This is a genomic window from Streptomyces sp. NPDC052052, assembly GCF_040680455.1.
Taxonomy (GTDB): Bacteria; Actinomycetota; Actinomycetes; order Streptomycetales; family Streptomycetaceae; genus Streptomyces.
The window spans coordinates 113692-170679 of sequence record NZ_JBFAWU010000013.1 but is presented as its reverse complement, the minus strand read 5'-3'; the positions used below and the strand labels follow the sequence as shown (position 1 = coordinate 170679).

Sequence of the window (56988 nt, the reverse complement as noted above, 5' to 3'; positions counted from 1 at the left end):
GTCGTCGGACGGCGGGGACTGCTTCGGGCTGCCGCCCTTGGCCGCCGCCTCGCCCTCGTTGAACCAGAGCTTGGCCAGGTAGGTGGTGAAGCCGAGCGCCAGGATGTTGATGGCGATACCGGAGATGATGTGGTCGACGCCGAAGGTGACGGTCGCGACGGCGTGCAGCAGCCCGCCGAGCATGCCGCCGATGACGCCGGCCAGCACGCCGAGCCAGGGGCTGGTCTGCCAGCCGGCCCAGGCGCCGAAGAACGTGCCCAGGATCATCATGCCTTCGAGGCCGATGTTGACCACGCCGGACCGCTCGGCCCAGAGGCCGCCGAGACCGGCGAGCCCGATCGGCACCGCCATGGCGAGCGCCGCACTGATCTGTCCGGCGGACGTGACGTCCTGGGCGCCGGTGATGGCGCGCACGGCGGACAGGGCGAGCAGTGCGCCCGCGACGATCAGGAGGATGACGGGGAAGGAGAGGCGGGTGCGGCCGCCCTTGCCGCCGGAGACCTTGGGTGCCGCGGCGGGCGGGGTGGAAGTCGCCGTGACGGTCACGCCGACACCTCCTGCTTTTCGGAGTTACGGGCGGCCTGTGCGGCGAGTTCCGCGCCGACCTTGCTCTGCTGGCGCTTGAGGCCGTAGCGGCGGACGACTTCGTAGGCGATGACGACGCACAGGACGATGACGCCCTGGATCACGCCGACGATCTCCTTGTCGTACCCCTCGAACTCGAGCTTGCCGGTGCCGCGCTCCAGGAAGCCCCAGAGCAGGGCGCCGAGCGCGATGCCGATGGGGTGGTTGCGGCCGAGGAGGGCGATGGCGATGCCGGTGAAACCAATACCGACCGGGAAGTCGCCGCTGTACTCGTAGCTGTCGTTGAGGAGGGTCGGCATGCCGACCAGGCCGGCCACGGCTCCGGAGATCAGCATCGAGGTGACGACCATCTTCTTGACGTCGACGCCGCTGGCCTCGGCCGCGGAGCCGGACTGTCCGACGGTGCGCAGGTCGAAGCCGAACCGGGTGCGCGAGAGCGTGAACCAGTAGGCGACGCCCGCGATGACCGCGATCACGATGAAGCCCCAGACGGGCGACGGGGTGGTCGGGAACTCGAAGAAGTGCGAGGACTCCGGGATCGGCTTGGTGGAGATCTTCGTGCCGGCCGTGTCGAGGTGGCCGAGGCGGCCCTGCTGGAGCAGGTAGCCGATGATCGCCGTCGCGATGGCGTTCAGCATGATCGTCGCGACGACCTCGCTGACGCCCCGGGTGACCTTGAGGACACCGGCGATACCGGCCCACATCGCGCCGACGATCATCGCGGTGAGGATGATCAGCGGGATCTGCAGGGCGCCGGGCAGGGTCAGCGCGCCGCCGACCGCGGCTGCGAAGAAGGCGGCGAGGCGGTACTGGCCGTCGACGCCGATGTTGAAGAGGTTCATCCGGAAGCCGACGGCCACCGCGAGACCCGCGAGGTAGTACGTCGTCGCCTTGTTCAGGATGTAGACCTGGCTGTCCGACTTCATCCCGTAGTCGAACATGATGCCGAAGGCGCTGAACGGCTGCTTGCCGGTGGCGGCCAGCACGAGTGCGGTCACCAGGAAGGCGACCACGATCGCGAGTACGGGGGCCGCTATCCCCAGGAGCAACCGCTCCTTGTCGATCTTCTTCATCGGTCCTCTCCCCCGTCCCGGGGGTCGGTTTCGGTGCTGTCGCTTCCGGTAGCCGAGCCGGCGGGCGCCGTCGCGCCTTCCGGTGCCGCGGTCCCGTCCGGCACTGCGGTCCCGTCCGGCTCTGCGGCCGCGTCCGGCTCCGCCTCGTCCGGTGCTTCGAGGTGGCCGGTGGCCGCGCCGGTCATCGCCGAGCCGAGCTCCTCGGGGGTGATGGTCGCGGGGTCGGCGTCCGCGACCAGTCGGCCGCGGTACATGACGCGCAGGGTGTCGGAGAGGCCGATCAGCTCGTCCAGGTCGGCGGAGATCAGCAGCACGGCCAGGCCTTCGCGGCGTGCCTCGCGGATCTGGTCCCAGATCTGCGCCTGGGCGCCGACGTCCACGCCCCGAGTGGGGTGCGCGGCTATCAGGAGCTTGGGATCGTGGCTCATCTCGCGGCCGACGATCAGCTTCTGCTGGTTGCCGCCGGAGAGGGAGGCCGCGGTGACGTCGATACCGGGCGTGCGGACGTCGTACTCGCGCACGATCCGCTCGGTGTCGGCGCGGGCACTCCTGGGGTCGAGGAACGGACCCTTGCTGTTGGGGCGTTCGGTGACATGGCCGAGGATGCGGTTCTCCCAGAGCGGGGCCTCCAGCAGCAGTCCGTGCCGATGGCGGTCCTCGGGGATGACGGCCATGCCGTCCTCGCGGCGCTTGCGGGTGGGTATGCGGGAGATGTCGACGCCGTCCAGGGTGAGCACACCGGCGTCGAGGCCACGCATGCCCATGATCGCGTCGACCAGTTCGGACTGGCCGTTGCCCTCGACGCCCGCGATACCGAGGACCTCGCCCTTGTGGATGGTGAAGTCGATGCCGTCGAGCACCGCGCGCACCACGCCGTCCGGGTCCGTGGCGGTGAGCCGCAAGCCGTCGACGGTGAGCATCGGGACGTCGGTGACGGTCGACTCGCGGGTCTCCGGCGACGGGAGTTCGCTGCCGACCATCAGCTCGGCGAGCTGCTTGGTCGTGGTGCTCTTCGGGTCGGCGGTGCCCACCGTCGTACCGCGCCGGATGACGGTGATCTCGTCGGCGACCGACAGCACCTCGCCCAGCTTGTGCGAGATGAAGATGACGGTCAGTCCCTCGGCCTTGAGCTCGCGCAGGTTGTCGAAGAGCGCGTCGACCTCCTGCGGGACGAGGACCGCCGTGGGCTCGTCGAGGATCAGGGTGCGTGCGCCGCGGTAGAGAACCTTGAGGATCTCCACGCGCTGCCGGTCGGCGACCCCGAGGTCCTCGACCATGGCGTCCGGGCGGACCCCGAGGCCGTAGGCGTCCGATATCTCGTTGATCTTGGCGCGGGCCCGGTCGCCGATCCCGTACAGCTTCTCGGAGCCGAGGACGACGTTCTCCAGGACCGTGAGGTAGTCGGCGAGCATGAAGTGCTGGTGCACCATGCCGATGCCGCGGCCGATGGCGTCGCCGGGGTTGTGGAACGAGACCTGCTCGCCGTCCACCGCGATGGTGCCCTCGTCCGGCTTCTGCATGCCGTACAGGATCTTCATCAGAGTGGACTTGCCCGCGCCGTTCTCGCCGACGAGAGCGTGGACGGTGCCGCGGCGCACCGTGATGTCGATGTCGTGGTTGGCCACGACTCCGGGGAACCGCTTGGTGATGCCGCGGAGCTCCACGGCATGAGGACTGCTGGACGCGTTGATGGCGCACTCTCCTTGGCAGGAGCGGAGGGCGGAGACGGAGGGACGGGGCGGGGACGAAGTGGGGGACGAGCCGGTGGGGGCGAGAAAAGGTACCGCGCCCGGCGGTCGCTACGCGCGTAGTGTCCCTGAATCGTCAACCACCGGATCGGGCGGTGGCGGACCGTGTGCGGACGGCTACGCACAACACAGGGGGCGCCGTACGCACATCGGGGCCCGTGTGAAGCCGAAGCGGCTCACCCGGGCCCCGACCGACCAAACGATCAGAGCGTGGTCTTGACCGTGATGGTGCCGTCGACGATCTTCTTCTTCGCCTCGTCGAGCTGGGTCTGGATGTCCGAGAGGTGGTCACCCGTGGTGGTCAGGCTGACGCCGCCCTTGGCCAGGGAGTAGGTCTGCGTACCGGCCAGCGGCTTGCCGTCCTTGACCGACTGGACCAGGTCGTAGACGCCGGTGTCGACGTTCTTGACGACCGAGGTCATGATCGTGTCCTTGTACTTCGCCAGCGACGCGTCGAGGGCCTGGTCGGAGTCGACGCCGATGGACCAGGCGCCCTTCTTGCCCGCGACGGCCTCGATCGAACCGGCACCCGAGCCACCCGCGGCGGCGAAGATGACGTCCGCGCCCTTGTCGAGCATGCCCTTGGCGGCGGCCGAGCCCTTGTCCGGGCTGCCGAAGCCCGAGAGGTCGGAGCCGGTGGACAGGTACTGGATCTGCACGTTGGCCTTCGGCTTGGTGTCGAGGACACCCTGCTTGAAGCCGGCGGCGAACTTCTTGATCAGCGGAAGGTCCACACCGCCGATGAAGCCGACCTGGCCGTCCTTCGACTTCAGCGCGGCGGCGACACCGGCGAGGTAGGAGCCCTGCTCCTCGGTGAAGACGATGCTGGCGACGTTCTTCGCCTCGGCGACGGAGTCGACCAGACCGAAGCTGACCTTCGGGTACTTGGCCGCGATCTTGTCGACCGCGTCCTTGTACGCGAACCCGACGGCCACGACCGGGTTGTAGCCGCCCTCGGCGAGCGATTCGAGGCGCTGCTCACGGTCGGCCGGGGTCTCACCGTTCTTGGCGGTGAGCTCCTTCGTCTCGGCACCGAACTCGGCCTTGGCCTTGTCGAGGCCGCGCGCGGCGGAGTCGTTGAACGAGTTGTCGCCACGGCCGCCCACGTCGTAGGCCATGCCGATCTTCATCTTGCCCTCGTCGGAGCTGCCGCTCTCGGTGGACGACTCACCACAGGCGGTGGCGGTGAGCGCGAGAGCCGCAGTAACAGCACACGCAGCGGTGATCTTGGATACCCGGCGCAAGAGAAGGCCCCTTCGAAACTGACCGAAGCGCCTCTTCCGGCGCTGGTTTCGCCGCGATCGTAACGCGCGTAGATGTCAGATAAAGACCTGTACGGAAGCTGTTATCGGATCGTCGCGAACGGAGGGCGTACTGTCCGATTACGGCCGGTTGCCGTCGAGCAACGCGCAGGCAGTGAAGAGCTCCACGGCCACGGTGATGGCCTCCTCGTCGGCGTCGAAATCACCCCGATGCAGATCGAGCCGGGCCGTGTCACCGGGCGTACGGACCCCGAGCCGGGCCATGGCTCCGGGGACATCCTCCAGGTACCAGGAGAAGTCCTCGCCGCCGAGACTCTGCTCGGTGTCCTCGATTGCATACGATCCGCGGCGGGCGGACATCGCCCCGGCGAGCAGATCGATCACCGCGGCGTCGTTCACGACGGGCGGGACCCCGCGGACGTAGTTGATGACCGTCTTGGCCCGGTACATTCCGGCCACCTCGTCGATCGCCGCGTGCACCAGGTCCGGAGCCTCGCGCCAGGCCGCCAGGTCCAGGCAGCGCACGGTGCCGGACAGCTCGGCGTGCTGCGGGATCACATTGCAGGCGTGCCCGGCCTGCAACCGGCCCCAGGTGACGGCGAGCCCGGACCGGGCGTCGACCCGGCGGGCCAGCAGCGCGGGCACCTCGGTGGCCACCTTGGCCGCGGCGGTGACCAGGTCGGTGGTCAGGTGCGGCCGGGCGGTGTGGCCGCCGGCCCCGTCGAGCGTGACCTCCAGCCGGTCGCAGGCCGACGTGATCGCCCCGACCCGCAGCCCGATCCGCCCCACGTCGACCTTCGGGTCGCAGTGCACCCCGATGATCCGCCCGACGCCCTCCAGCGCTCCGGACTCGATGGTGTCCGGAGCGCCGCCGGGCAGCACCTCCTCGGCGGGCTGGAAGATCAGCCGCACGGGGTTGGGCAGCAGCCCCTGCCGGTCCAGCTCGGCGAGCACGAGCCCGGCGCCGAGGACCGAGGCGGTGTGGATGTCGTGTCCGCAGGCGTGCGCCCGGTCGGGGACGGTGGAGCGGTACGGGACGCCGGCCTTGGTGTCCGGGATGGGCAGGGCGTCGATGTCCGCGCGCAGGGCGAGCATGGGCCGGGTGTCGCCGTCCCGGGTGCCCACGTCGCAGATGAGTCCGGTGCCGGTGGAGAGCACCTGGGGCCGGAGACCGGCCTTCTCCAGCCGGGTCTTGATGGCCTCGGTGGTCCGGAACTCCTGGTTGCCGAGCTCGGGGTGCATGTGCAGATCGCGCCGGAAGGCGATCAGCTCGACCCGCAGGGCCTCGGGCAACGTGCCGGGGAGCGGGGTGGTGTGGGGGGTCGGCTCGGCTTCGGACTCGGCGGACATCAACTGGTTCACCTGGTGAAGGGTAAGGCCCTTCCCCCTTCAACTGACCATGAAACAAGAAAAGTTCAGCCACACAGACGAACATATGACTGCGTTGAAGCGTGTGGCGTGAGGGCAGGGCGGGTAAACTCACCCATTTTCCCCACGGGCCTTGGGGTGGGGCCTCTTCTCGCCTACCGCCCGGTGACGGAGGGCTCCGTCCGCCATGTGTCCGGCGGGCCTGTGTCCGGCAGGCCCGCGGCGGAAGGCTCCTGGTGCTCGGAACCCTGCACCACGGCTTCCCGCCCTGGCACCCTCGCCCGCACCGCTGCCAGGGCCACCCCGATGCACAGGGCCCCGACCGCCAGCAGGTCCAGGCCCGCACCCCCGGCCCACGGCTCAGGGTCCGTCGGTGGTGACTCCGGTTGGCCTCCGCTTGCCGACAAGCGCGGCGCCTACTGACGAGGGAGGTTCGCCGGGTCGATATCGAGGGGGAACGGGACGTCCAGGTGGGTGGTCGTGCCCGAGAGCGCCGTCGTCCGCTCCACGTAGCAGCCGGCCTGCAGTTCATGGACGACAAGCATGGGGGCGGGGTCGAACTCGAGCCGCCAGAAGTGCGGGATGGCAGCCTCGGCGTAGAGCATCGGCTTGAACGTGCAACCCACCACGCGGTTGCGGGGAGAGACGAGTTCGACCACGAGCTGTACGTTCTCGGCGTCGACGCTGATGTCGTCCTCGGCCGTCGCACCGGAATCCGTCACCACGAGATCGGGGACTACCAGGCCGGAGGGCAGGACGACGTTGATGGCTTCCAGTACCTCGACCGGCGTTTCGGCAGCCTGGGCTGCCGCGTGCAGGGTCATGGCGAGCCGGAAGGAGGCCCTCTGGTGACGGATACCGGGGACGGGGGACAGTACGAGGGACTCCCCCAGCAGTTCGTAGCGGGTGGTGCGGTCCTCGGGCAGGGCCAGGACGTCGGCCACGGTCCAGGGCCCGACGTGGCCGCCGGGCGATGCGCCGGAGGTGACGGGCTGCATTCCGGTGACCTCAGACGTGGCGGTGGCGCTCGGCGTACGTGAAGGCGAGGAACTCCTCCAGCTCCTCGTCCGACTCGAACGTGTCGGCAGCGAGGTCGTTCAGGGAACGGATCGGCTGGGTGTTCTTGGCTGCCAGCAGCGCCTCGACCGACAGGCGCGGCCTCGGGTGCGGACGTGCTCATCAAGGCCTCCACCAGGGGCAAGGGGTCGGCTCCATGGCCAGCATACGGGCGCTCTCACGTGAGGCATTGGCCTTCGTCGGCGCGAATGAACCACCGAACAAACGTGCCGCGGGTTGGATCGACGGCTTCACCGATCGGTGGGCAGGGCGCGGACAGCGCCTGGTCACCCGCCCCACGCGACCGCCCTGCCTGCCCGCGACCGGGAAGACCTTGGAGGCCACGCACCGGACGGCCACCCAGCAATCGTCGTTGCCCGCAATCCGAAGAATCCCCCCGACACCCGTGTTCAGGATTTACGCAGTGGATACCGGCTAAGAATTACCGGAAGACTCCGACTTCGACGGCTTTATGGTTTTCCACAGAGTGCGAGTCCCGTCGATCGTGTTCGAGACGTCAAGGAAGACCCACGCGGCTTTACCGGCATACTTCAGCCAACGAAGGGCGATCGCCGCAAATTCTTCCACCACTTCTCCGGTTTCCATGTGGTACGGGATGGTACGCATCCGCTTCGACAGGAGTGGCGGGGGTTCTGTCGTTCCGCCAGCGAGGCTCTTCGCTACCACTCAAACCCGGTGATGGCTTGGGCAGGAGCAGTCCGTCCGCAGACTCTTCCGGTAGACCGTAGAACTGTTTCGGACCTTCATACCCACGCGCAGATACAAGCCGAGTGCCCCGGTGTCGGAGTGCGTGCCGAGGGTGCACGTCCGCCGGCCCTGGCGATAGAAAGCGCGGAACGCGTGACGCAGGAGCAACTGGGCGATGCCTTGGTTGCGGTGGTCGCGGCGCACCGCAACCTGCTCGATGTAACCCTCCCCGGTCTCCGGCAGGTCCAACGAAAGTGCAGCGCCCACCAGTTGGCCGTCGGTGAATGCCAGGGCAGATGCCGCGGGGGCGAACGTGGAGCGTTCGACGGTGTGCTGGGCCCACTCCTGGTAGGGCATGCGCCGCTGTTGCCATTCGTCGAAGGCGTCCTCGATGAGCTGGTGCGCCTCGTGCTCGTCGCCCGGACGGAAGGGCCGGACCGTCACACCTGAAGGCGGTTCGGGCATCGTCGGCTCCTTAGGCATGGCGAACTCCAGCAGCCATTCGCTCACCATCGGCCCATATCCGCGGGAACGCAGCAGGGCGACTGCGCCCAGGTCCTCGTCCGGCACGGTCTGGACGATCTGTTCGCTCCCTGCCCGGCGGGCCCGGTTTTCGGCCCAGTCCAGGAGCATGGCGCCGAGTCCCCGGCCCCGATGCCGGGGGTGGACGTCCACCTCCGAGCGCCGGTTCACCCAAGCACGAGCGGCCAGTTGCCCGGCCTCGTCGTGGATCAGCAGTGTGTCGAGCTCTGGAAGCAGCCCGGGTCGGGCCAGTACGGCAGCGACGGCGCCAGGGTCCGTCCGCGCTCGGCCGTAGAGCTCGCGCTCGCAAGCCGAGACGAGGCAATGGATGGTGCCGAGGTCGTCGGCTGTCGCGGGGCGTGCCCGGTAGGGGGAAGGCAGTGCCGGCACGAGGTCTGGCATGGGTAGGTGCTCCCGGGACATCGAATCTGTCGCTGCCTGGCGACGACGCAGGCACCGTCGCGACAGTCTTCCTCAAGGGTCGGTACAGCGAAGCACCGAATACCGACCGGTGCCGTCCCTCGCGCGCTACGCGAGGGGCGCTCATTCTCTCTCGCCTCCTCGCACCGACCCTCGGGCCGCCAGGCGGAGCCCCCACTGTGACAGTGCGAGCCATTCCCGGGACGGGACAACGACATTGTCACGGCAGTGCAATCAGCTGATACGTCATGACGTTTTCATCCACTCGCTGGATAGCTTGAGCCCGTCGTTGCCGGGAGATGAGAAGGAACTTTCATGAGACTCACGCGTGTTGGCCGGATGGGTGCCACTGGCGGGCTGATCGCAGCCGCGCTCGCGACATCGATCGTCATCACCCCCTCGTCGGCCTCCGCAGCCGACAGCTGGCAGTGCTACGGCAAGGAGGTCAGGCGCTGCGCCACCGTCTCCTGGGACAATACGAACAAGACCTTTCGGGCAAAGGCCAAGATCACCGATGTCGCGGGCGGCGGCAACTACCAGGTCAAGGTCACCAACGTGAAGCTCGAACGCTACCCGGCGGGCAAGCGGGTGACGATGCGCACGGCGAAGGACTACGACGGTTGGCACAGCACCATCGACTCGGCCGCGACCAGCACCGTCAACGCCTGCAAGTACCCGCATGACAGCTACCGCGTGGTGGCGACGTTCAGCTGGAAGAAGGGCACGGCCTCGGAGAGCAAGACCTGGCGCCCCGACATGTCATGGGTCGGCTGCTGATCCACTCAAAGTGTCCGCCCCGTACGGAGGGGTGAGGGAAGGACGCGCGTCCGTCCCTCACCCCTCCGTCACCGCCGCAGCCCGCCACGGCGCCAACCGCCGGGCGCCCCGGGCCGTTTCCGTCACTCCCGACAGGAAGCCCTGGGCGCGCGGGGAGGCCGTGGAGCGGAGCCATTCCGGGGCGATGTCGCAGACCGCGACGGTCACCTCGGTGCCGGCCAGGACGAGGGGCAGGGTGTGGACGACCGTGGAGGGGAAGCTCAGGATCGTGCGGCCGATGGGGCCGCGGCGGGCGATGAGTTCCAGGGGGAGGTCGGGGCGGACGATCTCCAGGCCGGTGGCGGCTTCCAGGGCGTGGAGTTTGTCGGTGGATTCGCGGCGGTGGGCGAAGTAGCGGGTGGCGTGGTGGGTGCGGGCCAGGGACCCGACGGCCTCCAGGTACGCGTACTGGTCGACCACACCGGTCTCCACCAGCGAGGTGCCGACCAGGTCCGCGCCCCTGGTGAGCAGCGGTGGGCCGAAGCGGGCGCGGGTCCAGGCGTAGGTGTGGGGGGTGACGGTGACGCCGGGCGGGGCCTCGACCGGCAGGGCGGTGAAGACCTCCACCGTGCGGGTGGCGGACGGGGTGAAGCGGCTGCGGGCGCGGGCCGTCACCGGGGCCAGGACCCGTTCGCGCGGGCCCGATCCGCCCTTGCGGTGCCAGCGCACCAGGCTTTCGCCGCAGGCGAGTTGGGCGGCGAACTCCATGGTGGCGGTGCCGTCGTCGACCACGGTGAGGTGGCGGGCTCGGGTCAGGGTGAGGAGGAGCTGGACGTAGCGGGAGAAGGGGTCGCCGATGACGATCCGTTCCGCGCTGCGCAGCAGTCCGGTCAGTGAGCGCAGGGTCTTCAGGGGTGCGCCGGCGCCGCCGCGCGCTTCCTGCCAGCGGACGTGGACGCCCTCGTCGCGGGCCAGCTGCGCCATCCGGCGCAGCTGGCCGCGCGACATCGGGTCGACCGGGGGGAGGACGACGACCGTGATGTCGGTGAGGACGTGGTCGTCGCTTCCCTCTGCGTGGGCCCACTCCAGGACGTTCAGGAGCTGGACCGGGCTCTCGACGAAGGCGAGGTCCACCGGTCGGCCCGTCAGACCGCGACCGGTTCGGCGGCCGGGACGGCCTCGACGGCCAGAACCGGCTCGGCGGCGGCGAGCCGTTCGGTTCCGGCGACCGTCTCGGCGCTCTCGGCGACGACGCCCGCGACGCGGCGGAGCTTCTTCATCGGGCCGAGCTCGGACTCGTACACCTTCTTGATGCCGTCGCCGAGCGAGGCCTCGATGGTGCGGATGTCGCGGACGAGGCGGGCCAGGCCCTGCGGTTCGACGGAGGCGGCCTGATCGGAGCCCCACAGGGCGCGGTCGAGCGTGATGTGACGTTCGACGAATGCGGCGCCGAGAGCGACGGCGGCCAGCGTGGTCTGGAGGCCGGTCTCGTGGCCGCTGTAGCCGATCGGGACGTTGGGGTACTCCTGCTGGAGTGTGTGTATGACCCGGAGGTTCAGCTCCTCGGCCCTGGCCGGGTACGTCGAAGTGGCGTGGCAGAGCAGGATGTTGTCCGATCCGAGGACCTCGACCGCGTGGCGGATCTGGCGCGGGGTCGACATGCCGGTGGAGAGGATGACCGTGCGGCCGGTCGCCCTCAGGGCGCGCAGGAGTTCGTCGTCGGTGAGGGAGGCCGAGGCCACCTTGTGCGCGGGGACGTCGAACTTCTCCAGGAAGGCGACGGCCTCGGTGTCCCACGGGGAGGCGAACCAGTCGATGCCGCGCTTGGCGCAGTGCGCGGAGATGGCCCGGTACTCGTCCTCGCCGAACTCGACGCGGTGGCGGTAGTCGATGTACGTCATGCGGCCCCAGGGGGTGTCGCGTTCGATGTCCCACTGGTCGCGGGGGGTGCAGATCTCCGGGGTGCGCTTCTGGAACTTGACGGCGTCGCAGCCGGCTTCGGCCGCCACGTCGATCAGCGCGAGGGCGTTGTCGAGGTCGCCGTTGTGGTTGATGCCGATCTCGCCGGTGATGTAGACGGGCCGGCCGGGACCTGCGGTGCGGGTGCCGAGGGTGCGCAGACGGGAGGTGCTCATGGGAGGTGTTTCCTTAGTTCGGGGGACTGCGAGGAGCTTGACGGGAATCGTGGGGTGTTCGTGGGAGGTGACGGGGTTCGGGGGAACCCGGTGGTCATGCGGAGGGTGGAGCGGGAGGAGTGGGGGTGAGGGTGGGGCTGAGGGTGGGACCGAGCAGCCAGGCGGCGATCTCGCGGATGGCGCCGAAACCGCCGGGGGTGGTCGTGACGGCGCGCGCCGCGGAACGTACCGAGTCGTGGGCGCTCGCGACGGCGACGGGCCAGCCGGCGAGTGCGAAGCACGGCAGGTCGTTGACGTCGTTGCCGACGTAGAGGACACGTTCGGGAGCGATGGATTGTTCGTCGCACCACTGCTTCAGTGCCAGGTCCTTGCGGTCGATGCCGTGCAGGACCGGGATACGGAGTTTGCGGGCGCGGGCCGCGACGACCGGGTTCTGTTCCGTGGAGAGGATCAGCAGCGGCAGTCCGGCCTTGCGCAGGGCCGCGATGCCCAGGCCGTCCCCGCGGTGCACGGCGACGGTCTCGCGGCCGTCGGCGTCGATCATGACCCGGTCGTCGGTCTGGGTGCCGTCGAAGTCGAGGACGACGGCGTCGATGTCGTCCCGGGTGGGCAGCGGTGCGGGGTCCAGGAGGGGTGCGAGGGCGCGGGCGCGGGCCAGGTCGTGCGGGTCGTCGATCTCCAGGACGCGTGCGGGGTCGGTGCGCACCAGGGCGGTGTGGCCGAAGAAGCGGTGGCGGTGGGTGCGGAAACCTGCCGCGTCCATGGCGTACGCGGTGCCGGTCTCCAGCAGGTCCTCGGGACGGTCCTGGCGCATCTGCCGGACGGACTTGTCGTGGTTGACCCCGTGGTTGTCCTCCTCCGGCGCGCCGCCGTCGCGCCAGAGGAAACCATGGAAGGGCGCGACGGTGACCGCGGTGTCGGCGCCGTCGTGGGCGACCGCCGCGGCGACCCCGTCGATGTCCTCGCGGACGACGAAGGGGCTGGTGCACTGGACCAGCAGCACCACGTCGGCCCTCCGGCCGCGCAGCGCCTCGTACGCGTCCAGGGCGTGCAGCACCGCGTCCTCGCTGCTGGCCCGGTCGCCGGCGATGGCCCGGGGGCGCTGGACGATGTGCACCCGGTCCGGGGCGCCCAGTGCGTCGCCGGCGGCGCGGGCGGCGTCCGCGATGGCGGCGTCGTCGGTCGTCACGACCACGTCCGTGACCGCACGGGCGGCCAGGCAGGCGCGTACCGCGCGGGCGACCAGCGGTACGCCGCCGACCTGGGCGAGGTTCTTGGCCGGTACGCCCTTGGATCCTCCGCGGGCGGGTATCACGGCGAGCACGGTGGGCGGCGTCATCGCTGCTCCTGGGGTCGGGGGTGGAGGGAGGTGGGGGGTGCGGTGGTCACAGTTCGCCCATCCGCCGGATGACGGGGGCGACCCGCTGGACGCCCTGCCGGTACGCGCCGCGGGCCGCTTCCCGTACCGCGTCGCGGACCGCGCCGCGCAGCCCGCCGGTCCCGCGCGGCCGGCCGGCGCCGGGCACCGGGTGGCCGTCGGGGGCCAGGTGGTGGCGGGCGAGGACGGCGGGAAGGTAGCCGGGGGCGGTGGCGGGTGTGTAGTACGGGGCGAGGTCGGGCAGGCGGGGAGCGGCGAGCAGGGCGTCGACGCGGGCCCGGGCCCGGTCGAAGGCGGCGGCGTACGTGCCGTCGGCGGCGACACCCTGGCCGGCCAACCACGCGCCGTCGGGCTCCGGAAGGTGACCGCCGTCCAGGTGGTCCCAGGAGGTGAGCAGTCCTGAGCCGAGGAAGTGGTGGTTGCCCAGGGCCTCGCGGACCCCGAGGTCGGTGAGGATCGCGGTCGGGATGCGCCGGTGCAGGGCCTCCAGCGCGGCGGTCGAGGAGACGGTGACCAGCAGGCCGGTGCGGTCCAGGACCTCCCCCATGTGCCCGTACACCAGGCGCAGGTTGGGCGGCAGACCGCCAGGAAGTCCGTCCGCGAGCCGCTGGTAGGGAAATTCCTCGATGTGGGTGGTGTGCTCGCCTGGCTTGGAGCGCAGCTTGAGCAGCACCTCGCGGTCCGGGCGCAGCCGGGCGTGCTCGACGAGCCTGCGCAGCAGATAGGTGCGGTCGGCGCGGGAGGCCGGTACGGAGGGCTGGGCGGCGAAGACAACCGTCTCACGCCCTTCCTGCGGGCGGTGCGGCTCGCCGCCGAGAAACGGCAGGGCGGCCTCCGTGACGGCCGAGGCGTCGGCGCCCACTCCCTCGTAGACCGCGCGGAAACGCTCCGCGTCGTGGCGGGAGTTGGCGAGGACGACGTCCGCGCCGTGCCGCAGTAGGAGTCCGTCGGCGAGCTTCTCGTAGACGACGCCGACATAGCCGGTGACGACGACGGGCCTGACCGGCAGCCGCAGTGCGGCAAGACCGTGCAGCATCGCCTGGACGGCTCCGCCGACGAGGGCGAGCACGACGAGGTCGTACCCCTCGTCCCGCACCTCGTGCAGGAAGTCGACGGCGGTCACCTCGCGCACCCGGCCGGTGTCGATACCGACGTCGCCGACCTCGGCGAGCTGGCGCGGTGTCGGGGTGGCCCGGCCGCGCAGCAGCAGTCCGGTGATCTCGGCGCGCCGGGCCGGCCCGTCGTCTGAAGTGCCGGAGGTGAGACGGCGCGCGGTGAGCGCGCCCCATTTCCACCGGGTGTCGGAATCTGCGAGTACGGCCACCCGGAGGGCGGTCGTTCCATCGGTACGTGGGGGCACGCCTCAGAACTTAGGAAAGCAGGTCGATTCCCGGCCCAACGTCATGGCAACAGCTGGTTAACAACCCGCCGACGTCCGGCGAATCCGTTTTCCGAAGAGGGATCCCTGCCATGCCATTCGGTCCGGTTCATCATTCCGACATTCGTCGTTCACCCGACGGACTTCCGGGGGTCGAGGCATATGACGGGCCCGCACCTAACGTGAGGCGGGTGGTCAAGCTCTCGGTCATCGTGCCGTTCTACAACGTGCAGACATACGCCCCCGACACCCTGAGGAGTCTGCGGTCCAACGCCCGTGGGGACTTCGAATTCATTCTCGTCGACGACTGTTCGACCGACGGGACCGCGGACCTGCTGCGCCGCGCCGAGGACGAGATTCCGGGGGTGGTCGTCCGCAGACACGAACGGAACGGCGGCCTGGCCACCGCCCGGAACACCGGCCTGGACGCGGCACGCGGCGAGTACCTCGCGTTCCTCGACGGCGACGACTGGCTGGCGCCCGGCTACTGCGCCGAACTGCTGGCCCGGACCGAGGCGCTGGGCTGCGACTTCGTCCGTACCGACCATGTCCGGGCCGAGGGCAGGAACCGTACGGTGCACCGCGTCCCGCACGGCCGGCGCGACGAGGTCCTGGACCCGAGAGACCTGATCCTGCCCGCCGAGCGGTCCACCTCGGTCGACTACCCGTACGCCTGGGCCGGGCTGTACCACCGGCGGCTGCTGGACCGCGGGCTGCTGCACTTCACGGACGGACTGCGCACCGCGGAGGACCGCCCGTGGATCTGGCGGCTGCATCGCGAGGCCGAATCCTGTGCGGTGCTGGGAATTCTCGGAATTTTCTACCGGCGCGGAGTCAGCTCTTCGCTGACCCAGATCGGCGATGTGCGGCAGCTCGATTTCATTCGCGCATTCGACCAGGTCATTCAGGAAACGACCTCGGACCCCGATGCATCGGAACTCCTGCCAAAAGCAATCCGTACCTACTGCGCCATCATTGCGCATCACATGGCCTCGATCGAAAGGTTCGAACCCGCGGTGGCCCGCACACTGAAATCGATGAGCGCGGCCGCACTGAGGCGCATGCCGCACCAGATGCTCGACGAGGTCCTCGACTCGATGGACGTACAGCGCGCCACGCTGCTGCGCCGACTGCGGCGCCGCCCGGTCCTCGCGAGCGGCGAGGAGGTGGCGGCCGCGTGAACGGCGCCCGGTCCCGCACCACACAGATCTTCTTCGTCTCCACCCTCTACGGCACCGCCACGCTCGCCGCCGCGCTCGACGCGGGCTGCTTCCCGGACGCGGACCGCCGCATCCTGCTGGTCTCCAACAACGCGGCCGTTCCGGAGACCACGCCCGCCGTCGACGCGATGCCGGGGTTCGGTGCGCTGCGCGCCCGTTTCGACGACGTGGTGTCCTGGAACGCGACGATCGCCCCCTTCCACCCCGGCGGCTGGGCGCCCCGCCCCGACGACGTGCCCCTGTGGGAACGGCATCTGCGTCTGGCCTGGGGGCTCGGTGACGATGCCATCGAGCTCGCGGTCGAGTCGATCCAGGTAAACCCGGCGATGGCGGTCACCCAGATCTTTACCGGCGCACCGGTCGATGTGTACGCGGACGGGCTGATGAGCTATGGCCCCACCCGCAACAAGATCGACCCGCTGATCGGTACGCGGGTGCGCCGGCTGCTCCATCTCGACCTGGTGCCGGGGCTGAAGCCTTTGCTGCTCACGGAGTTCGGGGTGGTGCCGCGGATCGTGCCGACCGAGGTGTTCCTCAAGGTGCTCGCCGAACTGGGGCACGCACCCGAGGTCCAGGACTGTGTGCCGTCCTTGGAGGCGCCCGCCCTGCTGCTGGGCCAGTACCTGTCCGCGCTGGGCCTTATCGGTGCGGACGAGGAGGAGGACCTGCATCTGCGGATGATGCGTGGCGCGGCCGGACTCGGTCACACCCGCATCGTCTTCAAGCCGCACCCCACCGCCCCGGCGCAGTGGTCACGGGCGATGAGCGCGGAGGCCGAGCGGCTCGGCGTCGAACTGACGGTGCTGGACGCGGGGGTGGTCACCGCCCCGGTCCTGGCCGAGGTGCTCTACCGGTCGATGCGGCCCGCGCTGGTCGTCGGCTGCTTCTCGACGGCGTTGCTCACCGCTTCGGCGTTCTACGGGCTGCCGGTGGCCCGGGTCGGTACGGAGCTGCTGCTGGACCGGCTCATCCCGTACGAGAACAGCAACCGCATCCCGGTCACCCTCGTCGACGCACTGGTGCCGGAGGTGACGGACCGGGCGGCCGTGGAGAAGGCGGCACCCCCTGATCCGGCGGCGGTGGAGGACCTGACCGGGCTGGCCGCGGCCGTCGGATACGCGATGCAGCCCAAGATCCACCCGGGGCTGCGCCCGGCCGCCGAGCGGTACCTCTCGACGCACCTGGACGCCAGGACCTGGCGGTACTTCAAGCGCAGGCGCATCACCTCGCTCGCCCTGCCGGGGGCGGTCCCGGCACAGCTCGCCTTCCTGCCGCGCAATGCGGTGGTACGCAGGGTGGCCCGGTCGGTGCGGCGGCGCGTGGTGCGGCTGTAGGGGTGGCGGGCGAGGGCGCAGGAGCGGCGGGCGGTGCGGGCGGCGCAACTCCGCGTTCGCGTCGAACTCACCGCGCAGCTCGAAACGGACAGTTCGTGCTTCGCATGTGCTTCAACGAACCCGCTGGGGAACTACTTCCACGCGACGGCCACGATGGCTGCGGCCGCTGTGAACACCCCCACGGTGTAGAAAGCCCACGGTTGCTTGTTGCGCATGCCCACCAGCGCTGTCGCCGCCACGAGGACGTCCAAGGCCAGTTTCACCCCCATCTTCGCGTGAACCACCGGAAGATCCAGGGATATTCGGGTCCAAATGAGGCCCGCACCGGTGACCAGCTGGACGACCGCGCTGCTCGTCATGTAACTGCCAGTCACCGGGTCCTTCCCTCGCAGCTGGAAGAAGAAGCCACCCAGGAGCGCGGCGAACCCGAAGAGATGGAAGACAAGGAACACATACCTGAGGATCTCCATGCCGGCGATCGTTCCATGGGGACAGAACAAATTGACGACCTTTAATGAAACACGACCACGTCCGCATCACCCTCGCGATCGCCACCGTCAAGGCCGAAGTTCACGACCTCGACGGCCTTCCGAACACATCCGAACCGCCCCCGGGCACTCCTCTACTCCCGGCGTCTGGCGGTCGTTACAGATCGGGAGTGCACGCGCCTCCGCAGCTTCGCCAAGGTCTGTGCCTGCTGGTGGTGTCGGGTCAAAGCAGCAAGCTGGATCAGATCCCTGTGGTTGGCTGCGCGTACGGACACGGCGCGCGTCTGCCAGCGGAGGCCGGAGGGGCGAATCAGGATCAGCACGAGGCCCTGGCGGGCCTGAACGACACCGACCAGCTGAGTGGCGTTGTCGAACACGGGCGTACCGGGCTCACACATAGTTCCCTGGTTCATGCCCTCCGCCTTTCGCTGGTGACTTCATCCAGTCAACGGCGACGGGGACCGGGGAACTTGCACACGAATTGCACACTGGAGGTTCAGGGATGAAAGAACCTGCTGCGGTTACTCGTATCGCTTGCGACGATGGCTCTGGCGACCGTCTTCCTGGGTAGGGCTGATCTCATGGGCACGACCACCGAGCTGGCACCGGGCGCGAATCTTGCTGCGCTCCGGAAGGAACGTGGATTCACTCAGAGGCAGTTAGCCAGGCGTGCCAACATCAGCGTCTCCCTGCTGTCCAAGATCGAAGTAGGGGACCGAACCTTGACTCCGGCCGTGGCTGCCGACTTGGGCAAGCCCATGGGCCTGAGCATGGCTGAGGTCCTGGGGAAAGCCTCTGTGCCACAGGACGAGGAAGAACGTCTACCGGCACTGCGGTCGGCCATCCGGGACTATGACCTACCTGGACGCCAAGCCGTCCAGGAAGACGCCCTCAGCGCCTCTCTGGGGGCCGCTGGACAGTACCGGGACAACGTAGAGGTGACTCGGCTCCTGGCGACGCTCCCAGGGCTTCTGAGGGACGCCACGACGCATGCGCACAGAGCCAACACAGTAGATGCGTGGATGGCTCTTTCCGAGGTCTACAGCAGCGTCTATTGGTTGGCCGCCCGGCACAGGTGGATGGACATGGCAAAGCTGGCCGTGACTCGGCAGCGGTGGGCCGTTGAGCAGAAGAGGAATCCTCTGGGTGTGGCGATCGCTGCCAGGGATCGGGCGGGGACGTACCTGAACGGCGGAAACTTTGAAGGCGGCCTCGTGGTCGTCGACCGGGCTATCAGCCACGCACAGGCCAGCCTGTCAGGGCCGGAGCGGGCTTTTGCTGTGGGAGTCCTCAACCTGCGGGGGATGACCTTGGCTGGACGCTTCAAGGACAAGAAGGAAGGAAAGAAGGAAGCGGAACGGCACATCAAATCGGCGTGGGAAGCCTCCGAGTGGTTCCCGAGGGATGGGAACCGGCACAGCATGATCTTTGGCCCTCAGAACACGACCACCCACGTTCTGGCCACCCGCCTGGACCTGGGGCGCCCCCGTGAGGCTCTGCGCGTAGCTGACGACATCAGCAGTGTCCTGGAAGGGTTGCCGCCTACTCGGATTGCCCCAACGCCCATCAACATGGCTCGGGCTCAACTCGATGTCGGGGACCGTGATGGGGCCCTGGAGAACCTGTCGCTTGCGTGGGATGTGGCTCCGCAGCTGGCCCGCATTCACCCCATGGGCCGGGAGGTTTTCCGCGTACTGGCATCGCTTCACCGCCGGAGCAACCCGGCGCTGTTGAAGCTTTCCAAGGTGTCCGGCATCCCCATGTGAAGGCATCGAATCAGCTGAACCAACCTGCACCTCCCGCTCACCGCCTCACCGCACCCCGTACCGCGCCTCGATGCCCGCGACGAGCAGCTGGAGACCGTCCTCGAAGCGTTCGTCGTAGTGGGCGAAGATCTCGGCGCCGGCCGCGGCCGCAAGCGGATACCGAGCCATCCGCCGGGCGCGCTCGTCGATGTCGTAGCCGTCGCGCCGCTCGTCGGGCATCGGCTGGACGCCCTGCTCCTCGGTGACGAAGCCCAGGGTGTACGCGTGGGCGGTGGTGCCCACCCGGACCGCCTGCCACAGTTCGAAGCCGGCCTCGACCATCGTCCGCAGATGGGATTCGAGGCTGTCGGCATGGTCGGTGCCGGTGAACCTGGCGCCGCTGTAGACCTTCGCCCCGTCCCGGTAGCGCAGCAGCGCGGTGCGCAAAGCGCGGTGGTACGCGACGAGTTGGTCCTGCCAGCGCTCCGGGGTCGGGCCGGGCAGGTCCTCGTCGAGCATCCGGCGGTACATCACCGTGGCCATCTCGTCGAGGAGTGCCTGCTTGTCCTTGAAGTGCCAGTAGAGAGCCGGCGCCTTGACGTCCAGCTCCCTGGCGATGGCGCGCAGGGTGAGCCCGTCGAGGCCCACCTCGTTCAGCAGCCGCAGCGCGGTGTCGGCCACGCGCTCCCGGTCGATCTTCGTTGTACCCACCTTGACAATTTAACAGCGTTAAGCACAGACTCCGAACCATGGAACTTAACAGCGTTAAGGAACTCGATGTCCTGATCGTCGGCGCAGGCCCCTGCGGCCTGGCCCTCGGCTGCGATCTGGCCCGCCGAGGCGTGCGCGCCCTGGTCGTCGAGCAGGCACCCGCCCTCTTTCCCGGCTCGCGCGGCAAGTCCGTCCAGCCGCGCACCAGGGAGGTCCTCGACGATCTCGGGGTGGGCGACGCGGTACGCGAGCTGGGCGGTCCGGCCCCGGTCGGGCTGGTCTGGCAGGACGGGGCGCGGCAACAGGAGCACGACATGTTCCGGCGGGCGGCCCCGACTCCGGCCGAGCCGTACGGGGAGCCGTGGATGATGCCGCAGTGGCGCACCCAGGAGATCCTGCTCGCCCGGCTCCGTGAACTGGGCGGCGATGTCGCGTTCTCGACCCCGCTGACCGGACTCGTCCAGGACGCGGACGGTGTGACGGCCCACCTGGGCACCGAAACGGTCCGGGCCTCCTTCCTGGTGGCGGCGGACGGCGGCCGCAGCACGGTCCGGCGCGCCCTGGGCATCGCGATGACGGGCGAGTCCGTGGACCCGGCACCGATGCTGGTCGCCGATGTGCGGCTGGCCGAGGACACCCTGGACCGGCTCAACTGGCACCTGATGAACGGCGAGGACGGCTTCCTCAGCCTCTGCCCGCTGCCCGGCACGGCGGACTTCCAGCTGGTCGCCCAGTTCAAGGAGGGGGCACCCGACACATCCCCGGACGGAGTGCGCGCACTGGTCGCCGCCCGCTCCCATCTGACGGAGCAGGACGTCACCGAGGTCCTCTGGTCCTCCGACTTCCGGCCGCGCGCCGCACTGGCCGACCGGTTCCGCGACGGCCGGGTCTTCCTGGCGGGCGACGCCGCGCATGTGCACTCCCCCGCGGGCGGCCAGGGCCTGAACACCAGCGTCCAGGACGCGTACAACCTGGGCTGGAAACTCGGCCAGGTGCTGCGGCACGGCGCGCCCGTCGCCCTGCTCGACAGCTACGAGGCGGAACGCCGCCCCGTCGCGGCCGACATGCTCGGCCTGTCGACCCGCATCCACCAGGGCCGGCAGGAGCGCGGCGCCGCGGTCCAGCAGCTGGGCCTCGGCTACCGCGAGGGCCCGCTGTCGGCGGGCCGGGCCGGCGCCCTGCACTCCGGTGACCGCGCCCCGGACGGGCCGACGGCAGGGGGCCGGCGCCTCTTCGACGTGTTCCGCGGACCGCACTTCACCCTGCTGGCGGTCGGCACGGACACCGCACTGCCGGTGTTCGACGACGCCCTGGTCCGTGTACACCGCACGGATGCCCACGCGCCGTACGGAAAGGGCCTGTTCCTCGTCCGGCCCGACGGCTACATCGGCTGGGCGGGCGAGGACACCACGGGCCTGGCCACGTACCTGGCCCCGCTCGGCGTCACCACGCTCACACCGTGCTGAACGAGAGCTTCGCCGCGAACCCCAGGAACAGCAGACCGGCGGCCGACGTGGCCCCCGCCGACAGCCGCTTGCGGCGGCGGAACGCCTCGGACAGACGGGTACCGCCGAAGATCAGCGCCGACAGGTAGAGGAAGCTGGCGATCTGCAGCAGGGTGCCCAGCACCAGGAAGGACAGCGCCGGATAGGCGTAGTCGGGGTCGACGAACTGCACGAAGAAGGAGATCAGGAACAGGATCGCCTTCGGGTTGAAGAGACTGACCACCAGCGCCCGCCGGTACGGGCGTTCCGCCGCACCCCTCGTGCCGCCGTGGTCCGCGGTGTCGTCGGTCAGCTCGGCGATCTGCCGGTGCCGCTCGCGCCACATCGACACCGCGGCCCGCAGCATGCCGATCGCCAGCCAGCTGAGATAGCCCGCGCCCGCGTACTTGACGACGGCGAAGAGCACCGGCGTGGTCTGCAGCAGGGAGGCGGCGCCGAGCGCGGACAGCGTCATCAGCACCGTGTCGCCGGTCCACACACCGGCCGCCGCCGCGTACCCCGTCCGCACACCGCGGCGGGCCGCGACGGAGAGCACGTACAGCGAGTTGGGCCCCGGCAGGAGAACGATCAGCACGAGGCCGACGAGGTAGGTCGGAAGATCGATGACACCCAGCATGAGATGGAGTGTCGCACGTGAGTGCGACACTCCGTCCAGGTGTCTCGGCAGGCGTCCGGGCCTCAGCCTTCGCCGTCGAGGAGTCGGTCCACGGAGAGCTCCAGACTGACGCCCAGGTCCGAGGCGAAAGGCAGCCGCATGCCACGCTTGTACGTCGAGCAGGTGCGGTACTCATCGCCCTCGGGCGTCGAGTACACCAGCACCTGGCCATGCTTGCGGTCGACCACGACGTACTCCGGGATACGGGCCTCGGCGTAGGTCTCCACCTTGGTGGCCAGATCGTTGCCCCAGTTCGAGGAGGTGACCTCCAGGACCAGGCGGAACACGTGTGGCGCATAGCAGTTCTTCTCGACCACCGCGTCCCGGTAGTCGGCGTCGACGATCGCCAGATCGGGAATGGCGTAGTCGTCACGTCCGGTCGGCAGCCACAGCCCGATTCCCGCGACCGCCCTGAATCCGGCCTCCCAGCCACCGGCCTGCCGGAACGCGTAGCCCACATCGAACAGAGTTTCCTGATGGGGGCCATCCGGCGGCGGCGTCACGATAATGCTCCCCTTGAGGATCTCCACTCGGTGCCCGGGCAGTTGACCGGAGAGACGCTCGGCAGCTTCGCCCGTCGTCATCTCGTGCAGTATCACGGCCACGGAAACCTCCTTTCGGGAACATTCCATACAAGAGTAGGCGGCGCCGCCCGGATTCCGCTCGGGCTCACCCGATCGAGAGGGCCCCCTCAGACGTCCTCGGACATCAGAACGCGTCCGTGGGCACGTAGGCCCCCCACACCTCGCGCAGCGCGTCGCAGACCTCGCCCACCGTCGCCCGTGCCCTGAGGGCGTCCTTCATCGGGTACAGGACGTTGTCCGTGCCCTCGGCCGCCTTCTTCAGCCGGGCCAGCGCCTCGTCGACCACGCCCTGGTCACGCTCGGCACGCAGCTTCGCCAGCCGGGCCGCCTGCTGGGCCTCGATCGCGGGGTCGACGCGCAGGGGCTCGTACGGCTCCTCCTCGTCGAGCTGGAAGCGGTTGACGCCGACCACGACGCGCTCGGCGCTGTCGGTCTCCTGGGCGATGCGGTAGGCGCTGCGCTCGATCTCGTTCTTCTGGAAGCCGTGCTCGATCGCGTGGACCGCACCGCCCATGTCCTCGACCTTGTGCATCAGTTCCAGGGCCGCGGCCTCGACGGCGTCGGTCATCGACTCGACCACGTACGAACCCGCGAACGGGTCGACGGTGGCCGTGACGTCCGTCTCGTACGCCAGGACCTGCTGCGTACGCAGGGCGAGGCGGGCCGACTTGTCCGTCGGCAGGGCGATCGCCTCGTCGAAGGAGTTGGTGTGCAGCGACTGCGTACCGCCGAGGACCGCGGCCAGTCCCTGGACCGCGACGCGCACCAGGTTGACCTCGGGCTGCTGGGCGGTGAGCTGGACGCCCGCGGTCTGGGTGTGGAAGCGCAGCATCAGCGACTTGGGGTTCTTCGCGCCGAACTCCTCCTTCATCACCCTCGCCCAGATCCGGCGCGCGGCACGGAACTTGGCGACCTCTTCGAGGATCGTGGTGCGGGCGACGAAGAAGAACGACAGGCGCGGGGCGAAGTCGTCGACGTCCATGCCGGCGGCGACGGCGGTACGGACGTACTCGATGCCGTCAGCGAGAGTGAACGCGATCTCCTGCGCGGGCGAGGCACCGGCCTCCGCCATGTGGTAGCCGGAGATCGAGATGGTGTTCCACTTGGGGATCTCGGCCCGGCAGTACTTGAAGATGTCGGCGATCAGCCGCAGCGAGGGCGCGGGCGGGAAGATGTATGTGCCGCGCGCGATGTACTCCTTGAGCACATCGTTCTGGATGGTGCCGGTGAGCTGCTCCGCCGGAACGCCCTGTTCCTCGCCGACCAGTTGGTACATCAGCAGGAGCAGCGCGGCCGGGGCGTTGATCGTCATGGACGTGGAGACCTTGTCCAGCGGGATCCCGCCGAACAGCACCCGCATGTCGTCGATCGAGTCGATCGCGACGCCGACCTTGCCGACCTCACCGGACGCGATCGCCGCGTCGGAGTCGTAGCCCATCTGGGTGGGCAGGTCGAAGGCGACCGAGAGGCCCATCGTGCCGTTGGCGATCAGCTGCTTGTAGCGGGCGTTGGACTCGGTGGCCGTACCGAAACCGGCGTACTGGCGCATCGTCCACGGGCGGCCGGTGTACATCGAGGGGTAGACACCGCGCGTGAAGGGATAGGCACCCGGTTCGCCCAGTTTCTCGTCGGGGTCCCACCCGTCGAGTGCGTCCGGTCCGTACACCGGCTCGATCGGCAGTCCCGACTCCGACTCGCGCGTCATCTGCTGTGCCTCCCACTGAAGCTGCCCAGTTCAAGTGTCCCCGCGACGGACTGTAGCGGCGGGTGCACGGTCGTTGGAGGGGCACAGGCTGGGAGCTTGCTCACAGCCCTCCTCCACGCCCTCGCTCCCCCATCATGCGCGGGTTTCGGCAACCGGGCAGGCCAGGATTCCGTCCCAGTGAACGGGACGAAGAGCCGGAGAGGCAGGGGCCGAGATGTTACGGAGCACCATCGGACACACGAAGCAGCACGGGCCACGGGGCCGGGCGGCGACCACGGCCGCACTCGCCGCACTCGCCGTTCTCGCCCTGGCCGCCGCGACCGTCGGCTGCACGCCGGAGACCGTCGACGGAGCGCCCGCGGCCCCGTCCACCACGCCCCGGGGCACCGCGACCGACGACGCCAAGCCCGCCACGTCGCGGCCGCCCTCCCCGGAGGCGTCGCCGTCGTCGCCGCGGGCCACCGAGACGCCCACGCCGCAGCGGGACCCGCAGGGCACGGTCCTGATGAAGAGTGGTTCCGAGGGCCGGCAGGTACGGGAACTCCAGGCCCGGTTGCGGCAGATCGGCCACTTCGACCGCTCCCCCACCGGCTACTACGGCACCGTCACGGTCGCCGCGGTCCGCTCCTTCCAGGGCAAGCGCGGTCTGGTCGCTACGGGCAGGACGGACACCCTCACCTGGCAGAAGCTGCTCGGCATGACGCACGCGCCGACGGCTGCCGAGCTGCATCCGCCGACCACCCGGCCCGTCGGCAAACCGGACAAGCGCTGCATGACGGGACGGGTGCTCTGCATCAGCAAGAACAGCCGGACCCTGTCCTGGATGATCGACGGCCGTGTCCTGTCGTCGATGGACGTGCGCTTCGGCTCCCAGTACACGCCGACCCGGGAGGGCACCTTCTCCGTGTACTGGAAGTCACGGCACCATGTGTCGACGATCTACCACACGGCCATGCCGTACGCGATGTTCTTCAGCGGCGGCCAGGCGGTGCACTACTCGGCGGACTTCGCGGCCCGGGGGTACAGCGGTGCCTCGCACGGCTGCGTCAACGTCCGCGACGAAGGGAAGATCGCTGCGCTCTTCGACCAGGTGAGGACCGGCGACAAGGTCGTCGTCTACGGGTAGGGCCATGTCGTCCGGATCACGCTCCGGATCACGCGAGCCCGGCGCGAACCGGAGGAGAGCGCCGAGCCCCGTTCGGCCGTGCGAGTGGGGGCGCGGACGGGACCGGGGGAACGTGCCCCGCCCGCGCCGAATGCGCCGAGCCGCAGGTACGGGGGGAACCCGGGCTCCGCGCGCGCCGATGACCAGTCGGCTCAATATGTACTGCGTCAGGGGCTCGGAAAACGTCACACCTCGGGGTGTACGGCCCGGGACAGTGCGGTGCGCGGGCCGCTCAGCGGCGTGATCCAGCCGTACCGAAGGACGCCTCTGCCCCGGACGACCGGGGCGTCGAGGTCATGGACCTGGCCGCCGGGAAGGCCTCGGAGCGGCTGTCCTTCCTTCCCGCGCCGTTGCGGTGGGCCGGCCGGCCTTGGCCGTCGTCCTCGTCCTCGTCCTCGTCCTCGTCGCCTTGGGCGTTGCCGCCGCCAGTGCCGTTGTTGCCATTGCTGTTGCTGTTGCTGTTGCTGTTGCCGCTGGACGGACTGTTCTGGCTGGACGGACTGTTCTGGCTGCTCGTGCCGGTCAGCTGGTCGCAGAACCGTGCCACGTTGCGGGCGCCCTTCGCCTGCGCTTCGAGGAACCTTCTGCGGCTGTCGTCCAGCTCCCCGTTGCGGTAGTCCCGGCAGGCCTGGAGCGTCTTGGTGTACCGGCCGCCAGAGGTGCCGGTCCCCGAACCATCGGAGCTGCTGTACGGGGACGCGTTCACCGTGCCGTCCGGCGTGCGGTCGGCGTCGCGCTCGCGGTCCTCGCCCTCGCCTGCTGCTCCTCCCGTCAGGTCGTCCCCGGGGGTGGATCGGCCCTCGCTGCCCGAGAAGGTACTCGTCCCCGGGGAGGCAGGCAGCCGAGCGGACGAGTCCCCTCCGGTGCCGCCCGCCGGGCCGAGCCCGCCGGAGGGCGCGGCGGCGGAGACGGAGGCCGCCGGTACGGGGGTACGCCCGCCGAAGGGCTCCGGGAGCATTCCGGTGCCGGCGGCCAGGGCCGCGCCGCCGAACACGCACCCCGCGAAGGAGGCGACCAGGCCGAAACGGACGGGGCCGATCCAGCCCAGGGCACGAGGGCGTCGGGAGGCCGCGGTGGAAGAGGTGCGCTCCGGAGCGGCGCCCGCGGCGGCGGGACGGATGTATACCGGTTCGAGGACCTCGGCCGACTCGTACGCGAGCACGTCAGGCTCGGCCGCACACACGTCCGCCGGTGCCGGACCGGCCGTCCGCGGTGCCTGTCCCGGCATGGCCGGGTCGGACGCCCGCGCCGTTGCGCGCGCGGAGTGCGCGGTGCGGAAGGCGGCCAGTGCCGCGTTCTCGCCCGGCAGTTCGCCCGTGGCAGGGCGCGCCGCCCGTCTGACGGAGTCGAGGGCTGCCGCGAGTGTCTCCGCCTGTCTACCCGGATGACCGCCGATGGGGTCGACCGGCTCGCCGCGGAGCAGCCTCTCCACGGCGTCCTGGTCAAGCCATGCGTACTGCTCGTCGGCCATCACATGTCCTTCTGCGTCCACGGCCGCGAATGCGTCACACCGGCCGGCGCTGTCAGACCGTCACGGTGGGCGCGTGGGGCGGGCACGATGGGGAGTCCCGCCTGTCGGCCTGTCGCACGGGCGCGAGGAGCGGGCGCACCAGCCCGGTCGCCCGCGGCAGCACGGTCCGCGGCGGTGCCCGCGACACGTCCGACAGGGCCGTCGCCGCCCTCGCCGTCCCCGTCGCCGGATCGGCTCTCCGCGCTGTCCGCCCCGTCCGGGCCTTCAGCACGCAGCAGTTCGGCCAGCCGCTTCAGTCCTCGGTGGGCCGCGGTGCGTACCGCGCCCGGACGCTTGCCCAGCGTCTGGGCCGCGCTCTTCGCGTCCAGGCCGACGACCACCCGCAGCACCACGGCCTCGGCCTGGTCCTGCGGCAGCTGGGCGATGAGCGACATCGTGCGTCCGGTGGCCAGGGCCTCCATCGCCTCGCCCGCGGTGTCGGACTCGGCCGGCCGCTCCGACAGCTCCGACTCGTCGCCGCCGATCACGGGGCGCCTGCCGCGCATCCGCAGATGATCCAGGGCGCGGTTACGGGCTATCCGCGCCGCCCAGCCCCGGAAACGGTCGGCGTCGCCGCTGAACCGGTCGAGGTCACGCGCGATCTGCAGCCAGGACTCGGACGCCACGTCCTCGGCGTCCGGATCCCCCACCAATGTCCTCAGGTAGCCCAGCAGTCGCGGCTGCACAGCGCGGTACACAGTACGGAAGGCGTCCTCGTCCCCGTCCTGAGCCGCGAGCACCGCGGCCGTGAGCTCCGCGTCGTCCCCCAGCACTCCCTCAACCTGTCCTGCTGTTCCGAATCGCAGCTGGTCATCACTGCCGCGCCACCCTGCGCGACTCAGCACGCTACGTCCTTTGCGGGGGTTGCGTCCATGGCTTGTGCAACCTGCGATTTTCGTCCGGCACCGGGGCGGTGTGACAGAAATCGAAGCAATGGCGCTGAGAGAAGTACGGGGTCGTCCTACGGCCCCGCGGAAGACGACCGGGGCCTCTCCTGTGGGGGGTGGCGGCCCCGGTCGTCCTCGTTTTCTCCCCCGCTCCGACCAGGCGATATGCGGGCCACGGGGGCTCCGAGCAACCAACACGTGACCAACGCGGCCGAGTGTTCAGCCGGTCCGTTCCGTCCCAGCCGAGTGCACCGTCGCGAATGCACCGAAGAGCAGCTTCCGGTGCGTCAGCGAGCAGCAGGCCAGGGGACTGAAGCGGTTCCACCTCCGCCCCGGCGATGTCGTCCAGGCGCCCCGCGGAGAGCCAGGACGAGCCGCCGCCGTCGGCGAGGAACAGCATGGCTGGGTGTGCGGCACAGGGTGCTTCCTGCTACGTCCCCCGCTGAACCCGCCGTCGAGGCTCCACGGAGCACCCGGCTCGCCGCAGCCACAGCCGCTACCGTGAGGGCATGACCGCACTGCCCGAATGGATGCGTCCGCCCCGCGCGGAAGGCTGGTTCGCGGAGGATCTGGACCGCCTCCCCGAGGCCCCGCGCCACACCGAGCTGATCGACGGAGCCCTCGTTTTCATGATGTCGCCCCAGCGGTCCTGGCACGGCCGTCTCGTCACTGCCCTGACCACGACGCTCATGGAGCAGGCGCCACCCGGCATCGAGGTCGAGCGGGAGATGACGATTCGCCTGGATGCCCGAAACCGCCCCGAGCCTGACCTCCTGCTGACAGACCTGCCCTACGACCCCGACCGCACCTGGTACGCCCCGGAAGACGTGAAGCTCGTCGTGGAAGTCGTCTCCCCCGAGTCCGCCCACCGCGACCGCACGGTCAAGCTCCGCAAATACGCAGAGGCGGGCATTCCTCACTACTGGTGTATCGAGGACGAGGGCGGTGCACCCGCCGTCCACGTGTACGAGCTCGACGAACCAACGGGCGCTTACGCGCCCGCCGGCATCTTCCGGGGTTCCCTCCAGCGCCTGCTGCCCTTCGAGGTCAGTCTCGATCTCGACAAGCTCACGCCTCCCCGGAGCAGCTGAACAAGCAAGAGCCGGGACTTGCCGGAGTCCGGCCCTCCAGAGCCGCATGTCTGATCGTCCCGCATGCCGTACTACCTGGCGGTCTTCTCAACCGTGGCCCAGACCCGAGCTGTCCACCTCTTCGACGAGTTCGATGCCTGAGCGGCCTGCGTCACGGTTCTGCCCTTCGCAAGCGGTTCACCCGGATGGTTCGTTGTCAGGCCAACCGCACTGCCCACTGCGTCCACAGCGGGAGCAGGAGCAGTGCGACGACCGAGCTCTTGACGACGAGGGCGGCGGAGATGTCGACACCCACGTCGTATCGCTGGGCGAAGATGAAGAGGTTCTGCGGCGCCGGCATGGCCGCGATCAGGACGAGATAGCTGAGCCACTCACCGCTGACGCCGAAGAGGAAGTGGCACACGGCGTACGTGATCAGCGGGAGTGCCACGCACTTGAAGGCGATGATCCACATCTCCTCCGGAGTGGTGCCACGTACCCGCAGGCCGCTGCCGCCCAGGTGTAGTCCGAGGGCGAACAACGCCACAGGAGAGGCGCTGTCGCCGACGAACGAGAAGCTGTCGAGGACCACGCCGGGCACGGTCACGGGCAGCAGGTTGAGCAGGATGCCCGCGTTGCAGGCGATCACCACCGGGGTCATCAGCGAGGCAGATACGGCCGATCCGAGCCGTCGGGCAGGACTGCCCATGCGGTCCTCGCGCCCCAGTTCCATGATCGCGATGATGACCAGGGACAGGACGCAGACCTGGAACAGCAGCACCGGGAAGATCGGTGCCGCGTTCCCGAACAGCATGATGAACACCGGTACCGCGAAATAGGCGGTGTTCACCTGGACCGCCGCCATGACACGCAGCGCCACACCGCGTGGATCGCGCACGCCGGTGGCCCGGGCCACCAGGACGGTCAGCACGGCCGCGGCGCCGGCCGCGGCCGCGTAGCCGCTGATGGCCCGCCAGTTGAACAGCGCCCCCAGGTCACTGCGGTAGATGTTCCCGAACAGGAAACAGGGCACCGCGAAAAGAAAGGCATAGTCCGCAAAGGCCCTTGAGCTCTCCGACGGAACCACCTTCCGCCTCGCCAGAACGACCCCGCACCCGAAGACGAGCACCACCGGCGCCAGCTTCTCCAGAACCCCTGCCGCTCCCATGTACGCGCCCTTGCTCTTGCGGCTCCACGAAGGAGCCTTGACCGGTTCGTCGTGCCAAGTTTCCGGGGACGGTCTCAGCGCCCGAGCAGCGCTCCTCCGTCGACGTTGAGGAACTCGCCCGTGGTGTACCCCGCGTCCGGTCCGGCCAGGAAGACGACGGCCGCGGCCACGTCCTCGGGCTCACCGACCCTGCCAATCAGCGTCTGCGAGCGCCTGCGCGCGAGTTCCTCCTCGGTCGCGGGTGCGCCGAAGAACTCGGGACCCGCGGGTGCGACCACGTTGGCGGTGGCCCAAGGGTCCCCAACTACCCGTCCAGCGTGTGGTTCCACGCCTGCAGGGCCGCCTTCATCGCCCCGTAGGCCCCCTTGCCACGCAGCGCGGCGACGGAGCTGATCGTGATCACGAGGCTGCCCGGTGAGCCGAGACGGGGCAACAGTGCCTCGGTGAGCAGGACCGCGGGCAGGCCCAACTCCCCTGCGCTGATGGCAGCGTGGTAGAGAATTCCGCCACGGCGGTCACCAGCCCCGCCGCCCTCGGCCATGAGCGGCACCCACGCAGGGCCGGCCTCCTCGGTGACGCGCACCGAGCCCTGCCACGAACCGAGGTCGTCAACGCCCGTCATCGTCAAGGCCGGACCGCCCGCCACCCTGGCACTCGCTCTCGTGCACATCGACTTGGACGAAATGTGTCCAAGTCCACTTCGGCAGAAGGCGTCGCACGACGACCTTCACCGCCTTCAGCAGCGAACAGAGCCGGACCGACGTGGCTCCACGCGTCACCTGCCCCCGCTCCGGGGCAAGTTGCCCCGAAATACGCATCCCCAGGAGTCGACGCCCTGGCCACCACGGACGATCGACCGCATACCGATTCTTCACGCACTCGACAGCCCTCCGCGGCGCACTTGCGCAAAAGGCCACGTCAGGAGTGGTCGTGACGCCGAAAGATGGGTGTCAGCATGTATGGATTCGTCGACCAAGATCGACAACAGTTGCTCCGCCGACTGTTCCCTGACCAGAGGGAGGCCGACGGCACGGCAAAAACACGCGAACCGGGCGATAAAGGGGGGACGGGACGTGTCGCTGTTCTGGCGGATGTTCCTGTCGAACGCCCTCGTGCTCGCGATCGCGACCGCACTCCTCATAGGACCATGGGTCACCGTCTCCAGCCCCGTCCACCTGGGCGAGGCGCTGGTGCTCGGCGGAGGGCTGCTTGCCCTGTTGGCGGCCAACGCACTGCTCTTCCGTATCGAGCTCGCACCGTTGAAGCGTCTGACCAGGGCGATGGCGGATGCCGATCTGCTGGAGCCCGGTCGCCGCACTCGGGTCACCGGTCATGGCGAACTGGCGGAACTGACGGAGACGTTCAACGTCATGCTCAGCCGTCTGGAGGCTGAGCGGGCCGGGAGCAGCGGCAGGGTCCTGTCCGCGCAGGAGTCCGAGCGCCGACGAGTCGCCCGTGAGCTGCACGACGAGGTCGGCCAGACCCTGACGGCCGTGATCCTGCAGTTGAAGGCCCTTGCCGACCATGTGCCGCCGGCGCTGCGCGAAGAGGTCTTCACCGCGCAGGAGACGGTACGGGACAGTCTGGACGAGGTACGGCGCATCGCACGCCGACTGCGCCCGGGCGTGCTGGAGGACCTCGGGCTGCCGAGCGCGCTGAGAGCTCTGGTGACGGAGTTCTCGGCGCCCGGCGTTTCCGTCAGCCACCAGGTGGACAGCTCTCTGCCGGCTCTCGGCGCCGAGGCCGAACTCGTGCTCTACCGCGTCGCCCAGGAAGCGATGACGAATGCCGCCCGCCACTCGGAGGCGAGCAGTATCCGCCTCGAACTGCGGTCGGCCGGTCCCGGGACGGTGGACCTGGCGGTCAGCGACAACGGCAGCGGCCTCGTCGGCGCGGAGGAAGGGGCCGGCATTCGGGGCATGCGTGAGCGCGCCCTCCTGCTCGGCGCGACGCTCACCCTCGCCTCCGACGACTCGGGCGGCGGTACGGCCGTACGCCTCCGGGTCCCCCCACAGGCCAGGGGCGCCGCATGAACGCCCCTGTACGCATCCTGCTGGCCGACGATCACGCCCTCGTGCGACGGGGCGTACGCCTCGTCCTCGAGTCGGAGCCGGACCTGGCCGTGGTGGGCGAGGCCGATGACGGCGCCCATGTCGTCGAGATGGCCCGGAGCGTGGACGCCGACCTCGCCGTCCTCGACATCACGATGCCGCGCATGACGGGTCTTCAGGCCGCACGTGCCCTGGCGAAGGCGCGCCCCGGCCTGCAGACCCTTTTCCTGACCATGCACGACAGCGAGCAGTACTTCTTCGAGGCACTGAAGATCGGTGCCTGTGGCTACGTGCTGAAGTCGGTGGCCGACCGGGACCTGGTGGACGCGTGCCGTGCGGCGATGCGTGACGAGCCGTTCCTCTACCCGGGCACGGAGACCGCGCTGATCCGCCACTACCTGGATCTCGTCCGCCGCGGGGAGGGGCTGCCCCGCAAGGTGATCACCGAGCGCGAGGAGGAGATCCTCAAGCTCGTCGCCGAGGGCCGCTCCTCCAAGGAGATAGCCGAGCTGCTGGTCATCAGCGTCAAGACGGTCGGGCGCCACCGCGCCAACCTGCTGCAGAAGCTGGGCATGCGCGACCGGGTCGAGCTCACCCGCTACGCCATCAGGACCGGCCTGATCCAACCGTAGCGGCGGCGTGCCGCGCCGCCATCTCCAAGGACTCGCCGGTCCGATCGCTTCGTGCCGACCGGCGTGGGTCCGGCGCCCATGCACCGGATCCGTATCACCATGCATGATTCATGTACGAGGGGAAACACGTGAAGAGCCATATACCGGCGCGCCCATTCGGGCGTCGCGCACGGTACAGACTCGATCAGTCCAGGGGCCTGCGGGGCACGGTGGTCAGCCTCGCCGTGCTGATGTCCGTCTCGACCATCTACGGGTCGGAGGCGGCCGTCGCCGCTCCGGCCCAGGCGCAGCAGAAGGCGACCGCCCAGCCCGTGACCACGGCGGCCGACATCGCCTCGGCGCGCGTGGCGGCCCGGCTTTCCGGGCGGCGGGTGGAGGCGCTGTCGGAGCGGACCGAGACGTCGACGACCTGGGTCAACAAGGACGGCTCGCTGACCACCGAACTGTCTGCCGGTCAGGTCCGCTACAAGGATCCGGCCACCGGCAGCTGGCGTGATATCGATGTCGAGCTGGAGGCGCAGCCGGACGGTTCGGTCGCCGCCAAGTCCCACCCGCGGGGTCTGACGCTCGCCGGGAAGACCGGCGCGCCCGCTCGCTCCCTGCGGGCGGCCCAGTCCGCCCCGGCCACCGACCTGGTCACCCTCGGGCAGGACGACGAGCAGATCGCCCTCCAGTGGCGGGGCGGCCTGCCCGCGCCGGAGATCGACGGCACGCGCGCGACCTATGTCAACGCGGTGCCCGGAGCCGACGTCGTGGTCGAGGCGACCCGTACGGGCTTCGAGCAGTTCGTCGAGATCAAGCAGAGGCCTGACGACGGCTTCTCCTACACGCTCCCCCTGAAGACCAGGGGTCTGAAGGCCGAGCAACAGGCCGACGGCAGCGTGCTGTTCACCGACAAGAAGTCGAAGAAGACCGCGGTCATGCCCGCCCCGGTGATGTGGGACGCGACGGTCGACCCGGTCTCCGGCGAGCACACCCGCCGGGTCGAGGTCGCCATGAAGGTCGTGAAGACCAAGGGTGGCGTGGACCTCGTCATCACCCCGGACGCGGAGTTCCTCGCCGACCCGGAGACGAAGTACCCGGTGACGGTCGACCCGTCCACCTCCGCCCTGTCGAACGTCTTCGACACCTACGTCCAGCAGGGCGAGACCGTCGACTGGTCCAACGACGTCGAACTCGACCTGGGAAACCCGGGCACGACGAACGCGGACGGCACCTACCGCACGGCGCGTTCCTTCATCTCCTGGAACACCGCACCGATCTCCGACGCCCTGGTCACGGACGCGAAGCTGTCGCTGTGGAACTTCCACTCCGGCAACTACACCGGCTCGTCCTGCCCGAACCAGCCGTGGGAGGTGTGGTCCGCCGGGGCCGCCTCGACCTCCTCGCGCTGGGCCGCGCCCAACCAGCCGGCGTGGACCGCGAAGAAGGCCACGTCCTCGGAGACGACGGGCAACGCCTCGTGCAGCGCGCAGCCGGACGGCTGGATCAACGCCGACGTCACCACGATGGTGCAGGAGTGGGCGTCGGCCAAGGCCGCCAAGTCCCACATGGGTCTGCGCGCCTCGGACGAGACCGTGACGGGGCAGTGGAAGCGGGTCAACTCCGCCAACGCCGCGTCCAACCCGCCCAAGCTGGTGGTCACCTACAACTACCGGCCGCGCACGGGTACGAAGCAGGAGGCGGGCCCGCCGTACTTCTCCTACGACGGCGCCTACGTGGTCAACACCGTGACGCCCACCCTGCGGGACACCTTCGTCGACCCCAACGGTGACAAGGTCAACGGCACCTTCCAGATCTTCGACTCCGCCAGCAACGCCCAGGTCGGCAACGTCCTCGTCTCCCCCTGGGTGAACTCCGGGCAGGTCGCGTCCGTGGACGTCCCGGCCGGGCTGCTCACCAACGGCAAGACGTACAAGTTCCGCACCAGCCCGTACGACGGCACGCACTACAACCTCGGCTGGTCGGACTGGAAGACCTTCACGGTCGACACCGCCTCGCCCATCGCACCGACGAGCATCGCCTCGACGGACTACCCGGCCAACGCCTGGGTCAAGGGGGCGGACCAGGCAGGCACCTTCACCGTCACGCCGAACGGCACCGACCACAACTGGCTCGAGTGGTCGCTCGACGGCATCACCTGGACGAAGGTTTCCACCGGCGGCTCCACCGCCGCCAAGGCCCTCTCCGTCACTCCGCCGAAGAACGGCACCCACACCCTCCAGGTGCGGCAGGTCGACAAGGCCGACAACAAGTCCGAGGCCATCGAGTACACCTTCCACGCCGGCCCCGGTGGCTTCGTCCAGCCGGACCCCGGCGAGCGCACCGCGCGCCGGCTGCCGCTGGTGGCCGAGGCCGACGGCGCGAAGTACAACGCGGTGTCCTTCTCCTGGCGCCGCTCCGAGGCCGACCCGTGGCAGACCATCCCGGCTGGTGATGTCACCTCGGGTGCCACGGCGCTGACCGAGTGGCCGGTGCCGCTGACCGGTGGCAGGAACGCGCCGCTGGTGTGGAACGCCACGGACACCGTCGACCCTGACGGCACCGTCCAGATCAAGGCCGACTTCACCGGTCCCGACTCCGCGACGGGCAGCACGCTGCCGCTGAGTGTGGTCGTCGACCGCAATGCCTCGGGCGCCGCCACCCAGGAGGTCGGACCCGGTTCGCTCAACCTGCTGACCGGTGACTTCGCGCTTTCCGGCGCAGACGCCTCGGCGTTCGGCCTGTCCGCCGGCCGGAACACGTCCTCCCGCAACCCCGCCGCGCAGTCCGAGGGCCAGTTCCCGATCTTCGGCAAGGAGTGGACCAGCTCGGTCGTCGCCGACATCAGCAACTCCGGCTACGTCGAGATCGTGAAGGTCTCCGACACCGCGCTGTCGGTCGTGGAGCGGGACGGCAGCACCATCGGCTTCACCGCGAACGCGGCGAAGACCGCGTGGATCCCGGAGCCGGGTGCCGAAGAGCTGACCCTGAAGGGCGCCTTCGCCGACACCTTCACGCTCACCGACACCGAGGGCTCGGAGACCGTCTTCGCCAAGCCGGCGTCCACGGCGACCACCTGGGTGGTCGACCGGTCCAAGCTGAACGGCCTGACCGCCAGCACCACCGGCGTCGTCTCCGAGACCGTCACCGCGGGCGGCAAGACCCTGGCCCGCCCGAAGCTGCTCGTCGCCCCGACCTCCGCCGCCACCACGTCCACCTGCGCGGCCACCCCGTCCACCCGCGGCTGCCGCTCGCTGGAGTTCGTCTACGCCACCTCCACCACCGCCACCGCGAGCGCCTTCGGCGACGTCAGCGGCCAGGTGAAGGAGATCCGTCTGTGGTCCACCGAGCCCGGTGCCACCGCGGCGACCGCCAAGACGATCCAGTCGTACGTCTACGACGACGAGGGCCGACTCCGCCAGACCTGGAACCCGCAGATCAGCCCCGCGCTGAAGACCGAGTACGGCTACGACAGCGCCGGCCGCGTCACCGAGCTGACCACGCCCGGCCAGCTGCCGTGGACCTTCACCTACGGCAAGGCGGGCAACGCCGCCACCGCCGGTGCCGGCATGCTGCTCAAGGCGTCCCGCTCCGGCCTGCAACAGGGCACGGCCGACACCGTCTCGGGCACCAACGCCACGAGCGTCGTCTACGACGTGCCGCTGACCGGCTCGGCCGCCCCGTACAAGATGGGCGCCGCCGACGTGAAGGCCTGGGGCCAGACCGACGCCCCGACCGACGCCACCGCGGTCTTCCCCGGTGACGCCGTTCCCACGTCGAACTCCGGTTCCGCGCTGGGCAACGACGCCTACGCGCGCGCCACCGTGCACTACCTGGGCGTCTCCGGACGCGAGGTGAACACGGCCGAGCCCGGCGGGCACATCGGCACGGAGGAGTACGACCGCTTCGGCAACACCGTCCGCAAGCTGAGCGCGGGCAACCGCGCCGTCGCCCTCGGCACCGCCCCCGGCGCCGCCGGAACCCTGGCCGACCTGGGCATCGGCTCGCTCACCACGGCCGAGCGCGCCGAGGAGCTGTCCTCGCTGTCCTACTTCAGCGCCGACGGCATCCGCGAGGTGGAGACCTTCGGGCCGCTGCACCGCGTGGAGCTCACCGGAGACCTGAAGTCCGGCACCACCGTCCTCGTGGCCGCCGGGAACTCCGTCCCCGGCCGCCAGTGGACCGTGAACGAATACGACGAGGACCGCCCCACCGACGGCACCGCGGTCGTCAAGGACCAGCTCACCATCAGCGTGACCGGCGTCCGGGTCCGCGGCTATGACTCGAACATGGGCGAGAAGCGCGTCGACGAGACCCTGTACGACTGGGCCAAGGGCCTGCCGACCCTGTCCATCCAGGACTCCGGCGGCCTCAACCTGAAGACCGCCACGTCCTACGACGACCAGGGCCGCGTCACCGACCAGTCCCTGCCCGGCGGCACCGGCGACGACGCCGCCAGCACGGTCACCGTCTACTGGTCCGCCACCGGCACCGGCTGGTGCAAGGGCCGCCCGGAGTGGGCCGACGCCGTCTGCTGGACCGGCCCGGCCGGTGACATCACCGGCGGCGGCACCAACCCGGAGCAACTGCCGGACACCACCTTCGAGTACGGCTTCTACGGCCAGGTCACCAAGAAGATCGAAACGGCCAACGGCGCCTCCCGCACCACGGTCACCACGTACGACGACGCCGGGCGTGAGACGAAGAGCACCGTCACCGGCCCCGGCCAGGCGGTGCCGGACGTGACCACCGAGTACGACCCGGCCACGGGTCTGGTCGCGAAGACCACGTCCACCACCGGCGGTGCCCTCGTCAAGGCGTACGACAAGCTCGGCCGCCAGATCTCCTACACCGACGCCGACGGCGGCGTCACCACCACCGAGTACGACCTGCTCGACCGGCCGGTCAAGCTCGGCGACAACGCTCCCTCGACCGTCACGTACACCTACGACACCGCCGTCGAGCCGCGTGGCCTGGCGACCAAGGCCACGGACTCCGTCGCCGGTGTCCTCCAGGCCGGTTACGACGCCGACGGTTCGGTCACCAGCGAGAAGCTGCCCGGCGGGTACACGCTCAAGCAGACCAAGGACACGGCCGGTTCGGTCACCAACCGCACCTACACCCGCGACAGCGACGGTTCCGTCGTCTACGCGGACACCGTGAACGAGTCCGTCCACGGACAGGTCACCAGCCACGCCGGCTGGTCCGACCAGACCTACCGCTACGACCGCGCAGGCCGGCTCACCGAGGTCCAGGACACGGTCGACACGGTCTGCACGCGCCGCACCTACGTCTTCGACGTGCGCGGCAACCGCACGTCCAGCACCGTCGCGGCCGCGAGCCCCGGCCTCGACTGCCCCACCAGCGGAGGAACCACCACCGACCACACCTACGACAGCGCCGACCGCATCGTCGACAGCGGTTACGTCTACGACGCCTTCGGCCGCACCACCGCCCTGCCCGGCAGCACGATCGGCTACTACGCCAACGACCTGGCGTACCAGCAGACGTCCGGTGGCCAGCGCCAGACCTGGCAGCTCGACTCGGCCATGCGCTTCCGCTCCTGGAAGAGCGAGACCGGCGGCGACAGCACCTGGACCCAGACCGCGTCCAAGGTCAACCACTACTCCGGTGACGGTGACAGCCCCCGCTGGATCGTCGAGGACACCGCGGGTGGCGCCCTGACCCGCAACGTCGCCTCGCTGTCCGGCGGCCTGGCCGCCACCACCACCAAGACCGGCGACACCGTCCTGCAGTTCACCACCATCCACGGCGACGTCGCCCTCCAGCTCCCGCTGGACACCAGCAAGGCGCCCGTCGCCCTGGACGCCGACGAATACGGCAACCCCCGTGCCGGCCAGGCGGCCACCCGCTACAACTGGCTCGGCGCCAAGCAGCGCTCCACCGAGACCGTCACCGGCCTCACGCTGATGGGCGTCCGCCTCTACAACCCGGCCACCGGGCGTTTCCTCTCCATCGACCCCGTGTACGGCGGCGGGGAGAACGCCTACAGCTACCCCTCGGACCCGGTCAACAAGTTCGACCTCGACGGCCGCAAGGTCCTGGCCAAGTACAACAAGAACTCCCGCAGTTGCTCCGTCTGGCGCGGCAAGTGCGAGATCAAGCTCAGCCGGGCTCGGGCCTGGAAGGCATCCTGGGACATCATCGGCGGCGCCACCGCCTGGGGCGTGTCCGCGGCCCTGTTCGGTGTGGCCAGCGCAGGAATCCTGTCAGCCGTGATGGCCATCCTCGCAGGCGTCGCCACCTGGGTGGCGGTCAACATCCAGCGCGTCCATTCATCGTTCCCGAACCGGGGCGTGAAGATCACCGTCTGGGTCTACGGAAGGATCTCCATCACCCATCAGTAGCCTGACCTGACCCCTGCTGTTCCCGGTCGGAGGCCGTACGCGCCTCCGGCCGGGAACAGCCACGTGCGAGGTCACATCAGCAATGAATTCGCAGACGATACACACCAAGGGAATCAAGGACCGATTCGCATGACCGCACCCACATTCGTCTACGTGCTGCCCTGGATCCTGGCGGCTGTCCTGTTCGTCGCTGCTGACATCCGCGATCGCAGGTCACGGAAGCACCACCCGCAGCACGAGAACCGCGCGCTGCTCGAGATCCGATGGCCCTCGGCGATCGTCTTCACCGGTGGAGCCCTCATCGGAGCGATACTCGGCGGCCTGGCCGGTTCGGAATTCCGCGCGGCGTGGATCGGGCTCTACACGGTCTCTTCTCTCCTCGTGTTCATCGCGCTCACGAAACTGCTGGGACGCTCGCCCGGAGTGAAGACCAGCGCAATCCTTTCCGCTGTCGCCGCTCTCGTCTCCTTCCTTCTCGTGAGCACCGTCGCGTGAACCGCACGTGAGCAGCGGTGGCTCTTGCTGGCGGTACGTCGTCGCGTAGTACCGCGGCATTCACCCTGCGATCACACCCACGGACATCCCCTCCGAATCGGCCTGAAGGACGGCGGAGGGCTCACCAGGGGGTGTGCGGTCGCCGCCCGGCAGTTCACACCACACCGTCTTGGTGCCGGGACCCTGCTCCACGCCCCAGCGCAGTGCCAGGGCGTCGAGCAGGGTCAGGCCGCGGCCGGTCTCGTCGTCGGCGGAGAACCCGGCCGACGCCGTAAGTGCCTTCCGCAGCATTCGGAAAGACCTGCCACGCATCTGGCGAAGCACTGCCAGCGAGCTACTCGCTGAGTACGACCATGTGCCGGGAAGGCTGCCCCGGAGCGGGCGACGGGCTGCGCCATTCGCCCTCGACCAACACAGCACGGACCGTCCGGTGCACAGCGGAGACAGGCTCACCACGGTATTCCTGAAACAACGGCGTGGCCTGAAGCAGCAGTGCACTGTTGGGCAAGGGTTGCACGGAGTTGAAAGCGCCCGATGCGACCATGGCTTCGGCGCCACCGAGGGTCTGGGCGACATCACCGGAGATGACCATCAACCAGGAGTAGCCACGTAGACGTGAGCGCCACAGTGGCGTGTTCCGCCCGGGAACGCGCTCCGGTCCGCGCAGGCAACGCTCGAGTTCGGTGGCCCCGACGGAGTGCTCATACGAGAAGTGGCCGAAGACCACGTTGTACCGGTGACACGCCCAACTGACCGCGGCGAGCAGGCGCGTGTGCTCGGTCTGCGTGGTCGATGGATCGACCAATACCGCCTCGTCCAGGCGGTACGTGAGCTTCACGTAGTCCGGAAGCTCCTCGTCGAAGGAGACGGAGAGCTGAATGCTCGAATTGCCGATCTCACCGCCTTCAGCGAATGTGCCGATCTGCACATCGGCCGATTCGGGGCGCTTGTCGATGTGGCTCCTCAGCCAGGGCAAGACCTCTTCGACATAGGGGTTGTACAGCACATCGAACGTCCCCTGGGGAGAGACGGAAACATAACCCCACCACACCTCCTTCCGCTGGCGCGGAACGCTCTCCCACACCTGTGAATATCCACTCCTGGATACAGGAACGTCCCGCGGGAGGCCGCCCAGCTCCCCTTGCACAGCAGCTGACGCAACTCCTTCTGTGAGCCAGCCGCATGCCGCGATGGTCAGAGCTTCCCACTCTTTCTCATGCACAGTCAGTTCGGCCACCAGGCCATGACTTATCCCGGCATTGACGGCCTCAAAAACGTCCATTGAGCCACCTCGAAAGCCTGTAGATCCACAGTGTTTCCGTCGCTACGCACTGCCGTCAGGAGGCCGGGCGTCGGGTCTTGGGCCGTCTTCCGCACGGGCGCTCAGTCTCGGGTGTACCGGGCCACCGTATAGGCGGTCGGGCCGGTGAGCCCTCCCTCTGTGCCGTCGGTCATGTCCAGCACCTCGAAGCCGACACCCTCCGCGTACCGCTCCAGTTCCCGGGGAAACAGAACCCGCCTGTGGATCTCGTCCTGGGCCTCGTCTCCCGAAGGGAGCACCCAGTGCCGATACATGGTGTTGATCTGTTTTCGCAGGTCCCACTCATGACGGACGGTGACTTTCGCCAACCCTCTGAGGGTGTCGACCGTGGCGGTGGTCGGTCCGGTCCGGGAGATCGGGGCGACAGGGGAGCACAGGACGAGCAGCGCGCCCGGTCCGGCGTGGGCTGCGAAGGTGGCGAAGACCCGGCTGATCTCCTTGTTGTCATGCACGTAGGCGAGGCTGTTGCCCATGCAGGTCACCACGTCCATGCGTGTGCCGAGTCGTACGGTGCGCATGTCGCCCGTGCGGATGTCCAGCAACGGCCGGGCCTGATGGGCGTAGCCGACCATGCTGGGCTGGAGATCCAAGCCGATACACGCGAAGCGCTTGGACAGGATCTCCAAGTCCCGTCCCGTCCCGCATCCGAAATCAACCAGCGTCTGGGCGTTCGGCCGATGCCGTTCAATGAGGTCCTGGCACATCTCGGCGCTCGTGCTGTCGGCCTGGACCACGTCGTACAGGGCCGGATCCCGGTAGAGGAGGTTCGTAGCTTCCACGTGCTCGGCTTCCGTGCTGGGTCGGGTCACATGAGGCTTCGCAGTCCGACCTCCAGAGCGAGCGCATCGCACAGCAGGTCAGGAACGACCGAAGCGGCATCGGCGTCCTTGCGCGCCTGAGCGAGAGCCTGACCGTCAATGTAGCCAAGGTCCAGCAGGACCGATTCCTTCAGCATGTCGTCCAGTGCGGGCAAACCGTAGAACCGCAGCCCCTCCTCCAGGACGGCCAGGAAGTTCTCCGGCTCGGCCGGCGCGGCCACCCACTCCGGCAATCCAGCTCTCCTGATCCGCTCGCGGAACATCGCTTTTCCGCGCTTGTGCTCGTACGGTAGCTGCTCCATGAACCGGACGATCCGCGGGTGCACAAGTGGGCTCACGGGCCAGATCCCGCTTCGGAGGAATCCGGGGTTGTGCATCCCGAACGCCATCAGGGTCGGTACGGGTAGCACCGGGATGGGTGCGAGGTGCTCGTTCACGTCGGCGAGCGCCCGGACTGCCTTCTTACCGAGCCACGCCACCGGCTCCGGCGTCGGCAGTTCGGCCTGCTTCCTGGAGTGGTAGGCATTGATCTCGTCCCCGCCGCTGCCCGTGAACATGATCTCGCATCGCCGGGCGGCTGCCTGTTCGCGTACGACGTCGAACGCCTCCTGGTAGAAGGCCCCCGCAGGATCATGAGGCTTGCCCCGGGCGCGCACGCCTCCAGGGCAGAAAGGCGGGTGCTGCATGGCGGGGGTGGTCGTGTCGTGAAAGCCGCAACGCTCTACCAAGGCCCGGCGCCGCTCGCGCTGCTGTATGCCGGTACTTCCTCCCACCAGCAGGCCGAAGCTATATGCCTTCGGGAAGCCAGCCGCCTTCACGGCCAGGGCGACGTTTGCGGAATCCGCGCCACCGGACAGCTCAACCCCCACGCATCCGGTTGCTGTCGGCGCCTGGCGGATCACGTCGGTCAGCAACTCATCGAAAGCGTCGAGTGGATCAATTCCGGGCCGCAGCGTGCGGGGCTCAAGTACATGTTCGGCAGGCTCCGGGTAGTGGATGCTGAGTCCCGAGGTGGTGAACATGGCCGCCGCCCGCTCGGTGAGGCGGTAGACGCCTTCGAACAGCGTCTCGGACGTGTAGCGGTGCTGCCTCGTCAGCGTTCGGGCGACAACGCGCGGCACCAGACGGTCAGCCCGCAGATGCGGTCGCAGCGCCGTCAGGTCCCATGAACCGTGCAACTCGCCGTCCTTCTCCGTCAAGTAGAGCGGGGCTGTGCCGAAGACACCGGCCGTTAGACGCGCTTCACCCGGCTCGATGGTGAGTGCGACAAAGTCGGCCTCCTCACGCTTGCACTCCTTTACACGAATCCGTAGGCGCGGCGCCTGGCCGTCGTTGACCTCCATGGCCAACGCGGACACGTTCGCGGGCTCGATCCAGCTCTCACCGTTGACCCAACGACCGCCATGTCTTTTCCACTTGAGCTCCTGGAGATCGGCCAGGCGCAGGCGCATCGACAGCATGTCGTCCCTTTCAGATGTCGTGCGGCGGGGCGGGGCCGCGAACGCCCCCGCCCCGCCTGGTGTCAGTCCTGGATCACTTGCTGCAGTGGTCGCCGTTGTTGTCGCCGCCGCCCGGCATCTTGTCGAGCAGCGCTGCTTCGACGGCCGGGACGCCGGTGATGAGGTCGCCGGTGAAGAAGTCGTCCACGTTCATTACGTTCTCCCTTACGGTTTTCAGTGGACTCCGCTGCTGGTGCTGCGGAGCTGGACCCGTCCGGCTGCCGGACCCTTGCGAAGAAGGCGGCCGGACAGGGTGCCCACCGCTTTCGGCGGCGAGCCCTCCCTCGTCACAGGCGGGAAACCGGGATTCGTGACGGGGAGGAGTCAGGTGGGTGTGGCTGCGGCGGCCACGCCCCGGACGAAGCCGACCGATCTGTTGACCGCCTCACAGTCGCTCTCCGCGACTGCGCTCGTTGGCCTCACGTACTGCGGCACTCAGCCTCGCTGCCCCGTCCTCCGACGTCGTAGGGCAATGCTGCGGGCAGCAACACGGTGAGAGCCGATGGGAGCTCGGCGGCAGGTCCGCACCCTCATAGGTGTCGATCCGCAACACCCCGTCGGTGCCCCGTTCCTCGGTCATCCGGGCCAGACGGGCCCGCTCTTCGCTTCTCATCCATCAGTCCCTCAGACGACGGCTGCGGCGAGAACTCGCCGTTACCTGCTACCTCTACGCAACCGCATGACCACGCACAGCGGTACCGTTGCAGCAGCGCCAGGACTTGAAAGCCTTGAAAGTTCGCCAGAGCACGGGAAGTTGAGGGCATGGCCAAGCGTGAACCGAACGTGGCGCTCGGGCGCCTGCTCACCGAAAGCCGCTGGACCCACCGCCAGTTCGCGAGAGCGGTGAACCGCGTCGGCACCGAAACCGGCGCACCCCTGCGCTACGACGAGTCGGCGGTGAGCCACTGGCTCAGCGGCACCGTCCCCCGCAGCGCTGTGCGAGCGTGCATCCTCGAAGCCCTCTCCCGCCGCCTCGGCCGCCCTGTCACCCACGCCGAGGCCGGCCTGCCGGTCCCCCGCGATCACTCCCCCACTGCCGCGGATACCGTGGAAGGGGTGATCGACCTGGGGAGGCACGACATGGACCCGTCCCGCCGCAGTGTCCTGGGAGCCAGTCTGTTCTCCGTGGCCCTCACCATCCCCGGCTGGCCCGACGTGATCGGGCGGGCCGAAGCCGTCCAGTCCGGCCGCACCACCCGCATCGGCATGAACGAAGTGGACATGGTCATCGCCATGACCGAGCGGGTCTCGGAACTCGACGACCAGTTCGGCGGTCGCCACGCTCGACCCATGGCGGCCTCGTTCATGGTCAACACCGTGGCCTCCTACCTTCGGGCCGACGCACCCGAGGGCGTACGAAAGGCAATGCTGTCCGCGGCTTCGGACCTGCTGTACCTGACCGGCTACATGGCCGTGGACGAAGGACTGCACGGCCTGGCGCAGCACTACTACATCAAGGCACTGGAGTTGGCGGGAGCGGCCGAGGACCACCTGACCTACTGCACCACCCTGCGCGGCATGAGCGTCCAGGCAGTCGACCTCCGCCACGGGGCGAAAGCCATGGAACTGGCCGACGTCGCTGCCGCCGCCTCCCCGAAGGCCGGGCCTCGCATGCGGGCCTTCCTCGCCGGCCAGCAGGCACACGCCGCCGCACAGACAGGCAACCGGGCGGGCGCGCTGCGATACATCCACGAGGCCGAGGGGGCCATGGACCGCGCCGAGTCGCGCGGCAAGGCATTCGGTTCGTACGATCCTGCGGCACTCAACTACCACATCAGCCAGGTCCGTTACGAACTCGGTGACGTTTCCGGCGCCATCGAAGCCATGCGGGAGTCGGACAAGGTCCGTTACAGCGTCTACCGCCGCGCCCGCGTACGGCACCGCGCCACCCTGGCCGAGCGCCAACTGGAGATCGGCCACCTGGAAGCGGCCTGCGCTACATGGCACCAGGCGCTCGACGACTACCCAATGGTGCAGTCCAGCCGCGCCGACGACCGGATCAGAACCATGTTCGGCCTCCTGCGCCCCCACCTGAAAAATGCCGCCGCACGGGACCTCTATGACCGGGCGCGGACGGTCGCACCCCCGTCCTTGGCCAGCTGACCTGTCCCCTGTGGGCCTCAGCCTCAGAAAGAAAGTCACCTACGACGGCCGGTGCACCGAAAGATCAGTTCCTCAGTGGGCCCGGCCTCCCGCGAACCGGGCGCTCAGCGGAAACATGCCGCGGGCCGCCCCGCTCCCCCTGCATCCGGGTCAACTTGCGCACGAAGAGGATCGCGAGCACCGCGGCCACGGCTTGGAGCGGATCGCGGTGCTGGCGAGGCGGCGCCGAATTGTTCCACAGATCCTTCCGTGGAACTGCGGACCGCATCCCTTCATGCTGGGCACGGCCAAGATCATGACCTTTCCCGACGCCCCGCCCCTGGTCTACACGGAGGCACTGCATAGCGGTGACACCATCGACGATCCAGCCCTCGTAAAGGAGTGCCGCGGGTCGTACGATCTGCTCAGGGCCGCCGCACTGCCGCCGGAGGCGTCCCTCGCCGTGATCGAGCAGACCGCTGAGGATGATCGAAATGGCAAGCAACGGAATTGACTTGAGCACCGCCGTCTGGCGCAAGAGCAGCTACAGCAACGGCACCGGCGGAGACTGCGTGGAGGTCGCCGAGGCCTTCCCCGGTGCCGCCCGCTGGCGCAAGAGCAGCTACAGCAACGGCGACGGCGGGGACTGCGTGGAGGTCGCCGACGGCCTCGTGGGCATCGTCCCCGTCCGCGACTCCAAGCTGGCCCACGGCCCGGTCCTCACGGTCACGGCCCCCGCCTGGACGTCGTTCGTCACGTCCCTCAAGGACGCACCCGGCTGCCGATCCGCGTAGGCCAACCCGAAACGCCCACCGGCCTTCGGCACCGGGCGGCCCGGCCTCGTCACCGCGCAGGCCCCCTCGCGTTCCTCAGTCGGTCCGGCCTCCCGTGAACCGGGCGCTCAGCGGAAACATGCCGAGGGCCGCCCGCTCCCCCTGCATCCGGGTCAGCTTGCGCACGAAGAGGATCGCGAGCACCGCGGCCACGGCGTCGAACGCGTCGGACGCCATCACCATCCCTGCCGCGTCGATGACCTCCTGCGGCTCCTCGGCCCTCGCGTACTGCTGCGACGCGACCCGGGAGAAGACCAGCGAGCAGATCCACGCTCCCCACCACAGATTCATCGGGGTGGTCGGGGCCGTGCGCCCACTGCCGTCGGTGTTGGCCCGGTCGCTCGCGGTCCAGATGCCGCCCGCGATCCGGCGCGGCAGCACCAGGTTGGCGAACGGGATGAACCAGGCCCCGACCGCCCAGCCGGGCGCCATCCGCTGCGCGTTCGGGTCGAACACCTCGGCGTTCAGCCGCATCCGCCGGAACCAGATGATGAAGACGATGGCGGTCGCCAGGACCATGACACTCTGCGACGCGCCGGCGGACCCGTAGAGGTTGTCCGCGAGGGTCGCCTCCGCGTCGTCGAACGTCGCGAAGTCGTTCTCCAGCCCGTCGCCGAGCACCCTGCGGATGTTCTGCCCCGCTGCCATGGCGAGCAGGTCGAGCCCGGCGACGACGGCCAGCATGATGACGACGGCCATCGCGAGCCCGTCCGGCTTGCGCAGATACTGCTGCGGAGCGAAGAAGGCCGGGACCGACCACCTCGGTGCCGCCACCTCGGCCGGTCCGGCGCAGAGAAGGCAGCGTCCGTCCGCGGTGACCGGCGGTCTGAGACGGCAGGTGGAGCACAGCATGATGGGGAACCCCCAGGACTCGGCGCTCGAAGCGCAAGGAAAGCGCGCCCCTCCCCTGGGACGCGCGGCACGCGAACGTACTCCTTGCCCACCCGCCTGTCCACGGGAAATCCGGGCCGCCCCGCTCAGTCCGTCTTGTCGATCCTCGTGGCCAGCGCCCGGAACTGATTCCAGCTCAGCGTCGGTTTGCGCGGATCCCACAGCTTCTGGGCCGTTGCCCGCAGCGGCATCCGGATGCCCTGCGCCACCTGTGCCGGGGTCTGCGCGTTCGGGAGGTCGCCCCAGACGGCGAACCGGCCGCCCAGGATCTGGCCGGAGTAACGCGACGGGACGGGCTGGGTGCCGCGCAGGACGAGCGGGGTCCACTGCTCGTAGATCCGCTGCCCCGTCGGGTAGACGAAGTTGTTGGGCTGGCCGAGCACGTAATAGAGGAACTCGTCGTTGAGGTTCACCACCCGCCGCCCCTCGCTCAGGTATTCCTGCGGCGGCCGGGCGCCGTACTCCTTGCCCGTCCAGTACTCGACCTCGATGTCCTTGTCGGCGTGGACGACCCCGTCGCGGAAGAAGCCGTCGTTCCACGCCTTGGGCTGCTTGCCGCGCGGGCGCACCACCGCCGCGCGGTCGTTCAGCCAGCCGGTGACGAGGTCCTTGATGCCGGCCTTCGGTCCGTACTTCTGCTGGGCGGCGCGTTGCAGCTGCGGGTACGAGGCGGCCGGGTCCCGGGCCATCAGGGCGAGGTACTCGTCGGCGCCGAGGTGCCAGTACCGGCCGCCGAAGAGCCCGCTGAACTCGACGAGCAGGTCGTCGACGAGCTTCGCCGCCCCCGGGTCGGAGATGTCGAGCGATCCGGGCGAGCGCACGCCCGACACATTGCGCAGCTGGAGGTCGGGGTGGGCCTTCAGTACCGCCCCCAGATGGCCCGGGGAGTCGAGCTCGGGGACCACCTGGATGTGCAGCCGTCCCGCGAGGTCGAGGATCTGGCGCACCTGCGCCTTGGTGAGGTGCTGGGGCGACACCACCTCGGGGTGGGTGTCGGACTGGATGCGGAAGGCCTGGTCGTCGGAGAAGTGCAGGCCGAGCTGGTTGAGCTTGAGGTCGGCCATCTCGCGCAGCCGGTCCTCGATCCAGGCGACGGTGTAGGGCTTGCGCGCGATGTCGAGGTGGAGGCCGCGCTGCGGCCGGTCGGGGCGGTCGCGCACCTCGCCCTCGGGCATGCGGCCGTCGGCGCGCACGGACTGTTTCAGGGTGCGGGTTCCGTAGAAGACGCCGGCCTGGTCGGGTCCGCTGATCCTGACCCGGCCCTCGCGCGTGTCCAGGGTGTACGACTCGGGGGCGCCCTTGCCGGGCACGAGGGCGAGCTCGACGTCGCCGGCGCGGGCGGAGACCTCACCCCGGTAGTGGATCTTCAGTTCTTCGGCGAGCAGCCGCCCCTCGTCCGCGAGCGCCCCGCTGCCGTGCGCGACGACGACTCCGGCGGCCGGTGCGGGCTGCCAGCCGGGGCCGTGGGCGGCGGTGTGCTCGCGTACGGCGGGAATGGTGCGGGGCGGGGTGGAGAGCGGGTAGCTCCGGGTCGGCGAGGGGGTGGCCGAGGTTTGCGCGGGGCTGCGGGCCCCCGACTCCCCCGCCGGTCCGCTGCCGACGCCTTCCGGCCAGACGACGATGGCGATCGTCGCGGCGGCCGCCGCAGTGAGGACCGCGCCGGATACGAGAGCGCCACGTGAGGGCGGCATCGGTCAGAAACCTCCGGTCATCCGGTCATCCGGCAGGGAGAATCAGGGGGCATCACACAGAAACATGGAGACAGCAGGTCATTCTCCTGCGAACCATGCCCATCAGGCGAAATGCAGTCCACCAAACGTTCTGAAACCCTCCCGTCCGGGTGAAGTTCGTGCATCTGTCGGACGGCGGTTGCCCAGTCTCGCTAGCTTTAAGGCACATTCGTCTCTCCCTTCACCCTGCATCCGTCTGGACTCACCCGTCCCGCCCAGTCCAGGTCCACCGTCTCCAGGTCCACCGCTGCCGTTGATTCGAGGAGCCCACGCTGTCCCGGTCCAGCGAGTCCCACGCCGGCCCTCCCGAACGGATGCGGCACCCGGCCACCCGGACGGCCGTTCCCCGTCAGAGTTCCGGCCCGCCCCCGGGCCCGGCCGACGCCTTCGACCGCTTCAACAGCGCGCCGTCCGCCGAGGCCGAGGCCGCCCTGCTGGGCTGCTGCGGCAGCCACCGCTGGGCCGAGCGGGTGGCCGCGCATCGCCCGTACCCCGACCTGGGGGCGCTGCTGGCCGCCGCCGACGAGGCCGGCTACGACCTGCCGCCGACGGATCTCGCCGAGGCGCTGGCCGCCGAGGTCTCGCCGGGACTGCACCCCGCGGCGCCGCCCTCCGCCCATCTCGCGCTGCGGGCCGCGCACGCGGCCTACGAATGCCGCTTCGGCCATGTCTTCGTGATCTGCCTGGACGGATTCGGCCCCACCGAGCAACCGGACCAGGTGCTCGCCGGAATCCGGGCCAGGCTGGGCCACGAACCCGACCACGAACGCGTGGTCGCCGCGGACGAGATGCGAAGAATCGCCCGAAGTCGCATCATCGATCTGGTATCGCGTCCATGACGAACGGCGCCAGGGGCCATGGAACGGCCCTTAGCCCGTCCGTGCCTGTTTGATTGCCACTTTGATCACACCGGTGACCCCGGCGCCGACGAACCGACAAAGCGTCGCTACGATGGCCGGGGCCGGTGGACCGTACCCGGCCGGGTCAGACCGACAGTCAAGCCGGCCGACCCCAATCCCCGCTCCCGGAGGGTTCTTCCGTGCCGGCTGGAACGCTGTACCGCGGCCGGGAAGGCATGTGGTCCTGGGTGGCTCATCGAGTCACCGGTGTCCTCATTTTCTTCTTCCTGTTCGTACATGTCCTGGACACCGCTCTCGTCCGCGTCTCTCCGGAGGCATACGACGACGTCGTGGCCACGTACAAGACGCCGATCGTCGCGCTCCTCGAATACGGCCTGGTGGCCGCCATCCTGTTCCACGCGCTGAATGGTCTGCGGATCGTCGCCGTGGACTTCTGGGCCAAGGGCCCGCGCTACCAGAAGCAGATGCTCTGGTCCGTCGTGGGCATCTGGATCGTGCTGATGGTCGGGGCCCTGTACCCGGTCCTCGGTCACGCCGTACGCGACGTCTTCGGGAGCTGAGGCCAATGTCCACCGAGTCCTCCGCCGCAATCGGCTCCGTCGAGGGCGTCAGCCTCTACGACGTAGACCACCCGGCCCCGGTCATCGAGCCGCCGCGCAAGCGGACCGAGAAGACGCCCAGGGGTTCGCGCACCAACTTCGAGATGTACGCCTGGCTCTTCATGCGCCTGTCGGGCATCGTCCTGGTCGTCCTGGTCATCGGTCACCTGGTGATCCAGCTGGTGCTGGACGGCGGCGTCTCCAAGATCGGCTTCGCCTTCGTGGCGGGCCGCTGGGCCTCCCCGTTCTGGCAGGTCTGGGACCTGGCGATGCTGTGGCTGGCCATGCTGCACGGCGCCAACGGCCTCCGTACGGTCATCAACGACTACGCCGAGCGGGACAACACCCGCTTCTGGCTGAAGATGCTGCTGTACACCGCCACGGTGTTCACCGTCCTGCTGGGCACGCTGGTGATCTTCACCTTCGACCCGAACATCCGCTAGGCGCCGGGCAGAGGGACCAGAGGAAATCATGCAGATCCACAAGTACGACACCGTCATCGTCGGCGCCGGCGGCGCCGGTATGCGCGCGGCCATCGAGTCCACGAAGCGCAGCCGTACCGCCGTGCTCACGAAGCTCTACCCGACCCGCTCCCACACGGGCGCCGCGCAGGGCGGCATGGCCGCCGCGCTGGCCAACGTGGAGGAGGACAACTGGGAGTGGCACACCTTCGACACGATCAAGGGTGGCGACTACCTGGTCGACCAGGACGCCGCCGAGATCCTGGCGAAGGAGGCCATCGACTCCGTTCTCGACCTGGAGAAGATGGGCCTGCCGTTCAACCGCACGCCCGAGGGCCGTATCGACCAGCGTCGCTTCGGTGGCCACAGCCGTAACCACGGCGAGGCCCCGGTCCGCCGGTCCTGCTACGCCTCGGACCGCACCGGCCACATGATCCTCCAGACGCTGTACCAGAACTGCGTCAAGGAGGGCGTGGAGTTCTTCAACGAGTTCTACGTCCTGGACCTCCTGCTCCAGGATGTGGACGGGGTCAAGAAGTCCGCGGGCGTCGTCGCGTACGAGCTGGCGACCGGCGAGATCCACATCTTCCAGGCGAAGGCGATCATCTTCGCCTCCGGCGGCACCGGCAAGTTCTTCAAGGTGACGTCGAACGCGCACACCCTGACCGGTGACGGCCAGGCCGCCGCCTGGCGCCGCGGCCTGCCGCTGGAGGACATGGAGTTCTTCCAGTTCCACCCGACGGGCATCTGGCGCATGGGCATCCTGCTGACGGAGGGCGCCCGTGGTGAGGGCGGCATCCTCCGCAACAAGGACGGCGAGCGCTTCATGGAGAAGTACGCGCCCGTCATGAAGGACCTCGCGTCCCGTGACGTCGTGTCGCGCTCCATCTACACGGAGATCCGTGAGGGCCGGGGCTGCGGTCCCGCGGGCGACCACGTCTACCTCGACCTGACGCACCTGCCGCCGGAGCAGCTGGACGCCAAGCTGCCCGACATCACCGAGTTCGCGCGTACCTACCTCGGTATCGAGCCCTACACGGACCCGATCCCGATCCAGCCGACCGCGCACTACGCCATGGGCGGCATCCCGACCAACGTCGAGGGCGAGGTGCTGGCCGACAACACCACCGTCGTCCCGGGCCTCTACGCCGCCGGCGAGGTCGCGTGTGTCTCCGTGCACGGCGCCAACCGTCTGGGCACCAACTCGCTGCTCGACATCAACGTCTTCGGACGCCGCGCGGGCATCGGTGCCGCCGAGTACTCCGCGAAGAACGGCTTCGTCGAGCTTCCCGAGAACCCGGCGCAGATGGTCGAGGAGCAGATCGAGCGGCTGCGCAACTCGACGGGCACCGAGCGGGTCGCCGCGATCCGTCTGGAGCTGCAGGAGTGCATGGACGCCAACGTGATGGTGTTCCGCACCGAGCAGACCATCAAGACGGCCGTCGACAAGATCGCCGAGCTGCGCAAGCGCTACCTCAACGTGTCCATCCAGGACAAGGGCAAGCGGTTCAACACGGACCTCCTGGAGGCCATCGAGCTGGGCAACCTGCTCGACCTGGCCGAGGTCATGGCGACCTCCGCACTGGCCCGCAAGGAGTCCCGCGGTGGTCACTACCGCGAGGACTACCCGAACCGCGACGACGTCAACTTCATGCGCCACACCATGGCGTACCGCGAGGTCGCGGCCGACGGCGCCGAGTCGATCAGGCTCGACTACAAGCCGGTCGTCCAGACCCGCTACCAGCCGATGGAGCGTAAGTACTGATGGCAACCACGACTCTGGACAAGGTGGAGGCGGAGTCCGCCGCCTCCCCGTTCATCACGGTCACCCTGCGAGTCCGCCGCTTCAACCCCGAGGTCTCCGACGAGGCCCAGTGGCAGGACTTCCAGATCGAGATGGACCCGAAGGAGCGTGTGCTCGACGCCCTTCACAAGATCAAGTGGGACCAGGACGGCACGCTGACGTTCCGCCGTTCCTGCGCCCACGGCATCTGCGGCTCCGACGCGATGCGGATCAACGGCAAGAACAGGCTCGCCTGCAAGACGCTGATCAAGGACATCAACCCGGAGAAGCCGATCACGGTCGAGGCCATCAAGGGCCTCACGGTCCTCAAGGACCTCGTGGTCGACATGGAGCCGTTCTTCCAGGCGTACCGCGACGTCATGCCCTTCCTCATCACCAAGGGGAACGAGCCGACCCGTGAGCGCCTGCAGTCCGCCGAGGACCGCGAGCGTTTCGACGACACCACCAAGTGCATCCTCTGCGCCGCGTGCACGTCCTCGTGCCCGGTGTTCTGGAACGACGGCCAGTACTTCGGCCCGGCGGCGATCGTCAACGCGCACCGCTTCATCTTCGACTCGCGTGACGAGGGCGGCGAGCAGCGCCTGGAGATCCTCAACGACCGTGACGGTGTGTGGCGTTGCCGCACCACCTTCAACTGCACGGACGCCTGCCCGCGTGGCATCGAGGTCACCAAGGCGATCCAGGAGGTCAAGCGGGCGCTGATCACGCGCCGCTTCTGACCGCCACAGGCGCACCAGTCGCATCCGGGGCCCCGTCCTCCGCGTACATCCGCGGAGGACGGGGCCTCTTGCTGCACCGTCGGGGTGTTGACGGTACGGTCATGCGGGACCGGACACCGGTTCCGCCGCCTCCGGCGCAGCACGGCGCGAGGCGCGAAGGCTTGATCGAGAGCGGGGAACGTTGAGCGAGCCGAATCCGTACGCGGACGACTCATACAAGTGGGGGCCTCCCCAGCAGCCGGGCAATCCGCCCACCGTCCCGGACGGCCAGGCCGGTCCGGGCACCCCGGCCTACGGTTACCCGCAGCCGCTGCCCGAGTCCGCGACCCAGCCCGGCCCCGGCTACGGCTACCCGCAGCAGCAGCCGGCCCAGCCGACCCTGCCCGGTTACGGCTACCCGCAGCAGCCGGGGCTGCCGCCCGGTGCCGTCGGCGGTGCGCCGATGCTGGCGTTCGGCGACATCGCCGTCGTGAACGACCAGATCGTGACACCGGCCGGCCCGATGCCGCTCAAGGGTGCGGTGTGGACGGCCACGGACCTGTCGCGCACCGAGGAGAAGATCCCGACCCACGCGATCGTCCTCGCGATCGTCTTCGCGCTGTTCTGCCTGGTCGGTCTGCTCTTCCTCCTGATGAAGGAGAAGAGGACGACCGGCTTCATCCAGGTCTCGGTGACCAGTGGCGGCAGGCACCACTCGACGATGATCCCGGCGACCGGCCCGGAGACCTTCCCGATGGTGATGGCGCAGATCAACACGGCGCGTTCGATGAGCATCTGACGCTTCGTCTGAGCAGGGCCGGGGTGGCGGCGGTGGCAGGGAACTCCGAAGTCCGGGACGTTCAGTCCCCGTCGGCGCCGCCCCGGTCCTCCGCGACCACCATGATGCGCCGCAGCATGTCGTTGAGCAGCGTGCGCTCGTCCTTGTCGAGCACGCCGAGCAGTCGGTACTCCTCGTGCCCGAGGACGTCCATCGCGCCCAACCAGGTCGCATGACCCTCGTCGGTGAGTTCCACGTCGACCCGTCGCCGGTCGACGGTGGAGGGCCTACGGCGGACGAGTCCACGCCGCTCCAGCGCGTCCAGCCGGCCGGTGACGGAGGCGGGCGCGAGGTCGAGGTCGGCGGCGAGCTCCGAGGGAGCCGCCTTCCCGCCGCGTCCGGCCAGCTTGTGGAGCGTGTCGAACTCCTGGCGGTCCAGGGCGAAGTCGACCAGGGACTGTTCGCGGACCCGGCGCAGATGGACGGAGAGCTTCTTCATTCGGGTCACCGCGCCCTCCACCTCGGGATCGAGGTCGGGAAGGACGGGCTTCCAGCGCTCCACGTGTCCGTCGGTCCAGTCGCGTCGCTCCATGGCCACAGCGTACGCCCAGCCACCGCACCGCTTCGGAGCCAGATACTTCGTTGACGAATAATTCGGTATCGAAATAGATTGCGCGCATGCCGCATCCCTTGCGCACGCGCGCCTTTCGCCTGCTCTTCATCGGACGCACCCTCTCCCTCCTCGGCGACGCCGCCATCCCCACCGCCCTCTCCCTGGCCGTCTACCTGGCCACCGGCTCGACCGGCGACCTCGCCCTGGTCCTGGGCTGCGCGATGGTCCCCAAGCTGCTCCTGCTGCCACTGGGCGGCGTCGTGGGCGACCGGTTCAACGCCCGCACCGTCGCACTGACCACCGATCTCGTACGGTGCGTGACCCAGCTCTTCGTCGGCGCGGAACTGCTCAGCGGCTCCCCCGCGCTCTGGCAGATCGCCCTCGCCGAGGCGATCGGCGGCGCCGCCGGGGCGTTCGCCATGCCGACCGTGTCACCCCTGATCCGCGGCACCGTGGCGGATCAGGGGCTGCTGCGCGCCAACTCGCTGATGGCGGTGGCCACCAGCGCGAGCCGGCTCGGCGGTCCGGCCCTCGCCGGGACTCTGATCCTCACGGCGGGACCGGGGTGGGCGTTCGTGCTGGACGGCGCGAGCTTCGCGGTCAGTGCCGCGCTGCTGTCCGCCATGAAGGTCCGTCATGTCCCCATCCCCCCAAGCTCGCTGCTCACGGACCTCAAGGAGGGCTGGAGCGAGGTCAGGAGCCGTGACTGGTACTGGACGAGTCTGATCGCCCACGCCGCGTGGAACGGCGCCGCGGCCGTCCTGATGACCGTGGGCCCTGCCCTCTTCGTCGACGAGCTGGGCGGCAAGGGCATGTGGGTCGCGCTCCTCCAGACCGGCGCGGTGGGTCTGCTCCTCGGCTCCCTGCTGGCCGGCCGGGCCCGCCCCCGCCGCCCGGTCCTGATCGCCAATCTGGGCCTTGCCACGTACGCCCTTCCGCTCGGACTGCTCGCGGTCCACGCGCCCGTCGTCCCGACCATCGCGGCGTACGGCGTCGCCCAGGCCGGCCTCGGCTTCCTCACCCCGGTCTGGCAGACCTCGGTCCAGTCCGCGGTGCCCGCGGCGGCCCTGGCCCGCGTGACTTCGTACGACTGGCTGCTCTCGCTCGGCGCGATGCCGCTCGGCTACGCCCTGGCCCCGCTCGCCGTCTCGGCGTGGGGCGCCGAAGTCCCCCTGGCCGCCGCCGCGGTGGCGGTCGGCGGGGCCTGTCTGGCGACGGCGGCGGTGCCGGGCGTCCGACGCTTCAGGGCAGCCGGCGGGCAGCCGGAACAAGCCACCGGAGCGCCGGCCCGAACGCGCCCGAAGTCGACCGAGAGACCTGCTTGAACGCGTTCAAGTATGGGTCTACAGTCCCTCACAACAGCTTTTGAACGCGTTCAAGGGAGGGTGGGGCATGGACCTCACTGTTGTCGCGTACGTGATCTACCTGCTGATCAGCGTGGCGCTCACCATCTGGGTCGCGCACACGCTCAGCCGCAACGGCAAGGCGTTCCTCGCCGATGTGCTGCACGGGAACGAGAAGCTCGCCGATGCCGTCAACCATCTGCTGGTGGTCGGCTTCTACCTGGTCAATCTGGGCTTCGTCACCCTCTACCTGACGAACGACGACGGGGTCACCGACGCTCGTGGCCTCTTCGAGGCACTGTCGGTGAAGCTGGGTGTCGTGCTGCTCGTCCTCGGCGGGCTGCACCTCGCCAACTTCTATGTGCTCAACAGGATCCGCCGCCGCGGAATGACGGAGCGCGAGCAGACCCCGCCCGCACCACCGCAGGGCTGGGCGGGTCCGGGCAAGGGCCCGTGGGCCCCGCCGGCCACCGGCGCCTGAGTAATCGCCGCCGCTACGTACCGGCCGCAGGCGCGCGACCGTACGGCAACGGGGGCGGGGGCGGCGCCTGTACGGTCCCCGCGTCCGGGGACCGACCGGGACGGATACCCTCGGGACTGTGGTGAAGGAAGCGAAGGACGTGAAGGAGCCCAGGCCTCCCAAGAGCGAGCAGACCCGCACCCTCATCCTCGAGACCGCGCTCCGGCTGTTCCAGGAACGCGGCTACGACAGGACGACCATGCGGGCCATCGCCCAGGAGGCCGGAGTCTCCGTCGGGAACGCCTACTACTACTTCACGAACAAGGAACATCTCGTCCAGGGCTTCTACGACCGCCTGGCCGCCGAGCACGAAGCGGCGGTCCAGCAGGTCCTGGACGGCGAGAAGGACCTCACGGTGCGGATGCGCGGGGTCCTTCTCACCTGGCTGGACGTGGCGGAGCCGTACCACCGGTTCGCCGCCCAGTTCTTCAAGAACGCCGCCGACCCGGAGAGCCCGCTCAGCCCGTTCTCCGC

The 56988-nt window shown here is 69.2% G+C and carries 49 protein-coding genes and 2 pseudogenes (2 of these 51 cut by a window edge); 23 read left to right on the top strand and 28 right to left on the bottom strand.

From position 1 onward, the window contains the following. The 7 genes from AB0L71_RS17970 to AB0L71_RS17940 form a co-directional block, all read right to left on the bottom strand. Positions 1-546 carry the start of an ABC transporter permease gene (locus AB0L71_RS17970; protein ID WP_365243600.1) on the bottom strand. The gene continues 744 nt to the left of window position 1, outside the view, so only the first 546 of its 1290 coding nucleotides appear in the window; its start codon is at positions 544-546; its stop codon lies beyond the left edge, outside the window. Then, the gene (locus tag AB0L71_RS17965; protein WP_365243598.1) at positions 543-1658 is read right to left on the bottom strand and encodes an ABC transporter permease; all 1116 of its coding nucleotides are present in this window, start codon (positions 1656-1658) and stop codon (positions 543-545) included. Before AB0L71_RS17965 ends, AB0L71_RS17970 begins: the two co-directional genes overlap by 4 nt. Then, complete coding sequence (locus AB0L71_RS17960) at positions 1655-3322, bottom strand: ABC transporter ATP-binding protein (RefSeq protein ID WP_365243596.1); 1668 nt, start codon at positions 3320-3322, stop codon at positions 1655-1657. Before AB0L71_RS17960 ends, AB0L71_RS17965 begins: the two co-directional genes overlap by 4 nt. Before the next feature lie 287 nt (positions 3323-3609). Next, on the bottom strand, positions 3610-4650 hold the full coding sequence (locus AB0L71_RS17955) for a BMP family ABC transporter substrate-binding protein (RefSeq protein WP_365243594.1): 1041 nt from the start codon (positions 4648-4650) through the stop codon (positions 3610-3612). A 138-nt stretch (positions 4651-4788) separates the two neighbouring features. Then, positions 4789-6018, bottom strand: a complete 1230-nt coding sequence (locus tag AB0L71_RS17950) for an amidohydrolase (RefSeq protein ID WP_365243682.1) — start codon at positions 6016-6018, stop codon at positions 4789-4791. A 434-nt stretch (positions 6019-6452) separates the two neighbouring features. Further along, positions 6453-7034 carry a Uma2 family endonuclease gene (locus tag AB0L71_RS17945; protein WP_365243592.1) on the bottom strand — a complete coding sequence of 194 codons (582 nt, stop codon included), beginning with the start codon at positions 7032-7034 and terminating at the stop codon, positions 6453-6455. Between the two features lie 745 nt (positions 7035-7779). Then, positions 7780-8724, bottom strand: coding sequence for a GNAT family N-acetyltransferase (locus tag AB0L71_RS17940; protein ID WP_365243590.1), 945 nt, complete (start codon positions 8722-8724; stop codon positions 7780-7782). A gap of 333 nt (positions 8725-9057) precedes the next feature. On the opposite strand from AB0L71_RS17940, the gene AB0L71_RS17935 reads away from it, so the two are divergent. Continuing rightward, complete coding sequence (locus tag AB0L71_RS17935; RefSeq protein ID WP_365243588.1) at positions 9058-9519, top strand: hypothetical protein; 462 nt, start codon at positions 9058-9060, stop codon at positions 9517-9519. A gap of 57 nt (positions 9520-9576) precedes the next feature. Here the strand turns inward: AB0L71_RS17935 and AB0L71_RS17930 are convergent, their stop codons facing one another. From AB0L71_RS17930 to AB0L71_RS17915, 4 genes are all read right to left on the bottom strand, one after another. Then, complete coding sequence (locus AB0L71_RS17930; RefSeq protein WP_365243586.1) at positions 9577-10632, bottom strand: hypothetical protein; 1056 nt, start codon at positions 10630-10632, stop codon at positions 9577-9579. An 11-nt stretch (positions 10633-10643) separates the two neighbouring features. After that, positions 10644-11633, bottom strand: a complete 990-nt coding sequence (locus tag AB0L71_RS17925) for an N-acetylneuraminate synthase family protein (protein ID WP_365243584.1) — start codon at positions 11631-11633, stop codon at positions 10644-10646. 94 nt (positions 11634-11727) lie between these two features. Continuing rightward, on the bottom strand, positions 11728-12972 hold the full coding sequence (locus AB0L71_RS17920) for an acylneuraminate cytidylyltransferase (protein ID WP_365243582.1): 1245 nt from the start codon (positions 12970-12972) through the stop codon (positions 11728-11730). 46 nt (positions 12973-13018) lie between these two features. Beyond that, the gene (locus AB0L71_RS17915; protein ID WP_365243580.1) at positions 13019-14371 is read right to left on the bottom strand and encodes a DUF6716 putative glycosyltransferase; all 1353 of its coding nucleotides are present in this window, start codon (positions 14369-14371) and stop codon (positions 13019-13021) included. Between the two features lie 209 nt (positions 14372-14580). Between AB0L71_RS17915 and AB0L71_RS17910 the strand changes: the two genes are divergently transcribed. Then, a complete protein-coding gene (locus AB0L71_RS17910; RefSeq protein WP_365243578.1) occupies positions 14581-15570 on the top strand; it encodes a glycosyltransferase family 2 protein in 990 nt (329 codons plus the stop codon). Continuing rightward, positions 15567-16943: a polysialyltransferase family glycosyltransferase gene (locus AB0L71_RS17905; RefSeq protein ID WP_365243576.1), complete on the top strand. Its 1377-nt coding sequence runs from the start codon at positions 15567-15569 to the stop codon at positions 16941-16943. The genes AB0L71_RS17910 and AB0L71_RS17905 overlap by 4 nt, the downstream gene beginning before the upstream one ends. Before the next feature lie 131 nt (positions 16944-17074). Here the strand turns inward: AB0L71_RS17905 and AB0L71_RS17900 are convergent, their stop codons facing one another. Continuing rightward, a complete protein-coding gene (locus tag AB0L71_RS17900) occupies positions 17075-17413 on the bottom strand; it encodes a hypothetical protein (RefSeq protein WP_365243574.1) in 339 nt (112 codons plus the stop codon). Between the two features lie 560 nt (positions 17414-17973). Here AB0L71_RS17900 and AB0L71_RS17895 point away from each other — a divergent pair. Further along, positions 17974-19197 carry a helix-turn-helix domain-containing protein gene (locus tag AB0L71_RS17895; protein ID WP_365243572.1) on the top strand — a complete coding sequence of 408 codons (1224 nt, stop codon included), beginning with the start codon at positions 17974-17976 and terminating at the stop codon, positions 19195-19197. A gap of 45 nt (positions 19198-19242) precedes the next feature. Here the strand turns inward: AB0L71_RS17895 and AB0L71_RS17890 are convergent, their stop codons facing one another. Then, complete coding sequence (locus AB0L71_RS17890) at positions 19243-19887, bottom strand: TetR/AcrR family transcriptional regulator C-terminal domain-containing protein (protein ID WP_365243570.1); 645 nt, start codon at positions 19885-19887, stop codon at positions 19243-19245. A gap of 38 nt (positions 19888-19925) precedes the next feature. Between AB0L71_RS17890 and AB0L71_RS17885 the strand changes: the two genes are divergently transcribed. Continuing rightward, on the top strand, positions 19926-21353 hold the full coding sequence (locus AB0L71_RS17885; protein ID WP_365243568.1) for an FAD-dependent monooxygenase: 1428 nt from the start codon (positions 19926-19928) through the stop codon (positions 21351-21353). Here AB0L71_RS17885 and leuE read toward each other — a convergent pair. From leuE to AB0L71_RS17870, 3 genes are all read right to left on the bottom strand, one after another. Continuing rightward, complete coding sequence (gene leuE / locus AB0L71_RS17880) at positions 21340-22008, bottom strand: leucine efflux protein LeuE (RefSeq protein WP_365243566.1); 669 nt, start codon at positions 22006-22008, stop codon at positions 21340-21342. The genes AB0L71_RS17885 and leuE overlap by 14 nt on opposite strands. Positions 22009-22070: 62 nt before the next feature. Beyond that, positions 22071-22652 (bottom strand): Uma2 family endonuclease, encoded by a 582-nt coding sequence (locus AB0L71_RS17875; RefSeq protein ID WP_365243564.1) that lies wholly within the window; start codon positions 22650-22652, stop codon positions 22071-22073. Positions 22653-22755: 103 nt separating this feature from the next. After that, positions 22756-24336 carry a methylmalonyl-CoA mutase family protein gene (locus AB0L71_RS17870; RefSeq protein WP_365243562.1) on the bottom strand — a complete coding sequence of 527 codons (1581 nt, stop codon included), beginning with the start codon at positions 24334-24336 and terminating at the stop codon, positions 22756-22758. 214 nt (positions 24337-24550) lie between these two features. Here AB0L71_RS17870 and AB0L71_RS17865 point away from each other — a divergent pair, with 214 nt between their 5' ends. Further along, positions 24551-25462 (top strand): L,D-transpeptidase family protein, encoded by a 912-nt coding sequence (locus tag AB0L71_RS17865; RefSeq protein ID WP_365243561.1) that lies wholly within the window; start codon positions 24551-24553, stop codon positions 25460-25462. A gap of 271 nt (positions 25463-25733) precedes the next feature. Here the strand turns inward: AB0L71_RS17865 and AB0L71_RS17860 are convergent, their stop codons facing one another. Both AB0L71_RS17860 and AB0L71_RS17855 read right to left on the bottom strand, forming a co-directional pair. Next, positions 25734-26972 (bottom strand): hypothetical protein, encoded by a 1239-nt coding sequence (locus tag AB0L71_RS17860; RefSeq protein WP_365243559.1) that lies wholly within the window; start codon positions 26970-26972, stop codon positions 25734-25736. Next, positions 26972-27784, bottom strand: coding sequence for an RNA polymerase sigma factor (locus AB0L71_RS17855; RefSeq protein WP_365243678.1), 813 nt, complete (start codon positions 27782-27784; stop codon positions 26972-26974). Before AB0L71_RS17855 ends, AB0L71_RS17860 begins: the two co-directional genes overlap by 1 nt. Positions 27785-28407: 623 nt before the next feature. Here AB0L71_RS17855 and AB0L71_RS17850 point away from each other — a divergent pair. Beyond that, positions 28408-28989 (top strand): Uma2 family endonuclease, encoded by a 582-nt coding sequence (locus AB0L71_RS17850; RefSeq protein ID WP_365243557.1) that lies wholly within the window; start codon positions 28408-28410, stop codon positions 28987-28989. Between the two features lie 196 nt (positions 28990-29185). Here the strand turns inward: AB0L71_RS17850 and AB0L71_RS17845 are convergent, their stop codons facing one another. The 3 genes from AB0L71_RS17845 to AB0L71_RS17835 form a co-directional block, all read right to left on the bottom strand. Further along, positions 29186-30136: an AEC family transporter gene (locus tag AB0L71_RS17845; RefSeq protein WP_365243555.1), complete on the bottom strand. Its 951-nt coding sequence runs from the start codon at positions 30134-30136 to the stop codon at positions 29186-29188. Positions 30137-30210: 74 nt separating this feature from the next. Continuing rightward, on the bottom strand, positions 30211-30414 hold the full coding sequence (locus AB0L71_RS17840) for an SDR family oxidoreductase (protein ID WP_365243553.1): 204 nt from the start codon (positions 30412-30414) through the stop codon (positions 30211-30213). Positions 30415-30440: 26 nt separating this feature from the next. Further along, the gene (locus AB0L71_RS17835) at positions 30441-30758 is read right to left on the bottom strand and encodes a PEP-utilizing enzyme (RefSeq protein WP_365243551.1); all 318 of its coding nucleotides are present in this window, start codon (positions 30756-30758) and stop codon (positions 30441-30443) included. A gap of 451 nt (positions 30759-31209) precedes the next feature. On the opposite strand from AB0L71_RS17835, the gene AB0L71_RS17830 reads away from it, so the two are divergent. The 4 genes from AB0L71_RS17830 (at position 31210) to AB0L71_RS17815 (ending at position 39664) form a co-directional block, all read left to right on the top strand. Beyond that, positions 31210-32169: a histidine kinase gene (locus AB0L71_RS17830; protein ID WP_365243549.1), complete on the top strand. Its 960-nt coding sequence runs from the start codon at positions 31210-31212 to the stop codon at positions 32167-32169. Continuing rightward, a complete protein-coding gene (locus AB0L71_RS17825; protein ID WP_365243547.1) occupies positions 32166-32819 on the top strand; it encodes a response regulator transcription factor in 654 nt (217 codons plus the stop codon). The genes AB0L71_RS17830 and AB0L71_RS17825 overlap by 4 nt, the downstream gene beginning before the upstream one ends. A gap of 230 nt (positions 32820-33049) precedes the next feature. After that, positions 33050-39169 (top strand): DNRLRE domain-containing protein, encoded by a 6120-nt coding sequence (locus tag AB0L71_RS17820; protein ID WP_365243545.1) that lies wholly within the window; start codon positions 33050-33052, stop codon positions 39167-39169. Between the two features lie 129 nt (positions 39170-39298). Then, on the top strand, positions 39299-39664 hold the full coding sequence (locus AB0L71_RS17815; protein ID WP_365243543.1) for a hypothetical protein: 366 nt from the start codon (positions 39299-39301) through the stop codon (positions 39662-39664). 60 nt (positions 39665-39724) lie between these two features. Here the strand turns inward: AB0L71_RS17815 and AB0L71_RS17810 are convergent. The 4 genes and pseudogenes from AB0L71_RS17810 to AB0L71_RS17795 all read right to left on the bottom strand — a co-directional run. Further along, positions 39725-39913, bottom strand: a pseudogene (locus tag AB0L71_RS17810) (ATP-binding protein); the annotation flags it as partial. Positions 39914-39998: 85 nt separating this feature from the next. Further along, entirely contained in the window at positions 39999-40946 is a 948-nt protein-coding gene (locus AB0L71_RS17805; RefSeq protein ID WP_365243542.1) for a hypothetical protein, read from the bottom strand. Positions 40947-41047: 101 nt separating this feature from the next. Further along, the gene (locus tag AB0L71_RS17800) at positions 41048-41764 is read right to left on the bottom strand and encodes a class I SAM-dependent methyltransferase (protein WP_365243540.1); all 717 of its coding nucleotides are present in this window, start codon (positions 41762-41764) and stop codon (positions 41048-41050) included. Between the two features lie 26 nt (positions 41765-41790). Next, positions 41791-43263, bottom strand: a complete 1473-nt coding sequence (locus AB0L71_RS17795; RefSeq protein WP_365243538.1) for an asparagine synthase — start codon at positions 43261-43263, stop codon at positions 41791-41793. Between the two features lie 801 nt (positions 43264-44064). Here AB0L71_RS17795 and AB0L71_RS17790 point away from each other — a divergent pair. The 3 genes and pseudogenes from AB0L71_RS17790 to AB0L71_RS17780 all read left to right on the top strand — a co-directional run bounded on the left by AB0L71_RS17790 (position 44065) and on the right by AB0L71_RS17780 (position 46178). Next, complete coding sequence (locus tag AB0L71_RS17790) at positions 44065-45405, top strand: tetratricopeptide repeat protein (RefSeq protein WP_365243536.1); 1341 nt, start codon at positions 44065-44067, stop codon at positions 45403-45405. Positions 45406-45598: 193 nt separating this feature from the next. Further along, positions 45599-45898: pseudogene (locus AB0L71_RS17785) on the top strand (Scr1 family TA system antitoxin-like transcriptional regulator); the annotation flags it as partial. Further along, on the top strand, positions 45879-46178 hold the full coding sequence (locus tag AB0L71_RS17780; protein WP_365243534.1) for a DUF397 domain-containing protein: 300 nt from the start codon (positions 45879-45881) through the stop codon (positions 46176-46178). The pseudogene AB0L71_RS17785 and the gene AB0L71_RS17780, both read left to right, overlap by 20 nt. A gap of 75 nt (positions 46179-46253) precedes the next feature. Here the strand turns inward: AB0L71_RS17780 and AB0L71_RS17775 are convergent, their stop codons facing one another. Together AB0L71_RS17775 and AB0L71_RS17770 are read right to left on the bottom strand one after the other, a co-directional pair. Then, positions 46254-46991 (bottom strand): DUF4328 domain-containing protein, encoded by a 738-nt coding sequence (locus AB0L71_RS17775; protein ID WP_365243532.1) that lies wholly within the window; start codon positions 46989-46991, stop codon positions 46254-46256. Between the two features lie 203 nt (positions 46992-47194). Next, positions 47195-48799, bottom strand: coding sequence for a family 20 glycosylhydrolase (locus tag AB0L71_RS17770; protein ID WP_365243530.1), 1605 nt, complete (start codon positions 48797-48799; stop codon positions 47195-47197). A gap of 353 nt (positions 48800-49152) precedes the next feature. On the opposite strand from AB0L71_RS17770, the gene AB0L71_RS17765 reads away from it, so the two are divergent. The 6 genes from AB0L71_RS17765 (at position 49153) to AB0L71_RS17740 (ending at position 54059) form a co-directional block, all read left to right on the top strand. Beyond that, positions 49153-49677, top strand: a complete 525-nt coding sequence (locus tag AB0L71_RS17765) for a 2-oxo-4-hydroxy-4-carboxy-5-ureidoimidazoline decarboxylase (RefSeq protein ID WP_365243528.1) — start codon at positions 49153-49155, stop codon at positions 49675-49677. A gap of 200 nt (positions 49678-49877) precedes the next feature. Continuing rightward, the gene (gene sdhC / locus AB0L71_RS17760; RefSeq protein WP_365243526.1) at positions 49878-50258 is read left to right on the top strand and encodes a succinate dehydrogenase, cytochrome b556 subunit; all 381 of its coding nucleotides are present in this window, start codon (positions 49878-49880) and stop codon (positions 50256-50258) included. A 5-nt stretch (positions 50259-50263) separates the two neighbouring features. After that, positions 50264-50740, top strand: a complete 477-nt coding sequence (locus tag AB0L71_RS17755) for a succinate dehydrogenase hydrophobic membrane anchor subunit (protein ID WP_365243524.1) — start codon at positions 50264-50266, stop codon at positions 50738-50740. Positions 50741-50768: 28 nt separating this feature from the next. Further along, positions 50769-52523: a succinate dehydrogenase flavoprotein subunit gene (gene sdhA / locus AB0L71_RS17750; protein ID WP_365243522.1), complete on the top strand. Its 1755-nt coding sequence runs from the start codon at positions 50769-50771 to the stop codon at positions 52521-52523. Then, entirely contained in the window at positions 52523-53281 is a 759-nt protein-coding gene (locus tag AB0L71_RS17745; protein ID WP_365243520.1) for a succinate dehydrogenase iron-sulfur subunit, read from the top strand. The genes sdhA and AB0L71_RS17745 overlap by 1 nt, the downstream gene beginning before the upstream one ends. A gap of 181 nt (positions 53282-53462) precedes the next feature. Then, positions 53463-54059 (top strand): hypothetical protein, encoded by a 597-nt coding sequence (locus tag AB0L71_RS17740; protein ID WP_365243518.1) that lies wholly within the window; start codon positions 53463-53465, stop codon positions 54057-54059. 61 nt (positions 54060-54120) lie between these two features. On the opposite strand, the gene AB0L71_RS17735 is transcribed toward AB0L71_RS17740, so the two are convergent. Continuing rightward, positions 54121-54630 (bottom strand): MarR family transcriptional regulator, encoded by a 510-nt coding sequence (locus AB0L71_RS17735; protein ID WP_365243517.1) that lies wholly within the window; start codon positions 54628-54630, stop codon positions 54121-54123. An 86-nt stretch (positions 54631-54716) separates the two neighbouring features. On the opposite strand from AB0L71_RS17735, the gene AB0L71_RS17730 reads away from it, so the two are divergent. From AB0L71_RS17730 to AB0L71_RS17720, 3 genes are all read left to right on the top strand, one after another. Continuing rightward, on the top strand, positions 54717-55976 hold the full coding sequence (locus AB0L71_RS17730; RefSeq protein WP_365243515.1) for an MFS transporter: 1260 nt from the start codon (positions 54717-54719) through the stop codon (positions 55974-55976). Positions 55977-56043: 67 nt separating this feature from the next. After that, entirely contained in the window at positions 56044-56475 is a 432-nt protein-coding gene (locus tag AB0L71_RS17725; RefSeq protein ID WP_365243513.1) for a hypothetical protein, read from the top strand. A gap of 118 nt (positions 56476-56593) precedes the next feature. Continuing rightward, positions 56594-56988: the 5' portion of a TetR family transcriptional regulator gene (locus tag AB0L71_RS17720; RefSeq protein WP_365243511.1), read on the top strand. 316 nt of this gene lie beyond the right edge of the window; the window shows 395 of its 711 coding nt (coding positions 1-395); the start codon lies at positions 56594-56596; its stop codon lies beyond the right edge, outside the window.

What these genes read in the sequence shown, in the direction of transcription:
- AB0L71_RS17780 (WP_365243534.1), top strand. Translation starts at nt 45,879, where the DNA reads ATGGCAAGCAACGGAATTGACTTGAGCACCGCCGTCTGGCGCAAGAGC.
- leuE (WP_365243566.1), bottom strand. Translation starts at nt 22,008, where the DNA reads ATGCTGGGTGTCATCGATCTTCCGACCTACCTCGTCGGCCTCGTGCTG.
- AB0L71_RS17945 (WP_365243592.1), bottom strand. Translation starts at nt 7,034, where the DNA reads ATGCAGCCCGTCACCTCCGGCGCATCGCCCGGCGGCCACGTCGGGCCC.
- AB0L71_RS17850 (WP_365243557.1), top strand. Translation starts at nt 28,408, where the DNA reads ATGACCGCACTGCCCGAATGGATGCGTCCGCCCCGCGCGGAAGGCTGG.
- AB0L71_RS17860 (WP_365243559.1), bottom strand. Translation starts at nt 26,972, where the DNA reads ATGGCCGACGAGCAGTACGCATGGCTTGACCAGGACGCCGTGGAGAGG.
- AB0L71_RS17935 (WP_365243588.1), top strand. Translation starts at nt 9,058, where the DNA reads ATGAGACTCACGCGTGTTGGCCGGATGGGTGCCACTGGCGGGCTGATC.
- AB0L71_RS17745 (WP_365243520.1), top strand. Translation starts at nt 52,523, where the DNA reads ATGGCAACCACGACTCTGGACAAGGTGGAGGCGGAGTCCGCCGCCTCC.
- AB0L71_RS17755 (WP_365243524.1), top strand. Translation starts at nt 50,264, where the DNA reads ATGTCCACCGAGTCCTCCGCCGCAATCGGCTCCGTCGAGGGCGTCAGC.
- AB0L71_RS17920 (WP_365243582.1), bottom strand. Translation starts at nt 12,972, where the DNA reads ATGACGCCGCCCACCGTGCTCGCCGTGATACCCGCCCGCGGAGGATCC.
- AB0L71_RS17825 (WP_365243547.1), top strand. Translation starts at nt 32,166, where the DNA reads ATGAACGCCCCTGTACGCATCCTGCTGGCCGACGATCACGCCCTCGTG.
- AB0L71_RS17925 (WP_365243584.1), bottom strand. Translation starts at nt 11,633, where the DNA reads ATGAGCACCTCCCGTCTGCGCACCCTCGGCACCCGCACCGCAGGTCCC.
- sdhA (WP_365243522.1), top strand. Translation starts at nt 50,769, where the DNA reads ATGCAGATCCACAAGTACGACACCGTCATCGTCGGCGCCGGCGGCGCC.
- AB0L71_RS17805 (WP_365243542.1), bottom strand. Translation starts at nt 40,946, where the DNA reads ATGGACGTTTTTGAGGCCGTCAATGCCGGGATAAGTCATGGCCTGGTG.
- AB0L71_RS17730 (WP_365243515.1), top strand. Translation starts at nt 54,717, where the DNA reads ATGCCGCATCCCTTGCGCACGCGCGCCTTTCGCCTGCTCTTCATCGGA.
- AB0L71_RS17870 (WP_365243562.1), bottom strand. Translation starts at nt 24,336, where the DNA reads ATGACGCGCGAGTCGGAGTCGGGACTGCCGATCGAGCCGGTGTACGGA.
- AB0L71_RS17735 (WP_365243517.1), bottom strand. Translation starts at nt 54,630, where the DNA reads ATGGAGCGACGCGACTGGACCGACGGACACGTGGAGCGCTGGAAGCCC.
- AB0L71_RS17725 (WP_365243513.1), top strand. Translation starts at nt 56,044, where the DNA reads ATGGACCTCACTGTTGTCGCGTACGTGATCTACCTGCTGATCAGCGTG.
- AB0L71_RS17865 (WP_365243561.1), top strand. Translation starts at nt 24,551, where the DNA reads ATGTTACGGAGCACCATCGGACACACGAAGCAGCACGGGCCACGGGGC.
- AB0L71_RS17965 (WP_365243598.1), bottom strand. Translation starts at nt 1,658, where the DNA reads ATGAAGAAGATCGACAAGGAGCGGTTGCTCCTGGGGATAGCGGCCCCC.
- AB0L71_RS17835 (WP_365243551.1), bottom strand. Translation starts at nt 30,758, where the DNA reads ATGACGGGCGTTGACGACCTCGGTTCGTGGCAGGGCTCGGTGCGCGTC.
- AB0L71_RS17765 (WP_365243528.1), top strand. Translation starts at nt 49,153, where the DNA reads ATGCGGCACCCGGCCACCCGGACGGCCGTTCCCCGTCAGAGTTCCGGC.
- AB0L71_RS17820 (WP_365243545.1), top strand. Translation starts at nt 33,050, where the DNA reads ATGTCCGTCTCGACCATCTACGGGTCGGAGGCGGCCGTCGCCGCTCCG.
- AB0L71_RS17895 (WP_365243572.1), top strand. Translation starts at nt 17,974, where the DNA reads ATGGCTCTGGCGACCGTCTTCCTGGGTAGGGCTGATCTCATGGGCACG.
- AB0L71_RS17815 (WP_365243543.1), top strand. Translation starts at nt 39,299, where the DNA reads ATGACCGCACCCACATTCGTCTACGTGCTGCCCTGGATCCTGGCGGCT.
- AB0L71_RS17950 (WP_365243682.1), bottom strand. Translation starts at nt 6,018, where the DNA reads ATGTCCGCCGAGTCCGAAGCCGAGCCGACCCCCCACACCACCCCGCTC.
- AB0L71_RS17795 (WP_365243538.1), bottom strand. Translation starts at nt 43,263, where the DNA reads ATGCTGTCGATGCGCCTGCGCCTGGCCGATCTCCAGGAGCTCAAGTGG.
- AB0L71_RS17845 (WP_365243555.1), bottom strand. Translation starts at nt 30,136, where the DNA reads ATGGGAGCGGCAGGGGTTCTGGAGAAGCTGGCGCCGGTGGTGCTCGTC.
- AB0L71_RS17940 (WP_365243590.1), bottom strand. Translation starts at nt 8,724, where the DNA reads ATGCCAGACCTCGTGCCGGCACTGCCTTCCCCCTACCGGGCACGCCCC.
- AB0L71_RS17770 (WP_365243530.1), bottom strand. Translation starts at nt 48,799, where the DNA reads ATGCCGCCCTCACGTGGCGCTCTCGTATCCGGCGCGGTCCTCACTGCG.
- AB0L71_RS17790 (WP_365243536.1), top strand. Translation starts at nt 44,065, where the DNA reads ATGGCCAAGCGTGAACCGAACGTGGCGCTCGGGCGCCTGCTCACCGAA.
- AB0L71_RS17885 (WP_365243568.1), top strand. Translation starts at nt 19,926, where the DNA reads ATGGAACTTAACAGCGTTAAGGAACTCGATGTCCTGATCGTCGGCGCA.
- AB0L71_RS17900 (WP_365243574.1), bottom strand. Translation starts at nt 17,413, where the DNA reads ATGGAGATCCTCAGGTATGTGTTCCTTGTCTTCCATCTCTTCGGGTTC.